This window comes from Bosea vestrisii (assembly GCF_030144325.1).
Lineage (GTDB): Bacteria > Pseudomonadota > Alphaproteobacteria > Rhizobiales > Beijerinckiaceae > Allobosea > Allobosea vestrisii_A.
Genome location: NZ_CP126307.1, coordinates 57244 through 113311, shown reverse-complemented (window position 1 = coordinate 113311; position 56068 = coordinate 57244). Strand labels below are relative to the sequence as shown.

Genomic DNA, 56068 nt, shown 5'->3' with positions numbered 1-56068 from the left:
AGCTCGCCTTGCCGGCGCCGCCGCCATGTCCGGCCGCATGCGTGCCGGAGTTGCTGACGCCCCAGGAGAACGATTCGATCTCGATCGTCTCCTTGTGCTTGGAATCCTGGCTTTCGCCTTTGACGCCGTCGATCTCTAAGAGAAAGTCGCTGGCCATGGTGCTCTCCAATGGTTGGCTGTTTCAGGGTGATTTGGGCATAGAACTCGCGTCGCCTGGAGAGCTCCCCCATGCGTCGCCACTCTCCCTGCGCGTCATGCGCAGGGCCAACTATCGTCCTGGGGGTCCTGCGCGCTGAAGGCGCGCCCGGGTCTCAGGCCTTCGGCGCCGGCAGGCGCGAGACGAGACTCAGACCGATATCCATGCCCTCGAGCTGGAAATGCGGCCGGAGGTAGAACTTGGCCGAGTAATAGCCGGGGTTCTCCTCGTCCTCGAAGACGTCGATGCGCGCTTCGGACAGGGGCTTGCGCGCCTTCGTCTCCTCGCTGGAGTTCAGCGGATCGCCGTCGACATACTCGGTGATCCACTCCTGCAGCCAGCGACGCAGGGGTTCGCGCTCCTTGTAGGAGCCGACCTTGTCGCGCACCATGCACTTCAGATAATGCGCAAAGCGCGACACGGCGAACATGTAGGGCAGGCGCGACGACAGATTGTCGGAGGCGGTCGCCGCGACGCCGTCGGGCCCGAAGAAGGCCTTGGGCTTGTAGAGCGACTGCGCACCGATGAACGCGGCCTTGTCCGTGTTCTTGCGATGGATCAGCGGGATCAGGCCGGATTTGGCCAGTTCCGCCTCGCGGCGATCGCTGATCGCGATCTCGGTCGGGCACTTCAGGTCGACGCCACCGTCATCCGTCGGGAAGGTGTGGGTCGGCAGGTTCAGCACCTCGCCGCCCGACTGGACGCCGCGGATACGGGTGCACCAGCCATACTCCTTGAAGGCCCGGTTGATGTTGACCGCCATCGCATAGGCGGCGTTCATCCAAGCATACTTCTCGCCCTTGTGACCGTCGGTGTCCTCCTCGAAGGCGAACTCCTCGACCGGCTCCGACTTCGCCCCATAGGGAACCCGCGCGAGCACCCGCGGCAGGCACAGCCCGACATAGCGGGAATCGGCTGCATCGCGCAGGCCTTTCCAGGCCGCATAATCCGGCGTGTCGAAGACCTTGCCGAGATCACGCGGATTAGAGAGCTCCGTCCAGGAGTCCATGCCCATCAGCGTCGGATCGGCGCCGGTGAAGAGTGGGGCATGGGCGGCGGAGGCAACCTTCGACAGATCACGCAGCAGCTGTACATCCGCTGGGACGTGGCTGAAGTGGTAGTCGCCGACCAAGGCACCGAAGGGCTGGCCGCCGAGCTGACCGAATTCCTGCTCGTAGATCTGCTTGAAGAGCGGGCTCTGATCCCAGCGGGCGCCGGGATAGGTCTTCAGATTGCGGTAAAGCTCGCTCTTGCCGACATTCATCACCTTGATCTTCAGCTGCGAGTCGGTCTCGGAGTTGAAGACGAGGTAGTTGAGGCCGCGCCAAGCGCTCTCGAGCTTCTGGAACTCTGGTGCATGCAGCACCTCGTTCATCTGCTCGCTGAGCTTGGCATCGAGCCTGGCGATCATCTCTTCGATCGTGTCGAGGACATCGCCCTTGATCAGCGTCTGGTCAGCGAGCGCCTGGTTGACCAGGGTCGCAACCGCGTTCTCGACCTCGCTCGCCGCCCGTTCGGTCTTCGGCTTGAAGCTCTGCTTCAGGAGCGCCGAGAAGTCGTCGACCTCGCGGACTTCGCCAGTCGCCGCGCCGGGTTGTTGAATCTGTGCTTCCGCCATGGCCGCCTCGCTTACCCGTTGCCGTCCTGCTTGTTGTCCTCAGCTGGCTTTTCGCCGAGCCTGTCCTTCAGCGCCGCCATCAGATTTGGATCTGACAACAGAGCCTTGAGCTGGTCGCTGGCCGCGACCTTGCCGTCCATGTAGCGCAGGAGGTTGGCGAGCTGCTCGCGAGCCTCCAGCAGCTTGGCTGTTGCTGGAATCTGGCGGGCGATCGCAGCCGGGCTGAAGTCGTCGAACTTCTTGAACTTCAGCGAGACGGAAAGCTTGTCCCCCCTTCGCCGCCGAGCTTGTTCGGCACGGCGAAAGCGGCACCCGGCGCGATTGCGGCCATGCGCGTGTCGAAATTATCCATGTCGACATCGAGGAACTTGCGCTCGCCGATATCCGATTTCTCGACCTCGGAAGCATTGCCCGAGAGATCGGCGAGGACGCCCATCACGAAGGGCAGCTCGATCTTCTGATCCGCATTGTACGGATCTTCATAGGTGATGTGGACGCGCGGCGGCCTGTTACGGCGAATGAACCTCTGCCCTGAATCTCCGGCCATGTCGGCGCCCCTTCCTCTAGAGGCATCACGCAAGGACAGCGCGATACCACGCTAACGATCCAGCTCGCTATACCATACACACTTGCCGATCGCTTGACAGTTCTCGTCGAACTGCACGAATCGGCGGCGGAAGAGTTCAGCCAGCCCAATTTTGCAGATGGATGACGGTCTCCGCATCCACCGAACGAATGAGACGCGACGGTCCGTCACCGGGCCAGCGCGACGCTATTCGTCGCTGCTCTGCCTTATGCCGGCGTCAGGGAGGATATCGCTCAGCAGCGACAGAAAATCTTGCTGCGCCAGTGCGCAGGCCTTGTCCATCAGCAACGGGACGGGATTGGACGGCTCGGCATGGCGGTAGAAGGCAGCCACCGACTTCATCCGGGCGACCGCTTCGGCACGGCTTGCGACGGCAATCGCGGGCACACCCGCAGCCGCTGCAGGCCTCTTCGGCTCGGCCTCGGCCTCCGGCGGCGCGTCTTCTCCCCAGCCGTCCGAGCTTTCCGACGCCTCCGCCTCTGACTCTCCAGATTCGTCGGCTGGCTCGTCCTCTACGCCAGCATCCCCGTCATCGCCGGACGAGGCACTATCGTCGTCGCTGCTGTCATCGTCATAGCCGCCGCTATCGTCACGGCTGTTGTCATAGCCGTCGCCCCCGAGACGCTCCAGCGGCAGCTGGTATTTCGTCTCGTCACCGATCTCGAGCATCGCCTTGTCGACGTGCTCGGGGAACATGATCTGGATGACCTCGATGAGCGACTTGCCGACCAGGCGTTGCGCCTGCCCGATCAGCAGCACCGCCGGGCTCGACGGCTCGACCCGCCGGAAATAGGCAAGGCACCCGGCTAGCGCAGCCTGCGCCTCGGCAACGGAGGCACAGGCCCCCGCCGGGATGGCGGTTGCTGCGACCATGACCGTGCCGCCGGCTCCGGCGGGTGTCTCTATGCCGACTGCAGCTTGCAGGGCCGGTGCGCGCCGCTCGACCGCTGCCTCTAGGAAGGTGACGATCTGTCCGACAAGGCCCGCCAAGCGCGGGAAGGTCACCGCCTGATCGGCTCCGAGGCGCTCGCTCCAGATCGCCCGCAATCGCAGAAGCGCGTCCCGGATAGACGTGACGTGACCGAGCATCGCCGTCAGGTCGGAGACCTCGGCTTCCTTCAGCGCGGCAGCGATACCGCCGGCATCCGGATGCTGCTCGTCCTCGTTGGCACGCAGTTCGCCCAAGGCGATGAGCTGGCTACGGAACATCACCGGCCCCAGCCGCTTGCTGGTAAAGATCGGGGCGTGCTGCAACGGCAAGGCGATGGTGGCGTTCTCGTCGAGCCCCTGCAGGGCGACTTCGCGCATGATGAAGTCGCCATCCTCGGCCCTGGGATGGACTTCCTCCCAATAGTCGCCGAGGTAACTCGTGATCAGCCCGAGGCTGGCGGCAAAGCCGGGGATGTCTCGGTTGAGCAAGCAGAGCTTGCCGGCGAGCACGAAGCCCCGCAGGTCGCGGCTCTGCTTCAGAATCTTGCCGAGATCGCCGAAAGCTGCCGGAAAATCGATCGCGCTGCGGTCGAAAGAAACTTGCCGGCCATCGTCCTCACGACGGAAATAAGAGGAAGGCAGCGCCACTTCCAGGCGCGCCAACACATTCATGAAGTCCGGTTCGGCATCCGGATCGGGCCCGCAGGGATCGTCGGGCGAAATCGGCTTCGCCAGATCAGCGAAATTGAGCGCAGCCATACCCCCTCACGGTCCGTCGAGTATGTCGGGACCCGGCCGCCGAGCCGTCATTCCACTTGGAGCCGCGTCTCGACCCGGCGATTATCGGCAGAGAACTTGTCAGCGACCACGGGCTTGCTCTGACCAAGACCGCGCGGGACGAGCTTGGCGGTATCGACGCCGCGATCGCTCAGATAGCGCACGACCGCCTTGGCCCGGCGTTCCGAGAGGCTCAGATTGTAATCAGCCGTGCCGCTGGCGTCGGTATGCCCCTCGACCAGGAAGCTGCTCGCCGCGAGCTGCGGGTCCTTGAGCGCCTTGGCGAACTCGTCGAGATTCACCTTCGCCTCAGACTCGAGCACGTCAGAATTGTACTTGAACTTGACGATGAGGTCGAAAGCGCTGGCCGGCTTCACAACATGGCCGGCCTTGTTGCATTCGGCTTCGGTGCCGACACACAAGCCACGCGAAACGCCGAGATTGGGCGTCGCGGGCCCAAAGTGCTTGACGATGTCGTCCGCCTTGTAGGCTTGGGCCTGCGCCGAAAGAGGCGACAGCGCGCAGAAGCCTGCGGCAAGAGCGGCACTAACCATGACAAGGGCCTGCTTGCGCATGGTCTTCCTCCTGTTTAGGTTCGCTGAGGCGGTTGAAGATTGACGGCGCAAATTATGACTCGCAGCGATCGCTGCGTCAATAGTCGTCTCTTGTCGCAAACCATGAGGTCTGGTTGATGCCCGCCGCCCTTGGACAAACGAAAAGACTTGCCTCTTTTACGACGCCGGCAGGACAAGATGTCTTTTCGCTTCTCAAGTTTGAGGCGCGGGAAGCTCTCAGCGAATTATTCGTCTATCAGGTCGATGCCACGTGCACGACTGCGAATGCCGACCTGCAAAGCTTGATCGGCGAGAAATGCGCCGTAAAAATGACGCTGAAGAACGGGAAGGAACGGATCTTCAACGGTGTTCTGATCGAGGCCCAATGGCTTGGCCGGGAGAATGATCTCGACCATTACCGCTTCGTGCTGCGCCCTTGGCTCTGGCTGCTCTCGCAGCGCTCGGATTGCCGCATTTTCAAGAACAAGACCGCGATCGACATCATCAAATTGATCTTCGGGAAGGAAGACAAGGCGAGCTTCGGCGACCGCGTCAGCGAGAAGCCGCCGGTGATCGATTACTGCGTGCAGTATCGCGAGAGCGATCTCGACTTCGTCCTGCGTTTGATGGAGAAGTACGGCATCTACTACTACTTCCAGCACACCGAAGGCGATCACAAGCTTATCCTCTCGGATGCCCGCGGCTCCCATGACACGGTCACCGCGGCCGCGGAGCCGACCTTCGCAGGAGCCGGCAGCGCCTATCCGTTCATGCCGAAGGACAAGAGCCAGCGGCGCCCTATCGAGCACTTGACGCAATGGTCGGCGCAACGGCGACTTCGCACCGGCAAGGTCGAGCTGAAGGACTATGATTTCGAGAAATCGACCTCCGACCTGACAGCCCGGGCCGAGGAAGGTTTCCCCCGCACCAAGGCTTACGAGGCCTACGACTATCCGGGCGCCTATCTGGAGCGCGGCAAAGGCGAAAAACTCGCCCGAATCCAGGCCCAGGCCGAACAGGCCCAGGACGAGCGTCGCCTTGCCGTGGGGGATGCCCCGAGCCTCAACCCTGGCACATTGATGACGCTGACCGATCACGCGGTCGGAGCCGAGAATGCCGAGTATCTGGTGGTGCGCGCCACGCATGCCTATGGCGTGCAGAGCTATCGTTCGTCGAAGCGCTCGGACGAGGCGATCTATCACGGCTCCTACGAGTTGCAGAAGGCCGACAAGCGCTTCCGCGCCCCCTTGGTCACCCCCTCGCCGCTCGTGATCGGTCCCGATACGGCAAAAGTGGTGGGCGAGAAGAACAAGGGCGAGGAAGGCGACATCGACGTCGACAAATATGGCTGCGTCTGGCTGCGCTTCCATTGGGACCGCGAAAAGGAGTCGACCTCCTGTCGGGTTCGCGTCGCGCAGGCCTGGTCGGGCAAGAACTGGGGCGGGCAGATCATCCCGCGCATCGGACAGGAGGTCGTCGTCTCCTATATCGGCGGTGATCCGGACCGGCCGATCATCACGGGCGCAGTGGTCAATGACCAGCACATGCCGCCCTATGATCTGCCCGCCAACAAGACCCAGTCGGGGCTGAAGTCGGAATCGACCGATGGCGGCGGCAAATCGGGCAAGTTCAACGAGATCAAGTTCGAGGATCTCGCCGGCAAGGAGGTCTTCTCCATGCAGGCCGAGCGCGACCACAAGACCGAGGTCTTCAATCTCGAGACCCGCGATGTCGGCAAGAGTTTCGAGGGCGGCCCGACCGATTTTGCCCGCACGACGCAGATCCTGAGCGGCAGCGACAAGCTGCACGTCAAACAGGGCAAGCGCTATGTCGAGGCGGCGCTGGAGATCAAGCTGGTCTGCGGCGAGAGTGAGATCACGATGACCCCGACCGACATCACCATCTCCTCGCCGATGATCACGATAAAGAGCACAGCCAAGACCGAAATCAACGGTGGTGGCATGACCGTCATCACCGGCGGCGTCGTCAAGATCAACTGAGGCCGCGATGTCGAAACTTCGCTTCAGTACGGCGCGGGAAGTCTTCGAGACGTTCCCCGCCGCGCGCCAGGTTATCAATACGGCGCCGACCACGGAGCCGCCACTAACCTTCCTGCGTGGCCTCGCTCAGGCCGGCAATCACAAGGACGCGATCGGTTTCTGCGCTTTCCTGATGCCGCGTCGCGAGGCGGTCTGGTGGGCGCTACAGAGCATCCAGCGCATGCAGCCGGCGGGAACATCGCCCGACCCTGGTCTGAAAGCGGCCGAGGCATGGGTTCGTGACCCGACCGACGAGACCCGCCGGGCCGCTCTGGCCCTTGGGGAAAGCGGCCATCATGCCAGCCTGGGCACCTGGGTTGCGCTCGCGGCCGGTTATTCCGGCGGGAGTATGGTTGCGACCCATGCCATACCCTGCCCTCCGGACCTGACGGCAAAGACCGCGCGCATCGCGGTGTTAACCGCGCTTGGGCGCGTACCCGAGCGCGAGCGTGATGCCGCATTGCGAAATTGCGTCGAAGCGTGCATTCGTCTGCTCGATGACGAAAGCGGCAGGACCAGACCATAACATGGCCCCGGCGCCAATACGGCTGCCAGGGTCCCGCGACGGCAAGGCGGGCGGCCCGACATGGCGCTGACGCTGACGATCGAGAACCAGGCCTCGCTGCCCGATGGCGGCCCGCTGAGCGTGACCTTGAGCGGCGGGCGCGGGCTCGACATCGGCCGCGACCAGCATCTCGACTGGTGCCTGCCCGACCCAAGCCGCGCCGTCTCCGGCCGCCATTGCGAGGTCCGCTTCAACGACAACGCCTATTGGCTGCGCGACATCTCGACCAACGGCACCTTCGTCAATGGCGGGGCTTATCGCGTGCAGTCGCCCTACCGGCTGCAGCACGGCGATCGCCTCGAGATCGGCCATTACATCATCGCTGTGTCGATCGATGAAGCTGAGCGCGGATCGACCGGCCCAGCCGAGCGATCGGCCATGCCGCCGCCCCCCGGCGATTCGCTGTGGGAATCGAATGGTGACGAGGCGCCGCCGATGGCCCGGCGCGATCTGATCCCGCCCCAGAAATACCAGCCGGTGCACGCGCCTTTCATCGACTGGGCCGCCGATATCCCGACACCAGCAGACCCCGCACAGGCCTTCGCGCCACAATCTGCCGCACCGCCGCCCTCGTCGCGGCCCGACGAGCTCGCCTGGGCGCCCTACCAGCCTCCTCCGGCTCCCGAGCCCGAGCCGATCGCGCCGATCCCGAAACCGCGCCGGCCCCCTTCGCAAGGCGGCAATGGCGATCCCTGGAACGAGGCTCAAGCGGCGCCGCAAGGACGCCCGAGCTTCGATGCGCCGCATGAGCCGGCGCCATCGCGCCCCGCCCCTCCGCCTCCGCCGATAGGCGCTCCGATGGGTGGCCCGGCAATCTCGCCGGCCGAGTTCATCGCCCGCTTCGCGCGCGGCGCCGGCCTGCCGGTCGAGGAATTGTCATGGCAGGATCCCGGCGCCTTCGCCGAGCAGACCGGCGCGCTGATGCGCCTGATCGCCATCGAGTTGAAGGCCTTGCTGGCGGCGCGTGCCGAGAGCAAGCGCATCGCCCGCAGCTCGAACCAGACGATGATCCAGGCGCAGGACAATAACCCGCTCAAGTTCTCGCCGACGATCGAGGACGCGCTGAAGCTGATCTTCGGGCGGCCGACGAGCGGCTATCTCAGCGCACAAAAGGCGTTCGAGGAGAGCTTCAAGGACCTCAAGATCCACCAGATCAAGACCTATTCGGCCATGCAGCACGCGTTGCGCATGCTGGTCGAGGATCTCGATCCGCAGGCCGTCGCCGAAGGCCTCGACGCCGGACGCGGGATCGAAGGCCTGCTGTCCTCGCGCAAGGGCAAGCTCTGGGACGCCTATGTCGCGCGCTGGGAGGCAAAGACCGCGCCTTACGAGGACGGGCTGGTCGACGCCTTCATGCTCTATTTCGCCGAGTGCTACGACCGCGGCGGCCGCTGAACCAAACGCTCAGGTCAGCGGCACCACCAATCCGTCGCGGATCGTGACCTGGCGGTCCATGCGCCGGGCGAGGTCAAGATTGTGCGTCGCAATCAGCGCAGCCAGCCCGGAAGCACGCGCCAGCGCCACCAACGTATTGAAGACGTGCAACGCGGTATGCGGGTCGAGATTTCCGGTTGGCTCGTCGGCCAGCAGAACCCGAGGAGCGTTAGCGACGGCGCGCCCGATGGCGACGCGCTGCTGTTCGCCGCCCGAGAGTTCCCCCGGCAGATGGTCGAGCCGCTCGCCGAGGCCGAGGAAGCTCAGAAGCTCGGTCGCACGCGACTGCGCTTCGGCCTTGCCGAGGCCGCGGATGCGTTGCGGCAGGACAACGTTCTCCAGCGCCGTGAACTCCGACAGGAGATGGTGGAACTGGTAGACGAAGCCGATCTCGGTGCGCCGGAGCCGGGTCAGGCCCTTGTCGTCGAGCTGCGAGGTCGGCACGCCGCCGATAAAGACCTCACCGCTGTCCGGACTCTCGAGCAGGCCGGCGACGTGCAACAGGGTCGACTTGCCGGTGCCGCTCGGCGCGACCAGCGCCACGAGCTCGCCTGGCCAGATCGCGAAATCGGCCTTGCGCAGCACCTCGAGCGGTCTGTCGGATTGGGGGTAATAGCGCTCGATCTGGGAGAGAAAGAGCGCTGGCGTCTCGGTTGCCATCGATCGAGGTCCTCAACCCATCCGCAGGGCTTTGACGGGGTCGAGACGCGCCGCCTTCCAGGCCGGATAGAGCGTGGCCAGCAGCGACAGGATGAGCGTCATGACGACGACGCTCGTGACCTCGCGCCAGTCGATCACCGACGGGATATCGCTCAGGAAACGCACGGTTGGATCCCAGGGGTTGATCCCGAGCAGCTTGCTCAAGCCCTTGTTGATGGTCTGGATGTTCTTGGCGAAGGCGATGCCGAGAACGAAGCCGGCGAAGGTACCGACCACGCCGATGGTGGCGCCCGTGATCAGGAAGACCCGCAGCACCGTGCCACGCGAGGCGCCCATGGTGCGCATGATCGCGATGTCTTCTGTCTTGTCCTTCACCAGCATGATCAGGCCCGAAACGATATTCAGCGTCGCGACCAGCACGATCAGGGTTAGGATGATGAACATCACATTGCGCTCGACCTCGAGCGCATTGAAGAAAGTGCGGTTGCGCTGACGCCAGTCGGACAGGACCAAAGGTCTCGGCGGATCGGCCTCGATCCGGTCGCGCACCGCCTGCGTCTGATCGGGATTGTCGATGAAGATCTCGATGACGTTCACGTCGCCATCGCGATTGAAATAGGCTTGGCTCTCGGCGAGCGGCATGAAGACGAAAGAGGCGTCGAACTCCGACATGCCGATCTCGAAGACCGCCGTGACCGGATAGGCCTTGATCCGCGGCGCCGTGCCGAACGGCGTCGAGGCTCCGCGCGGTGTGACGATGGTGATGGTATCGCCAGCCTGCAGGCCGAGTGAGCCGGCAAGCCGCCGGCCGATGGCGACGCCCCCCGCCGAGGCGAAGCCGTCGAGGGTGCCCTGGCGGACATTGTTGGCGATGAACGGAATCGACTTGATGTCGTCTTCCGAGATGCCGCGCACCAGGACGCCGCCATTGCCGACCTGCGAGGAGGCGAGCGCCTGCCCCTCGACCAACGGGATCGCCAGCTTGATGCCCTGGACCTGGCGCAGCTTGGCTGCGACCTGTTCGTAGTCGTCGAGCGGCCGGTCGATCGGCGTCGCGAAGATGTGGCCGTTGACGCCGACGATCTTCTCCAGCAGCTCCTTGCGGAAGCCGTTCATCACCGACATCACGATGATCAGCGTGGCGACGCCGAGCAGGATGCCGAGGAAGGAGAAGCCGGCGATGACCGAGACGAAGCCCTCGCGCCGACGCGTGCGCAGATAGCGGCCGGCGAGCAGCCACTCGAAACCGGCGAAGGGCTTGGTGCCGGTCGGCACGCTCATGACCGCACTCCTCCGCTCACGCGTTCTTCCCCGGGAAACGCGCCAGCGCCGCCTCCAGCGAGACCAGCTCGCGCTCGCCGCCGGCGCGGCGCTTGAGCTCGACCTTGCCTTCGGCCAGCCCCTTGGGGCCGACGATGATCTGCCACGGAACGCCGATCAGGTCGGCCGTGGCGAACTTGCCGCCCGGGCGGTCGTCGCGATCGTCATAGACCATGTCGTAGCCCTTGGCGGCGAGCCCCTTGTAGAGCTGCTCGCTGGCGCCGTCGGTCGCGGCATCGCCGGTCTTGAGGTTGAGCACCGCGATATCGAAGGGCCCGATCTCGTCGGGCCAAATGATGCCGCCCTCATCATGACCGGCCTCGATCAGCGCGGCGACGAGCCGACTCGGGCCAATGCCATAGGAACCGCCATGGACTGGCACCAGCTGCCCGTCGGGACCGGCGACGGTTGCGCCCATCGGTTCGGAGTATTTGGTGCCGAAATAGAAGATATGGCCGACCTCGATACCGCGCGCCGAAACCTGCCTGTCGGCAGGAATGGCGTCGAAAGCCGCCTTCTCATGCATCTCGTCGGTGGCGGCGTAGAGGCTCGTCCACTTGTCGACGATGCCCTGGAGGCCTTCGATGCTGTCGAAATCGGTATCGGCTGCCGGCGTCGCGAAATCGAGATAATCCTTATGGCAGAAGACCTCGCTCTCGCCGGTCGAGGCGAGCACGATGAATTCATGGGAGAGATCACCGCCGATCGGGCCGGTGTCGGCACGCATCGGGATCGCCTTCAGGCCAAGGCGGGCGAAGGTGCGCAGATAGGCGGTGAACATGCGGTTATAGGCGTGGCGAGCGCTGGCCTGGTCAAGATCGAAGGAATAGGCATCCTTCATCAGGAATTCGCGGCCGCGCATCACGCCGAAGCGCGGACGGACCTCGTCACGGAACTTCCACTGGATGTGATAAAGGTTGAGCGGCAAGTCCTTGTAGGACTTGACGTAGGACCGGAAGATCTCGGTGACCATTTCCTCATTGGTCGGGCCGTAGAGCATCTCGCGGTCGTGGCGATCCTTGATCCGCAACATCTCCTTGCCATAGGCGTCGTAGCGCCCGCTCTCGCGCCAGAGATCGGCCGACTGGATGGTCGGCATCAGGATCTCGATAGCGCCGGCGCGGTTCTGCTCTTCGCGGACAACCGCGCTGATCTTGTTGAGGACGCGCAGGCCCAGCGGCAGCCAGGAGTAGATGCCGGCGGACTGCTGGCGGATCATGCCGGCGCGCAGCATCAGCCGGTGCGAAACGATCTCCGCTTCCTTGGGCGTATCGCGCAGGATCGGCAGAAAATAGCGGGACAGACGCATCGGAACACTCGTCGAAGGGGCGGTGCGCCAGGACGAGCGCACCGAGTCAGGTCAGTCCAGAGACACCATCGCCGTTTGCAAATTGCAAACGCTAATGCAGATCGCATTCAGGCAAATGCACATCGCATTGCCGTGAGGCGGCGTGTCAGCGCTTGGCGAACTTCGCCTTCAGCCTGTCGCTGACGATGGGTGGAACGAAGGCGGAGACGTCGCCCCCATCGCGGCGATCTGGCGCACCAGCGTCGCGGTGATGTGCCGCGCCTGCGGTGTCGAGGGCAGCAGCACGGTCTGCAGGCCGGGCGCCATGGTGTGGTTCATGCCAGCGAGCTGCATTTCGAGGTCGAGATCGGTGCCGTCGCGCAGACCACGCACCAGGATAGTGGCGCCGGCGCGCTTGGCTGCCTCGATCGTCAAATCGGCGAAGGTCGTCACCTCGAGCTCGGTCTTGAACTCGGCCGCGACCGGACCAGCGATGGCGCGCAGCAATTCGGCCCGCTCCTCGGCGGAGAAGATCGGCGCCTTGCCGGGATGCACACCGATGGCGAGGACCAGCCGGTCGACCAGCCGGCAGGCGGCGACGATCATGTCGAGATGGCCGTTGGTGACGGGGTCGAACGACCCGGCGTAAAAAGCTGTGTGGCTCATGCCAAAGCGTTAGCCAACGCAGGCGCCCGCGACAAGGCGCTCAGGCAACACGCAGCTCGTCAATGACATGATCGACCCGTGCGGTCAGTGCCTGGGTCAGCGCGGTCAGTTCGCCTGCCGCCTTCAGGACCGCATCGGAGGCACCGGCGGTGTTGCGCGAGGCGAGCGCGACCTGGCTGGTCGCCTGTCCGATCAGGACGATCTCCTGGGTCGCGGCGAGGACCTCGGCGGCGATAGCATGGGTCGCTGCGTGCTGGCGCTGCATGGTCCGGCTGGTCCGCCGCGTCGCTTCGTTCAGATCCTGCACGAAGGCGCGGATGCCGGCGATGCCCTCGACCGTCGCGGCGGTCGCCTGGTTCATCGCCTCGATCTGGCGCGCAATGTCCTGCGTCGCGTTAGCAGTCTGGGTCGCGAGCGACTTCACCTCGCTGGCGACGACCGCAAAGCCCTTGCCCGCCTCGCCGGCGCGGGCCGCCTCGATGGTGGCGTTGAGCGCGAGCAGATTGGTCTGGCCAGCGATCGCCGAGATCAGCCCGACTACTTCCGAAACGCGCGAAGCGCCATTGGACAGGCTATCGACGATCCGGCTTACAGAATCCGCATGCTCGCGCGCCCGGCCTGCCGTCGCATCCGAGGAACGCACCTCGGCGGCCAAAGCGTCGACGGCGCCGAGCAGGTCCTGCGCCGCGCGCTCGATCGACGTGACGCTGCGGATTGCGTTGCCGGTCGAATGATCGGTGTCGGCGGCGCCGGCCTGAGCCTCGCGCGCGCCCTCGGCCAGCTGGTGTGCAGTGGTGCCCAGAGTTTGCGCCGAGATCGACACCGAAGCCGACACGGTCCGCACCGAATCCTCCAGCTCGCTCGCCAGTTCGCCGAGCAGGGCGCGGCGATGCTGCTCGGCCTCGGCCCGGCGCGTTTCCTGCTCGGCCTCGCGACGTTGCGCCTCGCCGCGCAAGGTTTCGCGGATCAACTCGATCGACTTGGCGATGCCGCCGATCTCGTCGCGACGCCGGGCACCGGGGATCGCCTCTTCCGTCCGCCCCGCGGCGACGCCGGCGAGCCGGTCGGAAAGCCGCGCGATCGGACGCGCCACCGACCAGCCGAGCAGGATCGCGATGCCAAACAGCGGCAGCAGGACCAGCAGCCCGGCGGAGACGACCGCGCTGCGGATCTTGCCGACGACAGCAAAGGCACTCTCCTGCGGGGCAGTCAGCCAGAGCAGCCAGCGCCAATCGCCGATCACGACCTCCTCCCCGCTCGCCACCAATTGCCGACCATCATGGCTGATCATGGTGATGAGCGCGTTCTTCGGCTGCCCGGTCAGCCGATCTCGGTCCAGCGTCTCGCGTGGCGAAGCGCCGTCGCGTCGCAGTGCCGGATTGGAGCGCATGAAACCATCGGAGCCGATGACGAAAACCCGTTCGGCACTGGAGCCCACCGGGTTGAAGGCGAGCACGTCGTCGATCAGCCGCGTGTCGACGGCGATGACGATCGTGCCGGCCTGCTCACGCAAACCCGAGCCTGATTCGATGTCATAGAACGGGGCTGCGAGGAAGGCTCGCGGATCACCGCCGACGGGATCGTAGGGCGCGAAGTCGAGCACCACCTGCTCGCCGGCAACCTTGCCTTGCGCCATCGCCACGGACTTTGCCAAGCCGGTGCCGACAAGGTCGTCCTCGCTCAGCAGGCGACCGAATTCGGGGCCCTTAGTGACGCTGTAGACGACCCGCCCCTTGCGCGAGACGAGATAGATGTCGGCATAGTTGAACTGCTTCAGCGCCGCCGCGTAGGTTTCGTGGATCGGTACATGGCGCCAGGAGTAGCCGTGCTGGTGCTCGCGGCCGGTGCGGGCCATGCGCTCGGCCAGGGACAGCGAGCCATCCCCCTGATAGTGGCCGAGGATGCTCCTGTAGTCGTGCGGGCCGAGCTCCATCCACTTGCCGATCTCGTCGAGTGCCGAGACCGTGAAAGCACTGCGTGCCTGAACAGCGAGCTCAGCGCGAAGCTGCGACCAGCGGCGCTCGATGGCACGGACATGGCTCCCGGCCAGCGAATGCATACGCTCCCGTACCGAAGCCTGTGCCCAACTCGACACGGCGAGGTAGGCCGAGCTTCCAACTGCCAGCGCTGCAAGAGCAGCGAGCGCCAGCATCGCGATTGGAAGCCTGAGCCTGAGGCTGAACACGAATCAGGTCTCCGCCCGACGCCGACTGCGCTCGGAGAGCCAACACGAGTGCGGTTAACGTTGCTTGAAGGCTGCAACGTGCCGTGTTCGCTTCACAACGGTCCAGGCAGCGGCGCCAAAGCGGCGAGCGCCGCAGCGCTGCCGAGGACCAGAGTGAGCAGCGCGACGACGACGGCTGCGAGCGATACCCGGCGCGGGCGCCGGACCAGAGAGCCGAACTGCATGGATCCTCTTTGCGAATCAGTGCGTTACCCCAGCCCATGCCTGCGCTGAACGCCCGGCCATGCCGTGGCGGAAACATGGAGAAATCGTGGCCCTGCCCCAAAGGCAGCCAAAACGCCGCGCACAGATCCCGGTCAATTCTCTCCTTCTGCCGTTTCCAGACGGGCCGAAAGCGCGCTAAACCCCGCTCGCCATGCTGACCCTCAACGACATCACCTATCGCCTCGGCGAGCGCCTCCCTGCTCGACAAGGCCAGCGCTTTCCTGCCCACCGGCTCGCGCGTCGGCCTCGTCGGCCGCAACGGCACCGGCAAGACGACGCTGTTCCGCATCATCACCGGCGACCTCTCTCCTGAGGGCGGCAATGTCGCCCTGCCCAGGGGCATGCGCATCGGCGGGGTGGCGCAGGAGGCTCCTGGCGGACCTGAAACGCTGATCGATGTCGTGCTCGCCGCCGACATCGAGCGCGCTGGGCTGATGAAGGAGGCGCAGACCGCGACCGATCCAATGCGGATCGCCGAGATCGAGACGCGGCTTGCCGATATCGGTGCCCATTCGGCACCCGCGCGTGCCGCGACAGTGCTGCACGGCCTTGGCTTCGATGAGGCGGCACAGCAGCGGCCCTGCTCCGATTTCTCGGGCGGCTGGCGCATGCGCGTTGCACTTGCCGCCGTGCTGTTCTCAGAGCCCGACCTGCTGCTGCTCGACGAGCCGACCAACTATCTCGACCTCGAAGGCACGCTCTGGCTCTACGACTATCTCGAGCGCTACCCGCATACGGTGCTCGTCGTCAGCCATGATCGCGAGCTGCTCGACACCTGCGTCGACCACATCCTGCATCTCGACCAGGGCAAGCTGACGATCTATCGCGGCGGCTACAGCGATTTCGAGAAGCTCCGGGCCGAGAAGCAGGCTCATCTCGCCAAAGCGCGCGAGAAGCAGGATGCCGAGCGCAAGCACCTGCAATCCTTCGTCGACCGCTTCAAGGCCAAGGCCTCGAAGGCCAGCCAGGCCCAGTCGCGCGTCAAGCGGCTGGAGAAGATGCAGGAGATCGCGGTCATCCAGGACCGCGATGTGCAGCCCTTCAACTTTCCCGCCCCCGAGCGGCCGCTGTCGCCGCCGATGGTCGTGCTGGAGGGCGCCAGCGCCGGCTATGGCGAGCGCAAGGTGCTGTCGCGGCTCAACCTGACCTTGGCCCCGGACGACCGCATCGCCCTGCTCGGCGCCAACGGCAACGGCAAGTCGACCTTCTGCAAGCTGATCGGCGGGCGCCTTGCGCCGCTCGCCGGCGAAATGCGGCGCTCGTCGAAGCTGCAGACCGCCTATTTCGCCCAGCACCAGCTCGATGAGCTGCGCATGGAGGATACGCCGGTCGGTCATATCCGCGAGCTGATGCCGGACGCCCCCGAGGCCAGGGTCCGGGCCCGCACCGCGCAGACCGGCTTTCCCGCCAACAAGGCCGACACCCCGGTCAAGAACCTCTCGGGTGGCGAGAAGGCGCGCCTGATGCTCGGCATCGCCACTTTTGGCGGCCCGCATCTGCTCATTCTCGACGAGCCGACGAACCATCTCGACATCGATAGCCGCACCGCCTTGGTCAAGGCGATCAACGACTATCCCGGCGCCGTCATCCTGGTCAGCCACGACCGCTTCCTGATCGAGGCCTGTGCCGACCGGCTCTGGCTGGTCGGGGACGGCACGGTGAAGAGCTTCGATGGCGATATGGATGACTATCGCGACTTCGTGCTCGGCCGCGACAAGCCCGCTCAGCGCGGCAAGTCCGACCCTGAAGCAGCGGGCAAGGCCGAGGAACGCAAGGGCGCGGCGGCGAAGCGCCAGGCGCTCGGACCACTCCGGCAGAAGCTCAATCTGGCGGAGGCCCGCATCGCCAAGCTGACCGGGCTGATCGAGAAGGTCGACGGCGCGCTCGCCAACGGTGCCTTCGCCCGCGAGCCGGACAAGGCGCTGCTGCTCTCGCGCCAGCGCGGCGAGCTGACCGAGGCGCTGGCCGCCGCCGAGGAGGAATGGCTGATGCTGAGCGAGGAGCTGGAGAGCGCCTGAGCCCGCTTCAGGGCAGCGGCGCCAGCTTAAAATCGAGGCGCCTGAGCTGATCGGGCGAAAGCTTCTTCATCGCGACGCGGGTGGTGTAGCTGCCATGCATCAGGCTGCCCGACCTATAGTTCCAGTCGCTGACCATGGCACTCGGCGCGCGGTAAGCGTCGCCATTGGTCAAGCCATCGATATAGACCGGGTCGTTCGCGATCCGGCCGACGAAGACGTCGCCCTCGACGGCAGTCAGATCCATCCAGATATGCTCGCGTGCATTGCCGTCATCATAGGGGATTGCGACCTTGACGGCGTGGCGCTCGCCCGTGCCGCCGCGAAAGAGCGCGACGAAATCCGGCAGCGTCCTGCGCGCCTCGGCGATCGCGCGATTCATCTCGCGATCGGATGAGCGGAAATCGACCACCTGCGCTACCGCAGGCCCTGACGCAGCCACCAGCGACGCGCCGAGAAGCATGATGCCGGCGACCAGCATCCGTCCTCGTTTCTGAACTTGCATCTCGATCCTTCGCCTCGACATCCGGGTCTGTTTCGATCGGCTTGCAGCGCAAGCCAACCGATCGAACGGTCCCATGTGCGAGTCAGAGGCGGAATCCGCGACCTGGTCGGCTCAACCCGGTCGCATTTGGCGTCAACCCTGCTGTTCAGGCTGTCCGGGCTTCACGATCCGGCTCAGGCGGTTGTCGGTGAACATGTAAATCTCGCGATTGGCCGGCTCGGAATAGAGCACCTGCACCTCGCGCCGGCCCTTGCCGTCGCCGCCGATCAGGACGTCGGTCGGCCGCTTACCCTTGAGCCTGACGAGCTCGCATTCGGTGATGCCGACGGCAATCTCCTTCGGCAGCGGCCGCGTCGCCGGATCGAGCGAGACATCCGCGCTGCATTCGCCTTCCGGCGTCAGCATCGCTTCTTGCGTCGAAACGCGCGCCGTTGCGCTGCTGCTGCGGGTGCCGCGCTCATCGGATACGAAGGAAAACCCGCCCATATCGACGGAACAGCCGGCCAGAGCAGCCGCCAAGGCCAGGGCAACAGAAACTTTCACGCTTTTTTCTCCCAGCGGCCGGTCTCGTCCTGCTGCCAATAGGTGGCGGCGACGCCGAGCGTCCGCAGTTTTTTCCAGTCTTCGCGTGCCGAGGCGAGCGCATCGGGATCGTCGCCATCGAACATCAGGATGACGCGCTCGTAAGCGTCCAATGCGTCCGGAATGCGAACGCCATCGACACAGAAGCGAACTTGCGCGCCATTCGGGTTGTCGCTGGCGGTGGTGAGCACGATCGGATTACTGGCGGCGTCCGGCTCGGATGCCGCCGCATGCGGCAGGAAGGATTCGTCCGCATAGGTCCAGAGCCGGTCGTCGAGCGCGGCCAGGCGCTCGCGACTCGACAGCTCCACCACTGCCTTCCAGCCACGGGCGAGCGAGCGCTCGAGCAAGGTCGGAATGACCTGCTCGAGCGGACGCCCCTGCAGATGGTAGAACAGGACTTCGGCCATTACGCAGTCAATACAATCCGTTGCGAGTTTCGGTTCAGAGCTCGAATCAGCTCTCGTAGTGATCCTTCACCAGCCGGTCGAGCAGGCGCACGCCCCAGCCCGAACCCCAGGACCGGTTGGTTTCGCTGTTCGGCGAGCCCATGCCGGTACCCGCGATGTCGAGATGTGCCCATGGCGTGTCGTTGACATGCCGCTGCAGGAACTGGGCGGCGGTGATCGAGCCGCCATGGCGGCCGGCCGAGTTCTTCATGTCAGCGAACTTGGAATCGATCATCTTGTCGTAGGCTGCGCCAAGCGGCATGCGCCAGACGGTCTCGCCGGTCGCCTTGCCGGCGGCGAAGAGCCGCTCCGACAATTCGTCATTATTGGAGAACAGGCCGGCGTTCTCTTGCGCCAGCGCGACCAAGATCGCACCGGTCAGCGTCGCCAGGTTGACCATGAAGACCGGCTTGAAGCGCTCCTGCGTGTACCAGAGCACGTCGGCGAGGACGAGCCGACCCTCGGCGTCGGTGTTGATGATCTCGATGGTCTGGCCGGAGAGCGAGGTGACGATGTCGCCAGGTCGCTGGGCCTTGCCGTCCGGCATATTTTCGACCAGGCCGATCACGCCGACGGCGTTGACCTTGGCCTTGCGGGCCGCCAGGGCCTGCATCAGCCCGGTGACGCAGGCCGCGCCGGCCATGTCGCCCTTCATGTCCTCCATGCCGCCGGCCGGCTTGATCGAGATGCCGCCGGTGTCGAAGGTCACGCCCTTACCGACGAAGGCGACCGGCTTGTCGCCCTTGGCGCCGCCGTTCCAGCGCATCACCACGACGCGGCTCTCGCGGTGCGAGCCTTGGCCGACGCCGAGCAGCGCCCTCATGCCGATCTTCTTCAGCTCCTTCTCGTCGAGAATCTCGACCTCGACGCCGAGTTTCTCGAGCTTGCCGGCCCGTTCGGCGAACTCTTCGGGGAAGAGCACGTTCGGCGGCTCGTTCACGAGATCGCGAGCGAATTCAACACCGTTGGCGATGGCTTCGCGTACCTTCAGCGCCTTCTTGGCCCCAGCCGGGTCGTCGACGCGCAGCGTCACGGTCTTCGGCTCGGACTGGTCCTTGTCGCGGCTCTTGGTCTTGTAGCGATCGAAGACATAGCTCCTCAGTCGCAGGCCGAGCCCGATTTCGGCGATTTCATCAGCCGAGAGTTCGCCATCGGGCAACGCTGCAACGACGTCGGCGCTGCGGCCGTTGCCGAGGCGGCCGGCAATGGCGCCGCCGAGCGCGGCGAAATCGAGCTTGTCCCGGTCGGCTTCCGGGCCGGTTCCGACCAGAATCAGGCGCTCGTAACCAGCGCCGTCCGGCGCGAGCAGCGTCAGTCCGGAGAGAGCCTTGCCCTTGAAGCGCTCGGCCGCGGCGGCGCGCGCGATCAGCGTGTGAGCCCCCGCGCCGATCCAGTCCTCGGCCGCCTTCGGCGGCGTCAGCCTGTCCGAGACGAGGATCACGAGATCCCCCCCGGCAATGGCGTTCAGGGCTTTGACCTCAAGCTTCAGGCGCTGCGACATCGAAGGCTCACGGGTTGCGGGAGAAGGGCTGGCGGAAGGAGCCAACCGAGGTTGGGGCTCGCAAAGGCCACAAACGATTCCCGTTTGCGCCATGATCGAAGCTATACCATAGGGAGTTCGAGGCGAGCCGTCCAAGGGGAGCGCCTTCTAAAGTACCCTCGCCCCAGGATCGTTACCGCGTGCGCTTCGGACTTCTCGACCGCTACATCCTGAAGATCGCCGCCGGTGCGGCGGTGATTCTGCTCGTCGGGCTGACGAGCGTGATCTGGGTCACGCAGGCGCTGCGCGAGGTCGACCTCATCACCGGCAAGGGCCAGACGGTGATGATCTTCTTCACCGTAACCCTGCTCTCGCTGCCGGCACTGATTGCCGGTATCGCGCCGGTCGCCTTGTTCATGGCGACGCTCTACACGCTCAATAAGCTCAACAGCGATTCCGAGCTGATCGTGATGAATGCCGCGGGCGTTGCGCCGCGCCGGCTGACGCGCCCCTTCATCGCGCTTACTCTGATAACCGCAGCCCTGGTCGGCTGGATGTCGCTCGGGGTGATGCCGGCCGGCTTTCGGGCGTTGCGCGACCTCATCACCCTGATCCGCGCCGACTTCGTCGCCAACGTGATCAGGGAAGGTCAGTTTGTCTCGCTCGATTCCGGCGTCACCTTCCATTATCGCGAGAAGCAGGGGCAAGCCCTGCTCGGCATCTTCATGCAGGACCGACGCGATCCCAACCAGCCTGCCGTCTACATCGCCGAGCGCGGCCAGTCGGCCGAGGCCGACGGCAACAGCTTCCTGATGCTGGAGAAGGGTACGATCCAGCGCGAGAGCCGCAACCAGAACTCGAGCTCGATCATCTCGTTCGAGCGTTATGCGCTCAATCTCTCAGCGTTGACGGGCGATTCCGACGGGGCCGCCGGCGGCAGCGGCGACGGCGACAAGGTCATCTACAAGCCGCGCGAACGCACCACCTGGGCGCTGCTGACGCAGAATCCCAATGAGCCCTACTACAAGATCCAGGAAGGCCGCTTCCGGGCGGAGCTGCATAATCGCCTTTCGGCGCCGCTCTACCCGATTGCCTTCATGCTGGTCGCGTTCGCCATCCTCGGCGAGGCGCGCACCACCCGCCAGGGCCGCGCCGCCGCCATCCAGATCGCCATCCTCCTGGTCGGTGCCATCAGGATCGGCGCTTATGCCGCCTGGACCGCCAGCGTGCGCTCGCCCCTCGCGGCCGCCTTGCTCTACATCCTGCCGATCGGAACGATCCTCCTGTCGGCCTTCGCTATCGGATTCGGCTCACGAACCCGTGTGCTCATCGACCAGCTGACGGAGGCGCTGATCGCGCCCTTCGTTGCCCTCGCAGCACGTTTCCGGCGCGCTTGATGCTGCTGTTCAAGACCTTCGGCCGCTATCTGACGCAGCGCTTCCTGCGCGCGATCCTCAGCGTGTTCGGCACCTTCTTCTTCCTGATCGCGACGCTCGACTTCGTCGAGCTGATGCGGCGCGCCGGCGATTCCCCGACTGCGACGACGCCGAGCATCATCCAGCTCGCGCTCTACCGCGCACCCTCGGTGGCAGAGCAGATCTTCCCGTTCGCAGTGCTGTTCGGCGGCATGTTCGCCCTGCTCAACCTCAGCCGGAAGCTGGAGCTGGTCGTTGCCCGCTCGGTCGGCATCTCGGCCTGGCAGTTCCTGCAGCCGGCGGCGCTGGTCGCAGGCGCGGTCGGCCTCGTCTCGGTCGGAATCTACAACCCGGTCGCCGCCGAGCTGAAGCAGCGCGCCACCGCGCTGGAGGCCTCGCTCTTCGCCCGGACCGGACAGATTGTCGGCGGCAAAGAGATCTGGATCCGCCAGCGCAGCGTCGACGGCCAAGCGATCATCCGCGCCGCCGCTGCACTGGGAGACGGCGTGGGACTTGCTCAGGTCGCGTTCTTCACCTTCTCCCCGGACGGCGGCTTCAGCGAGCGCATCGAAGCGAAGCAGGCCGTGCTCTATCGTGGCTACTGGGAATTGTCGGAGGCTCGGGTCACGTCCGCCACGGAAGAGCCACAGACGTACTCGACATACCTGATCGCGACGACGCTGGAGCCCGACCAGGTGCGACAAAGTTTCACCCCGCCCGATTCTGTCGGGTTCTGGTCGATGCCAGCCGTTCTCGACCGGACCCGCAAGGCCGGTCTCGATACGACGCGCTATGAGCTGCGCTATGAATCCCTCAAGGCACGGCCACTTCTGCTGATCGCCATGATCTTGGTCGCAGCATCCGTTTCCTTAAGATTTTTCCGGTTTGGTGGTGTGACCAGATTGGTGGTAGGTGGCGTCGCGGCTGGGTTCATGCTCTATGTGGCGACACAATTATCTGAGGAGTTGGGCTCATCGGGCATCGTCAATGCCTCGGTGGCCGCTTGGCTGCCCGCGATCGTGGGCACGCTGCTCGGCGCACTCGCCCTCCTCCACCAGGAAGACGGCTGAGAATACGGTGGCTATGGTTAATTTTGGATTGAGTTCATGGCTTCCGGCGTAAGACGCATGATGCGCCTTGCGGCTGCGACGGCGCTGGCGACCACGCTTGCCCCGATCCTCAGCTGGACGAGTCTGGCCTATGCCCAAACTCCGGCGGCCAAGCCGCAGGAGCGCATGGTCGTCGATGCGCGCGAGCTCGTCTACGACAAGGACAACAGCACCGTTTCGGCGGTCGGCGATGTCCAGATTTTGTATCAGGGCCGCACGATCGAGGCCGATCGCGTGGTCTATGATCGCCAGAGCAAGCGCGTCGTCGCGACCGGCAACGCCCGCATCACCGAAGCCAACGGTACGGTGATCACCGGCGACCGTTTCAACCTGACTGACGACTTCCGCGACGGCTTCATCGATTCGCTGCGCGTGGTGAACACCGACAAGACCCGGTTCTCGGCGCCGCGCGCCGAGCGCACCGATGGCGAGGTCTTCGTCTTCGACAAGGGCATCTATACGGCCTGCGAGCCTTGCGTCGATCAACCCGAGCGCCCGCCGTTCTGGCAGGTGCGCGCTGCCCGGATCATCCACAAGAAGTCCGAGCAGATGATCTACTACGAGGAGGCCCGGCTGGAGTTCGCCGGCGTCCCGATCGCCTATATCCCGTATATGTCGGGGCCGGACGCGACCGTTAAGCGCAAGACCGGCTTCCTGGCGCCGAAGTTCATCAACACCTCGGCACTCGGCTATGGCGTGGGCTTGCCCTACTTCATCAATCTCGCGCCGAACTACGATCTGACGGTGACGCCGACCTATCTCTCGCGCCAGGGCCTGCTCGGCGAGGTTGAGTGGCGGCATCGTTTCGTCAACGGCTCATACAACATCCGCGCCGCCGGCATCTTCCAGCAGGAAAAGGAAGCTTTCCTGCCGAGCCCCTTCGGTGCCGGTGACGACAAGTTCCGCGGCTCGGTCGAGAGCTCCGGCAAGGTGTTCATCAACCCGCGCTGGAATTTCAGCTGGGACGTCGCGGCCGCGACCGACCGGTTCTTCTTCAAGAACTACCGGATCCGCAGCGAGAGCATCACGGCTTCGACCTACCTGCAGGAATCGACCTCGACGGCCTCGCTGAACGGCCAGACGGCGAATGCCTGGTTCGACATGCGCAGCTACTACTTCCAGCCGCTGACCTATTACGACTGGCAGAAGCAGCAGCCGATCGTCGGGCCGGTCGTCGACTACAACAAGCGGATCCACAAGCCGTCGATGATCGGCGGCGAGCTGTCCTTCACCGTCAACCTTACGCATTTGACGCGCGAGGCAGCCTCCTTCAAGGAGCTGCCGGCTCAGAAGTCCTACCTGCTCACCGGACCGAATTATCTGTTCGACGGCTGCGCAGTCTATCAGAAGGGCCAGTGCCTCGTGACCGGCCTTGCTGGTTCGATCGCGCGCGCCACCGCTGAGGTCGATTGGCGGCGCAACTTCGTCGACTCGATCGGCCAGGTCTGGACCCCCTACGCCTCGATCAGAGCCGACGTGTTCTCGATCAATCCGAACACGACGAACTATACCAACGCCAACGTCAGCACGATCGCCGACGTGTCGGACGAGGTGTTCGGCCGCGCCATGCCGGCAATCGGCCTGATGTACCGGTTCCCCTTCGTCGCTTCGACCTCCTGGGGCACGCATATCCTCGAGCCGGTCGCACAAGTCGTGGCGCGCCCGAACGAGACCAACAGCCTGCGCGTCGCCAACGAGGATTCGCAGAGCCTGGTCTTCGACGATACCAACCTGTTCGAGTGGAACAAATTCTCCGGATACGACCGGGTCGAGGGCGGCAGCCGCGCCAATATCGGCTTGCGCTATAGCGGGACGTTCAGCAAGGACTCTTACGCCAACTTCCTGGTCGGGCAGTCGTATCACCTAGGCGGTCGCAACTCCTACACCAGCAGCGACTTGACCAACACCGGTCTCGATTCGGGGCTCGACACTCGCCGCTCCGACTATGTTGCCAAGGCACAATTCCAACCGTTCAAGGGCCTGTTGCTGCAGGCCGGTGGGCGCTTCAACGAATCGACCTTCGAGCCGCAGCGCGTCGATGCTTCGGCCTCGTTCAACTATAAGTTCCTGTCGACCTCGATCGGCTACAGCCGCTATGAGCCGCAACCGGACCTTGGCATCCCGCGCCGTCGCGAAGGCCTCAGCATCAGCCAGTCCGTCTCGTTCGCGCAGTATTGGACCGTGCGCGGCAGCGTCCTGTTCGATCTCGACAAGTTCAAGTACGACCGCGAGCGCTATCGCGATGCACTGGCCGCGCATCTGGTGAACCCCACCGGTTACGCTAACCCGGTCTATCCCAATACCGGCCCGCTCCAGACCGCGGCGGCATCGGTCGGCCTGCGCTATCAGGACGAGTGCACGATCTTCGACGTGTCCTATTCGCAGTCCTATGCCGACCGGCAGGCGGGTTCGACGAAGGACACCCGAACGGTCATGTTCCGCCTCGAACTGCGCACGCTCGGCGAGATCAGCTATTCGCAGAACCTGGGTGCGAGCAGCTCCGGCGACGGTGTCTCGTCCAGCAATTGATGGCACCTTTGCCGGTGCTTCCGAAAGGCGCTGGAAGGGGCCGCGCTTGAGCCAGCGTCTCCTTGCTCTGACCCAAGGCGATCCCGCAGGGATCGGCCCGGAATTGGCGCTTGCCGCCTGGCGGCAGCGCGAGGAGCGAGCCATTCCGCCCTTTGCCTATCTCGGCAGTGCCGCGGCGCTCGCCAAACTGGCGAAGCGGCTCGGCCTGCAGGTGCAGTTGCGCAATGTCGGCTGGGACGAAGCCGAAGCCTGCTTCGCGACCGCCCTACCCGTGATCGAGCTCGACAATCGCCTGCCGGCGCGATCGGGATGTCCCGACCCAGCCAACGCAGCCGGCGTGATCGAAGCGATCGAGCGCGGGGTCGACGCTGTCGAGGCCGGACAGGCTGCGGCGCTCGTCACCAACCCCATCGCCAAGAGCGTGCTTTACGCCGCCGGCTTCCAGCATCCCGGCCATACCGAATTTCTGGCGGAGCTGGCAGGACGTGGCCGGGACAAGGTGCCACGCCCGGTGATGATGATCTGGTCGGAAGGGCTCGCCGTCATTCCGGTCACCATCCATATTCCGCTGGCGGCGGTGCCGGGTCAGCTGACGACGGAGCTGATCGTCGAGACCGGCAGGATCGCAGCCGCCGATCTCGAACGCCGCTTCGGCATCTTGCGGCCTCGGCTGGCATTGTGCGGTCTCAATCCCCATGCCGGTGAAGATGGCGCGCTCGGCAAAGAGGATGCGGCGGTGATCGCACCCGCAGTCGAGCAACTGCGAGGGCTCGGCATCGACGCGAGCGGCCCCTATCCGGCCGATACCCTGTTCCATGCCCGGGCGCGCGGCCGCTATGACGTCGCGCTCGGTATGTATCACGATCAGGCGCTGATCCCGATCAAGACGATCGCCTTCGACGAGGGCGTCAACGTCACGCTCGGGCTGCCCTTCATCCGCACTTCGCCGGACCACGGCACGGCATTCGACATCGCTGGCAAGAGCATCGCCCGGCCGGACAGCCTGTGCGCGGCGCTGAAGCTCGCGGCCCGTATGGCTGCAGCTGAAAGCAGGGCCCCCGCATGAGCACCAGTTCTCCAGATGGACTGCCACCGCTGCGCGAGGTGGTCGAGCGCCATGGGCTGATGGCGCAGAAGGCGCTCGGCCAGAACTTCCTGTTCGACCTCAACCTGACCGGCCGGATCGCGCGGTCCGCCGGCCCGCTGGAGGGTCAGACCGTCGTCGAGATCGGTCCCGGCCCCGGCGGCCTCACCCGCGCGCTGCTGGCAAACGGAGCGGATCGCGTCATCGCCATCGAGCGTGACCGCCGTTGCATGCCGGCGCTCGCCGAGATCGGTGCCCACTATCCGGGGCGGCTCGAGGTCGTCGATGGCGACGCGCTCGCCGTCGACCTCTCCGGCCTGCTCGGCGGCAACCAAGCCCGGATCGTTGCCAACCTGCCTTATAATATCGGCACGCCATTGCTCGTCGGCTGGCTCAGCGCCGAGCCTTGGCCGCCGTGGTGGACCTCGCTGACACTGATGTTCCAGCGGGAGGTCGCCGAGCGCATCGTCGCGACGCCGGAGCAGCGCGCCGCCTATGGGCGGCTCGCCGTGCTCGCCAACTGGCGCTGCGAGACGAGGATCTTGTTCGACGTGCCGAAGACCGCCTTCGTGCCGCAGCCCAAGATCACCTCCTCGATCGTCCAGTTGGTGCCGAGGCAGTGTCCGGACCCTTGCGACCGGCGCTTGCTGGAGCGGGTCACGCTCGCTGCCTTCGGACAGAGGCGGAAGATGCTGCGCCAGAGCCTCAAGGCCGTGCTCGCCGATCCAGCGGCGATGATCGAAGCTGCCGACCTATCGCCGACCATGCGGGCGGAGGAGGTCCCGGTCAGTGGTTTCGTCGCCCTCGCTAACGCGCTGGCATCGGCGCCGCGAGGCTGATCAGTCGACCTTCTCGGCCAGCAGGGTCTCGACGAAGGCCGCCATGCCGACTGCGCGACTGCGCTTCAGTCGCTCGGCCGAGAGGATCGAGCGAACCGATTCGTAGGCAGCGCCTAGATCATCATTGACGATGACGTAGTCGTAGACGCTCCAGCGCGCGATCTCGTCGCGGGCATTGTCGAGCCGGCGCGCGATCACCTCCGGCGCATCCTCCGCACGTCGAACCAGCCGCGAGCGCAGCTCAGCCATGGAGGGCGGCAGGATGAAGATCGCGACGACGTCCTCGCGTGCCTTCTCGAGTATCTGCTGCGTGCCCTGGTAGTCGATGTCGAACAGCACGTCGCGGCCGGCCTTCAATGCCTCCTCGACGGGCTTGCGGGGCGTACCGTAGCCATTGCCATGGACTTCGGCCAACTCCAGCAGCTCATCGCGCTGGCGCAGCAGGTCGAAGGCATCGCGATCGATGAAATGATAATGGACACCGTCGATCTCGGAGGGGCGCTTCCCGCGCGTCGTCACCGAAATCGAGAGATCGAGATTGGTTTCCTTCTGCGACAAGGTCCGGGTCAGCGTCGACTTGCCGGCACCGGACGGCGACGACAGGATCAGCATGAGACCGCGACGAGCCGGGCGGGCGAGATCGGCCATCCCCATCACTCCACGTTCTGGACCTGTTCGCGCAACTGGTCGACGGTCGTGCGCAATTCGAGCCCGATCCGCGACAGACCGGGGTCGCCCGCCTTGGCGCAGAGCGTCGACGCCTCGCGACCAAACTCCTGCGCGAGGAAATCGAGCTTGCGGCCGATCGGCCCGCCCTGGGCGAGCAGTTCGCGGAGCGCTGCGACATGAGCGTGGAGCCGGTCGATCTCCTCGCGGATATCGGCCTTGACCGCCAGCAGCGCGGCTTCCTGATGCAGGCGCTGCGGTTCGAAGGCCTTGCCGGTCTCCATCAGCGCAGCAATCTGGGCTGCCAGCCGCGCACGGACCGCCTCGACACTGCGAGCCGGGTGGTTCTCGGCTTCGCTGGTCAGGCGGGCGATGGTGTCGAGGTGGCCGGCGATAATCGCCTCGAGCGCCCGCCCCTCGGCGAACCTCGCCTGCTTCAGCGCCGCGATCGTCTCCGTCAGTGCCGTGAGCACCGGCTTTTCGAGGTCCGCGAGTGCATCGCCGCTGTCCTCGGAGACCTCGACCACGCCGCGGATCGCCAGCAGACCGTCGAGCGTTGCTGGGGCGATGCCAGCGGGCAGCTTCAATTGGCTCGTAGCCGCGATCAGGGCAGCGAGGGCTTCCTGGTTGATGCGCGGCCGTGGCGCAGCAGCGGCGCTGGTGATGGCGAGGCCGACATGCAGGGTGCCGCGTGCAAAGGCGGCTGAGAACTGCTTGCGGGCGGCTTCGGAGAAGCTCTCGAAGCCGGTCGGGGCCCTGACGCGGACATCGAGCCCACGGCCGTTGACACTGCGGACCTCCCAGGCGAACGCGTGCGCTCCGGACGTGCCAGCCGCGCGCGCAAACCCCGTCATGCTCTCGATCGCCATTGGCCGCCGTCTTCCCTTTCGCGTTGCGGGCGGACCCTATTCAGGCCCGGCAAAGTCCACAAGCGCGAGATGCGGAAAGATCGATCAAGGCTTCAGCGGCGGCACCTGCTTGGGGCTGTTGAGGTCGAAGGTCTTGTTCAGCAGCGGATCCCGGGTGGTGCCTTCGGAGGCGTCGAAGGCGCGGGCCCGCGTCCCGGCCGGCCCCGCTGCCGCGCCAGCCTGTACCGGCTGGCCAGCCGCCGCGCGGCGGTTGCCCGGAACCGGGAAGCTCTCCGGCTGGGTCTGATCGGGCGCCGTCGCGGCCTGACCGTCTGCCCGCGCCGCAGCCGGAGCTTCGGTGCGCTGATCGGGAGCCGGCGGCGGCTCGGCGCGGTCGACACCGCCATCGGTGGGCGGGCGACCGGCCTCCCGGCGAGCCGACTCGACCTGGCGCCAGCGCGCGACGTTGCGGTTGTGCTGCTCCAGGCTCTCGGCGAAGGCATGTCCGCCGCTGCCGTCCGCGACGAAGTAGAGGTCCTTGGTCCGCGAATGGTTGACCACAGCCTCCAGCGCCGCACGGCCTGGATTGGCGATCGGTCCTGGCGGCAGCCCTTCGATCACATAGGTGTTGTAGGGCGTCGCCTGGGTGATTTCGGGGCGCGTGATTCCGCGGCCGAGCGTGCCCTTGCCGCCGACGAGCCCGTAGACGATCGTCGGGTCGGATTGCAGCTTCATCTTGCGGTTCATCCGGTTGATGAAGACGCCGGCGACGCGCGGCCGCTCGTCGGCGCGACCGGTCTCCTTCTCGACGATCGAGGCAAGGATCACCAGTTCCGCCGGCGTCTTGATCGGCAGGTCCGCCGGGCGCTTGGCCCAGACTTCGTTGAGGACGCGGGTCTGGTCTCGCGTCATCCGACTGACGATGGCTTGACGCGTCGAGCCGCGCTGGAATTTGTAGGTGTCGGGCAGGATCTGGCCCTCGCGCGGTACTTGGATAACGTCGCCGGTGAGCAGTTCGTTCTGCTGCAGGCGCGCCATGATCTGCTCGCTCGTCAGCCCCTCGGGGATGGTGATCGAATGCTCGACCGCCTTGCCCTCGGCGATGACGTCGAGGATGTCCCTTTGGCTGGCGCGGGCCTTGAACAGATATTCGCCGGCCTTCAGGCTGGCGGCCTTGCCTGAGGTGAACGCCGCGACCTTGAAGGCCCAGGGATGCTCGATCAGCCCCTCGCGCTGCAGCAAATCGGCGATCTCCGTCACCCCGTTCTCTTTCGGGATGATCAGGACGCGATCAGTGGCGAGCGGCCCCGGTGCCTTGCTGCGGCCGTCGAGATAGACAATGCCGCCGCCGACAGCGCCGGCGAGGACGAGAGCTGTCGTGAACAGCCCGCTGAGCAGGCCGATAAAGGGCGAACGCCGACGCTTGCGCACCTTCGGCGGCGGAGCCGGCGGCGCGACAGGCTTCAACGCCTCGTTTGGACTCCTCGGCGCGACGCGAGGCGGCTGACTCATGATGCTTTCGCCCGATTCCCTGACATCGCGACCGGCAATGCCGGCGTCGATCCGATCTAGTGGCAAGCCGGCCGCATACTGGCACGACGGCGGCGACAGGCTAGCGAAAATTGTGGCGAAAGCGCGCTTCTCGTCAGTCGGCGAAGCGGCGCATCACCAGAGAGGCGTTGGTTCCGCCGAAACCGAATGAGTTTGACAGGGCAATGTCGACCTTCCGCTTCTTGGCCTTGTGCGGCACGAGATCGAGCTCGGTCTCGACGGAGGGGTTGTCGAGATTGATCGTCGGCGGCACGATCTGGTCGCGGATCGCCAGCACCGAAAAAGATCGCCTCGATCGCGCCGGCGGCGCCGAGCAGATGACCGGTCGCCGACTTGGTCGAGGACATGGCCGGCCGGGTCGGAGCGTTGGCGAGCAGCCGCTCGACGGCGCGCAGCTCGATCTCGTCACCGACCTGGGTCGAGGTGCCGTGGGCGTTGATGTAGTCGAGATCCGAGGCGCGCAGGCCAGCCCGCTTCAGCGCCGCCTGCATGCAGCGATAGGCGCCGTCGCCATCCTCGGAGGGCGAGGTGATGTGATAGGCGTCGCCCGACATGCCGTAGCCGACGACCTCGGCATAGATTCGCGCACCGCGCGCCTTGGCATGCCCGAGTTCCTCGAGCACCACGACGCCAGCGCCCTCGCCCATCACGAAGCCGTCGCGATCCTTGTCATAGGGACGCGACGCCTTCTCCGGCGTCTCGTTGAAGCCGGTCGACAGGGCCCGGCAGGCGCAGAAGCCGGCGATACCGATACGGTTGACTGCGGATTCGGCGCCGCCCGCCAGCATGACCTCGGCATCGCCGAGCGCGACCATGCGGGCCGCATCGCCAATGGCGTGGGCGCCGGTCGAACAGGCGGTAACGACCGCGTGGTTCGGCCCCTTCAGACCATGTTCGATCGAGACGTAGCCGGCGGCCAGATTGCTGAGGCGACCTGGAATGAAGAAGGGTGAGAGCCGGCGCGGGCCGCGCTCCTTAAGTAGCAGCGAGGCTTCGTAGATGCCGCCCAGCCCGCCGATACCAGAACCGATGGCGACGCCGGTCGCGACCTGGTCCTCGTAGCTCTCGGGCTTCCAGCCGGAATCCCGCAGCGCCTGCGTCGCCGCAGCCATGGCGAAGATGATGAAATCGTCGACCTTGCGCTGCTCCTTCGGCTCCATCCAATCGTCGGGATTGAACGTGCCGTTCGAGCCGTCGCCGCGTGGAATAGTGCAGGCGATCTGCGCCGGCAGATCGGACACGTCGAAGGTGGTGATCGGGCGGGCGCCGCTTTCACCAGCCAGAATGCGTGACCAGCTCGGCTCAACCCCGCAAGCAAGCGGGGTCACCATGCCTAGTCCGGTGACGACGACACGTCGCATCGGTCTTCCTCGATTCAGCCTCGGCGCGCCGAAGCGCGCCGGGACCAAGGCCTTGTCAGGCCGACTTCGACAGGAACTTGACCGCGTCGCCGACGGTCACGATCGTCTCGGCCGCGTCATCGGGAATCTCGACGCCGAACTCTTCCTCGAAAGCCATGACCAGCTCGACGGTGTCGAGGCTGTCGGCGCCGAGGTCCTCAATGAAATTCGCGCCCTCGACAACCTTCTCCGGCTCAACGCCGAGATGCTCGATCACGATCTTCTTCACGCGCTCGGCGACATCGCTCATGGGTCTTTCCCTCAAACTTCGAAAACACACCGCTGACAGCGACGCGTGGGTGAAAACTGATTTCCCGGCTCGGACCTTCGCCTGATGGCGAACCATGCCGGGAGTTCATGGCTGCACAAACGCAACAACCGGGCCGGCGTCAAGTCCAAGAATGCCGATCGGCGCTTGGCCGGCTGGGTCATTAACATACTCGTAATAGGCTGGCGAGAGTGCGGCCCATACCTTTGGACGAGTGAAAAGACCGGCCTAACTAGCTCAGATCATTGCCATTCCGCCGTTGACGTGCAGGGTCTGCCCGGTGACATAACCAGCTTCCTCGCTGGCGAGATACGCGACAGCAGCAGCGACGTCCGCTCCCTGCCCGAGCCGCCCCATCGGGACATCGGCGAGGATGCCCTCGCGCTGCTTCTCGTTCAGCACTTCTGTCATCGGCGACTCGATGAAGCCGGGCGCGACGACGTTGACGGTGATGTTGCGGCTCGCCACTTCCGCGGCAAGCGACTTCGACATGCCGATCAGGCCGGCCTTGGAGGCAGCGTAGTTGCCCTGCCCCGGATTGCCGCTCGTGCCTACAACCGAGCCGATCGAGACGATGCGGCCATAGCGGCGGCGCATCATGCTCTTCACGGCCGCGCGCGAGAGGCGAAAGGCTGCGGTGAGGTTGACGGCGAGCACAAGATCCCAGTCCTCGTCCTTCAGGCGCATGAAGAGGTTGTCGCGGGTCACGCCGGCATTGTTGACGAGGATGTCGAGGCCACCGAGCTTGGCTTCGGCCGCGGGTACCAGCGCTTCGACGGAATCGCGATTGGACAGATCACAAGGCGTGATTTCGGCCCGCTCGCCCAATTCCTTCGCCAGCGCCTCCAGCGCCTCGACCCGCGTACCGGACAGGGCGACGGTCGCGCCCTGGGCATGCAGCCGACGCGCAATGGCGCCGCCGAGGCCGCCGGTGGCGCCGGTGACCAGCGCTTTCTTTCCCGTCAGATCGAGCATAGTGCCTCCCTTGTCGCCGTTCAGCCCTTCTGGGCCTTGTATGTCGCGATGTCGTCGGGCGAACCGATCGACGCCGCTGTGGTTCCCGCCGCAATGCGCTTGACCAGGCCGGCGAGCACCTTGCCGGAGCCAATCTCGTAGAACCGGGTCACGCCGGCTGCCGCCATCGCCTCGATGCATTCGCGCCAGCGTACGGTACCAGTGACCTGCGCCACCAGCGAGGCGCGGATCGCGGCCGGATCGGTCAGCGGGGCGGCGCCAACATTCGCCATCACCGGCACGACCGGCGCCTGCATCGAAACCTCAGCGAGCGCTGTCTGCATCGCTTCGGCCGCCGGCTGCATCAGCGCGCAATGGAAAGGCGCGGAAACCGGCAGCAGCATGGCACGGCGCACGCCGCGCTCGCCGGCGAGCGCAATGGCGCGCTCGACCGCCGCCTTGGCGCCCGAGAGCACGACCTGACCGCCGCCATTGTCGTTGGCCACCTGGCAAACCTGGCCCTCGGCGGCATCGGCTGCGATCGCGCGGGCCTGATCAAGCTCGACGCCCAGCAATGCCGCCATCGCGCCCTCACCGGCCGGCACAGCCTTCTGCATGGCGTCGCCGCGGATGCGCAGCAGCCGGGCCGCATCGCCGATCGAGAAGGTGCCGGCCGCGGCCAGCGCCGAATACTCGCCGAGCGAATGACCGGCGACGAAGGCGGCATCATTCTTCAAGGAGAGCCCGGCTTCAGCCTCGAGCACGCGGGTCGCGGCGAGGCTCACGGCCATCAGGGCGGGCTGTGCGTTTGCCGTCAGGGTCAGCTCCTCGCCCGGGCCTTCCCACATCAGGGCAGAGAGCTTCTGCGCAAGCGCGGCATCGACCTCGTCGAAGACAGCGCGCGCCACCGGGAAGGCCTCGGCGAGCGCTTTGCCCATGCCGACCGCCTGGGAACCCTGCCCTGGAAAGATGAAAGCCGTCGCCATGCCGCAAGGGTCCCGAAAACGATGCTTGGTTAACAAGTTTGGGCGCACTCGCACCGTGCAGCCGGCCAAGTCAAGGCGTTTACGTGACGAAAGTCGACTTGCATCGACGTTTTCCGATGTTTTCAGCTTGCATGGCACGCCGTCACGATGTAACGACCGCCTCGGTTTGTTCGGCCGGAGGCTGAACGGACGGCGAGGCGATTCCTGTATGGGGAAACGTTTCGCAGGCTCCTCGTTCTTCAAGGGCCGCCGTCCCGTGTCTCCGCCTTCGAAGAAATCCTGTCGGGCCTTTACCCAGGGCTCGGAGGGCTCCGCGTCGGACGAAACCGGTGAACGAAGAAAGGCCACTTATGGCATTGTACGAGCACGTTCTGCTCGCGCGGCAAGATGTCAGCGCGCAGCAGGTCGAGGCCCTTGTCGAGCAGTTCAAGGGCATCATCGAGGCGAATGGCGGTTCCGTCCCCAAGGTCGAGTACTGGGGTGTGAAGTCGCTGGGCTATCGCATCAAGAAGAACCGCAAGGCGCACTACTCGCTCCTGAACATCAACGCACCTGCGGCCGCCGTGGCCGAGATGGAGCGCCAGATGCGCATCAACGAGGACGTGCTGCGCTTCATCACGATCCGCGTCGAGGAACTCGAGGAAGCTCAGTCGGTCATGCTGCAGAAGCGTGACCGCGACGAGCGCAGCGATCGCTTCGATCGCGGCCCGGGCGGCGACCGTTTCGACCGTGACCGCGGCCCGCGCCGCGAGCGCCCGCGTCGTGAAGACGAAGCCACCGAAACCGTTGCCGGGGAGGCCTGAGCATGTCGACTGCATCTGCCGGCGCCCGCCGCCCCTTCTTCCGCCGCCGCAAGTCCTGCCCGTTCTCGGGCGAGGGCGCGCCGAAGATCGACTACAAGGATGTGCGTCTGCTTTCGCGCTACATCTCCGAGCGCGGCAAGATCGTGCCGTCGCGCATCACGGCCGTCTCGGCCAAGAAGCAGCGCGAGCTCGCCCAGGCGATCAAGCGCGCCCGCTTCCTCGGCCTGCTGCCCTACGTCATCCGCTGAGCGGGTGAGGATTTTCCCGGCGGCGTTCCACGCCGCCGGGTCTCTAATTCGAAGTAACTTGGTCGCCAGGCGGTGAAAACCCGTCTGGTATGTTGAGGCGACAGCCTCTCACCCCTGCCCTTATGAGCAGCGGGACAGCAGGACGGACATGCTCCCCATCGTCGGCATCGGCGCCGGGCTGGTCTCAGCCCTTCTGTTCACAGTGGTGATCACCGGATCGCCGCTGGCGTTGCTGTTGTCCTATGTCGCGCCGCTCCCGGTCTTCATCGCGGCGCTCGGCTGGAACCACCGCGCCGGTCTGGTGGCGGTTGCTGCCGGCACGATCGCCGTCACGGTCGTGCTCAAACTTTCGCTCGGGCTCGCCTTCGCGATCGGCGCGGCGTTGCCGGCCTGGTGGATCGCCTATCTCGTTTTGCTCGCCCGCGACGACGGCAACGGCAACAGCGAATGGTATCCGCTCGGGCGCCTGCTGGTCTGGATCGCCGCCGTCGCAACGCTGGTGACGGTCGGCGGCGCGCTCGCGATCTCCACGGATTTCGAAACGTATCGCCGCGTGATGACGCATGGGCTGCAGCTCCTGTTCAGCGGCGGCGAGGGCATCAGCCCGGTCGTGCGCTTGCCGCCCGGCGTCGATGCCGGCGAGCTTGCGGCACAGCTCGCCGCACTGGTACCCGTCGCTGCGGGCGCCTCCTTTGCGCCGATGATCGTCGCAAATCTCTGGCTGGCGGCGAAGGCTGTGCAGCTCTCCGGCCGGCTGCCGCGGCCCTGGCCTTTCATTCCCGCAACGCGCCTGCCGGCCATGGCCGTGGCCGGGCTCGCCGGCGGCATCGTGCTGAGCTTTGCCGGCGGCTTCGTAGGCCTCGCCGGAGCGGCCCTGGCGGGGGCGCTGATCGCCGCCTTCGGCCTCGCCGGACTTGCCGCCGTGCATGACCTCAGCCGCGGCAAGCCCTGGCGGACGCCGACCTTGTTCGCGATCTACCTCGCACTGTTGATCATGCTGATCACCGTCTTCCCGTTCCTTGCGCTGCTCGGCATCGCCGACGCGCTGATCGACCTTCGCCGGCGGAAACCACCGGCGTCGCCTGCTGCCTGAAAAACCAACGCCTGCAAAACATCAAAGGAGAAGAACCATGGAAGTGATCCTGCTCGAACGCGTCGCCAAGCTCGGCCAGATGGGCGAGACCGTGCGCGTCCGCGACGGCTATGGCCGCAATTTCCTGCTCGCCCGCGGCAAGGCCCTGCGCGCCACCGAAGAGAACAAGAAGCGCTTCGAGACCCAGCGCGCCCAGCTCGAGACCCGCAACCTCGAACTGAAGCGCGAGGCCGATTCGGTCGCCGAGAGCCTGAACGGGCAGTCGGTGGTGATCCTGCGCCAGTCCGGCGAATCCGGCGTGCTCTACGGCTCGGTCTCGACCCGCGACATCGCCGAGGCGCTGAGCGCCGCGGGCTTCACGGTCGACCGCAACCAGGTCACGCTCAACACCCCGATCAAGACGCTCGGCCTGCACACCCTCCCGGTCGTGCTGCACCCGGAGGTCTCGGTCACCGTGACTGTGAACGTCGCCCGCTCCGCCGAAGAAGCCCAGCGCCAGGCTGCCGGCGAGAACGTCACGGCCCGCGAGGAGTTCGACCTCGACGATCTCGGCCTCGAGGTCGGCGCGGCGCTGGCCGAAGCCGGTGACAACGACGACCGCTGAGCGCTTCCAGACGCTTACCCGAGTCAACGGGCGCCGTGGCAACACGGCGCCCTTTTTTCATGTGCTGTGGACAGCGGGGTTGAGTTGGTGCTATTCATTATGTTCTTATTTTGTTCAGGTTCATGACTCACCGGCGTTGACCTATCCAAAACCATGTCCAGCGCCACCGCCCTCGTCACCCGCCTCGACACCAGCCGCGAGGCCAACTTCCGCGTCCAACCGCACAACATCGAGGCGGAGCAGGCGCTGCTGGGCGCGATCCTGGTCAACAACGACGCCTTCTATCGCGTCTCGGACTTCTTGCTGCCCGACCATTTCTTCGAGGAGCTGCACCGGCGCATCTTCGAGATGACAGCGAGCCTGATCCGCGCCGGCAAGATCGCGACGCCGATCACGCTCAAGACCTTCATCGGCGAGATCGATCTCGGCGGCGTCACGGCGTCCCAGTACCTGGCCCGGCTGGCCGCCGAAGCGACGACGGTCATCAACGCCGGCGACTATGGCCGCACGGTCTACGACCTCGCCATACGCCGCCAGCTGATCGGCGTCGGCGAGGAACTGGTCAACGTCGCCTATGATGCGCCGGTCGAGATGGCGCCGCGCGAGCAGATCGAGGATGCCGAGCGCAAGCTCTACGCGCTCGCCGAGAAGGGCCGCTACGAGGGCGGTTTCCAGAAATTCGACGGAGCGCTCCGGCTCGCCATCGACATGGCCGCCAGCGCCTTCCAGCGTGCCGGCGGCCTTTCGGGAATCTCGTCAGGCCTGCGCGACCTCGACCAGCGCATGGGCGGCCTGCAGCGCTCCGACCTGATCGTGCTCGCCGGCCGCCCCGCCATGGGCAAGACCTCGCTCGCCACCAACATCGCCTTCAACATGGCCAAGGCTTGGCGCGGCGAACGCCAGGAGGATGGCACGCTCAAGTCTGTCGACGGCGCCATCGTCGGCTTCTTCTCGCTCGAAATGTCGGCCGACCAGCTCGCCACCCGTATCGTCGCCGAGCAATCCAGCATCTCTTCCTACAAGATCAGGCAGGGCCGCATCACCGAAGCCGACTTCGCCCGGCTGACCGATGTCGCCGCCCAGATCGAGAAGCTGCCGCTCTATATCGACCAGACCGGCGGCATCTCGATCGCCCAGCTCGTCGCCCGTGCCCGAAGGCTGCAACGTCAGAAGGGTCTCGACATCCTGTTCATCGACTACCTCCAGCTGCTCTCCGGCTCGGCTAAGAACGGCCAAAATCGCGTTCAGGAACTGACCGAGATCACCACCAGCCTGAAGGCGCTGGCCAAGGAACTCAACGTCCCTATCGTCGCGCTCTCCCAGCTTTCGCGACAGGTCGAGAGTCGCGACGACAAGCGCCCGCAGCTTTCGGACCTGCGCGAATCCGGCTCGATCGAGCAGGACGCCGACGTGGTGATGTTCGTCTACCGCGAGGAGTACTATCTGAAGGGGAAGGAGCCCCGGCCGGGCACCGACGAGCATAACAAATGGCAGATCGAAATGGAGGCAGCCCATGGGCTCGCCGAGCTCATCATCGGCAAGCAGCGCCACGGCCCGACCGGAACCGTCGCCCTGCAGTTCGACGCCGACGTGACGCGCTTCTCCGACAGGGCTGACCAGAGCCATCTACCGGAGCGCCTCGAATGAACGCCTTCGATACTCCTGAAAATGCCGGCCACGGCGCCCTCTTGACCATCGACCTCGGTGCGCTCGCCGCCAATTGGCGCATGCTCCGCCAGCGCGCCGGGACGGAAGCGTCCGCCGTAGTCAAGGCCAATGCCTACGGCATCGGCATCGAGCCGGCCGTCACCGCGCTCACCAAAGCCGGCTGCAAGACTTTCTTCGTCGCGCATCTCTCGGAAGCGGTGCGCGCCCGCGCGGTCGCTCCGGACGCGACGATCTACGTGCTCAACGGCCTCGCACCGGACAGCGGCGGAATGTTCGCCGAGCACGACCTTTCGCCGGTGCTGGGCTCGCATGAGGAACTGCTCGAATGGGCCGGTTTCCGGCAGAGCGGCGCCAGGGTCCGGCCGGCGGCGCTGCATGTCGACACCGCCATGAACCGCCTCGGGCTTTGGCCAGGCGAGGGGCTCGACCTGGCGCGCGAGAAGAGTGGGGTGATCGCTGCAGCCGGAATCGGGCTGGTGATGAGCCATTTCGCCTCCTCCGAGGTGGTCGACGATCCGGCCAACGCCCGGCAGATCGCCGCCTTCGCCGAGATCGGCGCGGCTTTCCCCGGCGTGCCGGCATCACTGCTGAATTCCTCCGGCCATTTCCTGCCGAACTGTCCCTCCTATCAGCTCACCCGGCCGGGCTATGCGCTCTATGGCGGCAATCCGACCCCCGGAAAGCCGAACCCGATGCGGCCGGTCATTGGGCTAGAAGCCCGGATCATCCAGCTGCGCGAAGTTCAAGCGGGGATGCAGGTCGGCTATAACGGCACCTGGACGGCGAAGGGCCGGAGCAAGCTCGCCACCATCTGCCTCGGTTACGCCGACGGCTATCCGCGCAATGGCAGCTGGACCGACCGTTCGCCGGGCGGCTCGGCGCTGGTCGGCGGCGTGCGCTGCCCCTTTGTCGGCACGGTCTCGATGGACCTGATCATCGTCGACGTCTCCGATGCGCCAACCGATGCAGCCGTGCGCGGTGCGCCTGTGACGCTGATCGGCGGCGAGCTCGACCTCGAGGCGGTCGGCGCCGGCGCCAAGACCATCGGCTATGAGATCCTGACCAGCCTCGGCCGCCGCCATGCGCGGCGCTATATCGGGCTCTAGGGCGTAAATGGCCAAGCGCGGCCCGACTTACATCTGCCAAGCCTGCGGCGCGGTCTATCATCGCTGGCAGGGCAAGTGCGACGCCTGCGGCACCTGGTCCTCGCTGTCCGAGGAAGCGCAGGCTGCGCCGGTCCCCGGCGGCGGCCGTCCGCCTTCGGGCGGGCGGGCACGCGGGCGCATCTTCGCGCTGGAAAGCCTGAAGGGCGAGACGCAGGACGCACCGCGCATCGTCTCGGGCATCGGCGAGCTCGACCGCGTCACCGGCGGCGGCTTCGTACCGGGCTCGGTTCTCCTGATCGGCGGCGATCCCGGCATCGGCAAGTCGACGCTATTGATGCAGGCCTGCGCCGCGATGGCGATGACCGGTCGGCGCGTCGTCTATGTCTCGGGCGAGGAATCGACCGGCCAGGTCCGGCTCAGGGCCCAGCGCATGGGCCTCGCCGATGCGCCGGTCGATCTCGCTGCCGAGACCAATATCGAAGACATCATCGCGACGCTTGGGCAGGGCGAGCGCCCTGCCCTCGTCGTGATCGATTCGATCCAGACCATGTGGTCCTCCGAGGTCGAGAGCGCCCCCGGCACGGTGACGCAGGTGCGCGGCTCGGCCCAGGCATTGATCCGCTATGCCAAGACCTCGGGCGCCTGCCTGATCCTGGTCGGCCATGTCACCAAGGACGGGCAGATCGCTGGGCCGCGCGTGGTCGAGCACATGGTCGACGCGGTGCTCTCCTTCGAAGGCGAAGGCGCGCACGCCTTCCGAATCCTGCGCGGCCAGAAGAATCGATTCGGCGCGACCGACGAGATCGGCGTCTTCGAGATGACCGGTTCTGGTCTCTCCGAAGTCGGCAATCCCTCCGCCCTCTTCCTCGCCGGACGCGACCAGGATGCGCCGGGTGCAGCCGTTCTCGCCAGCATCGAGGGCACGCGGCCGGTGCTGGTCGAGATCCAGGCGCTGGTGGCGCCGAGTGCGCTCGGCACACCGCGCCGCGCCGTGGTCGGCTGGGAGAACAGCCGGCTCGCCATGGTACTGGCGGTGCTGGAAACGCATGGCGGGCTGAAGCTCGGCCAGCACGACGTCTATCTCAACGTTGCCGGCGGCTTGCGCGTCGGCGAACCGGCAGCGGACCTTGCCGTGGCTGCGGCGCTCATCTCCTCGCTGACCGGGGCGATCCTGCCTTCGGGCGCGGTCCATTTCGGCGAGATCGCGCTCTCGGGCGCGATCCGGCCAGTCTCGGTCGCTGCCGCACGGCTGCGCGAAGCGGCGAAGCTCGGTTTCGAGAGCGCTGTGCTGCCTTCGGCAGGTGCCGATATCGGTGACGGCAACGGCTTGAAGCTGCGACGGCTGAGCCATGTCGGCGAGCTCGTGGCAGAGATCGCGGCGAGCGCTCCCCGAGCGCGTACCGGTCAGCGCGCATCGCAAGCCAACCGATAAAATGGTCTCGATTTTTGAAGTGGAGAGACGGATTCACAGATCAGGTTGGATAACCTGATCGGATCCGGCTCTCGCAGTGCAAAATGAGCCGACTGCATGGGTGACGTGCGACACGCGAGCGGGTATAGCAAAATCCGCCCGGCCCACCCATTTGACGCGTGCCGGCCCCGAATTTGCAGCGAAGCGGCCCTGACATGCCTGTGACAATTCTCGATCTCGTCGTCATCGGCGTGGTGTTGATCTCGGCTTTGCTGGCAGCCGTGCGCGGACTGACGCGCGAAGTGCTGGCGATCGCCTCCTGGGCCGCAGCCGCAGTTGTCGCCTGGATTTTCCATCCGCAGCTGTTGCCGCTGGCGCAACAGTACATTCCCAACAAGACCGTGGCCCTGGTCGCCGTGATCGCCGCGCTCTTCCTGGGTACGCTGATCGTCGTTTCGCTGATCACGGCCCGGATCTCGGACTTCGTGCTCGATTCGCGCATCGGCGCGCTCGACCGCACCCTCGGCTTCGTCTTCGGCGCCGCCCGAGGCCTGCTGCTCGCCGTCGTCGGTTATCTGTTCTTCATGACCTTGATGGGCGACAAGAACCTGCCCACCTGGGCAAAAGACGCACGAGCCAAGCCGCTTCTCGAAGAAACCGGGCGCAGCCTGCTCACGATGCTGCCGCAAGACCTGAATTCCGACTTCTTCAAGAAGCTTATTCCGACGAAGGGCGGCGCCGAGCCTACGGAAGCCCCGGCCGAAGAGCCGCGCACGCCAGGCGCCACTCCGCCGGCCGACGGCACCGCCCCGGCCGATCCGCAGCGCCGCACCCAGGCGCCAGCCACTGATCGGCAGGCGCTGCAGCGCGTGATCGATTCGTCCGCTCCGGCCACCACCGGCGCGACACCCGCCCCGGCGCAACGCCGGCCCTGACTGGAGTATAATGCCGCGATGGAGCCTGCGATGAGCCTGATCCACGATGCCGACGCCGTGTTCGACCCGAACGCCGATCGTTTGCGCGAGGAGTGCGGCGTCTTCGGCATTTTCGGCCATGCCGACGCCGCGGCGCTGACAGCGCTCGGCCTGCACGCGCTCCAGCATCGCGGCCAGGAAGCGACCGGCATCGTCTCCTTCGACGGCCACCGCTTCCATACCGAGCGCCAGCTCGGCCTTGTCGGTGACGCCTTCTCGGACGCCAGCGTGATCGAGAAGCTCAAGGGCAAGCAGGCGATCGGCCATGTCCGCTACTCGACCACCGGCGAAACCATCCTGCGCAACGTCCAGCCCCTCTTCTCCGAGCTGCATGGCGGCGGCTTCGCGGTGGCCCATAACGGCAACCTGACCAACGGGCTGACGCTGCGGCGCAACCTGGTGCGTGACGGCGCGATCTATCAATCGACCTCCGACACCGAGGTCCTGCTGCATCTTGTAGCGCGCAGCCGCAAAACGAAGTTCATCGAGCGCTTCATCGACGCGCTGCGCCAGATCGAGGGCGCCTATGCCTTTGTCGGCATCACCAACAAGAAGCTGGTCGGGGCGCGCGATCCCCTCGGCATCCGCCCGCTGGTCCTCGGTGAACTGAACGGCTGCCCGATCCTGACCTCTGAGACCTGTGCGCTCGACATCATCGGCGCCAAGTTCGTCCGCGAGATCGAAAACGGCGAGGTTATCGTCATCTCCGAGCAGGGCATCGAGAGCCACAAGCCCTTCCCGCCGGTGCCGGAACGGCCCTGCATCTTCGAGTACATTTACTTCGCCCGGCCGGATTCGATCGTGAAGGGCCGCAGCATCTACGAGCGCCGCAAGGCGATGGGTGCTCAGCTCGCTTCGGAAGCGCCGGCCGATGCCGACGTGATCGTGCCGGTGCCCGATTCCGGCGTTCCCGCAGCGCTCGGCTATGCCCAGGCGAGCGGCATCCCGTTCGAGCTCGGCATCATCAGAAACCACTATGTCGGCCGGACCTTCATCGAGCCGACGCAGAAGGTGCGCGAGCTCGGCGTGCGCCTGAAGCATTCGGCCAATCGCAGCGTGGTCGAAGGCAAGCGCATCGTGCTGGTCGACGATTCGATCGTGCGCGGCACCACCTCGCTCAAGATCGTCAAGATGATGCGCGAAGCCGGCGCCCGCGAGGTGCATTTCCGCATCTCCTCGCCGCCGATCACCCATCCCGACTATTACGGCATCGACACGCCCGACCAGCAGAAGCTGCTCGCCGCGAACCATACGCTCGAGGAGATGCGCCAGTTCGTCGGCGCCGATTCCCTCGCCTTCATCTCGGTCGACGGGCTCTACAAGGCGATGGGGCATGAGCGGCGCGATCCGACCCGGCCGCAATTCACCGATCATTGCTTCACCGGCGACTATCCGACCTCGCTGACCGATGTGATCGGCGAGAGCGCCAAGCAGCAGATCTCACTACTGGCCGAAGCCGGCTGAGCCTTTCGACGGGATCTCGATGACCAAGCCTCTGGAAGGGCGCGTCGCGCTCGTCACTGGCGCGTCGCGCGGCATCGGCCGCGCCGCGGCGCTCGCCTTTGCCCAGGCCGGCGCGCATGTGATCGCCCTGGCGCGCACCACCGGCGCGCTCGAGGAACTCGACGACGAGATCCGGGCGGCTGGCGGCAGCGCGACGCTCGTGCCGGCCGACCTCGCCGACGCCACCGCGATCAAAAAGCTAGGCCCGGCCGTGCTGGAGCGCTGGGGCCGGCTCGACATCCTGCTCGCCAATGCCGGCGTCCTCGGCCCGCTGGCGCCGCTGACCCATGTCAGCCCGAAGGAATGGGCCGAGGTCTTCGACATCAATGTCAGCGCCAACTGGCGGCTGCTGAAATCGGTCGAACCGGCGCTCAAGGCCTCAGACGCCGGTCGGGCGATCTTCCTGTCCTCTGGTGCGGCGCATAAGGGCCTGGCCTATTGGGGGCCTTACGCGGTTTCCAAGGCGGCGCTTGAAGCAATGGCGCGCAGCTATGCCGACGAAACGCGCACGACCAATCTGCGGGTCATGCTGGTCAATCCCGGCCCCTTGCGCACCCGCATGCGGGCGCAGGCGATGCCGGGCGAAGATCCGATGACGCTGAAGACGCCGGAAGATCTGGCACCACATCTGGTCGAGATCGCCTTGCCGGGCTGGACCGAGACCGGCAAGATCTTCGACTTCCCGCAGGGCAAGCTGCTGACGCCGCAGATGCCGGCGTGAGGACATCATAAAGATTGAATGGAAGAGGCGAGCACCGGGGTAAAATGCTTCTACGCTCCCGCTTCCCGCTCTCTGTCCTCGCCGCCCTCGGTTTGTCGATAACTGTGACTACGGCGGGGCAAGCCGTAGCGGACAGCACTCGCATAAGCCCCGATTCCGCTCTGGCAGAGGAATTGCGCCAAACCTGTCGCTCGGGCAGCGCGTTACCGCTTGCGGGACCGTCGGCCAATGCGCAGGAAATCATTGCACGTCACGATCGGACTCTCGCAGCTTGTACCAGGCTGATCGACAGCGGGAGCCTGAAGGGCAACGATCTCGTGAACACCCTCCTCGATCGCGGAGATATTCTGGCACCGGGGACAGGTAACGCTTACGCCCAGGCGCTCGCCGACTATGACCGGGCCATCGCTCTTGCACCGACAGCGGCCATTGCATTCTCCAAGCGCGGGAAGGCTCATCTGCTGTATATGCGAAATCTCCAGCAGGCTTTACGCGATCTCGATACCGCTACCCGTTTCGACCCGTCACAAGCGGATTTCTTTGTAACACGCGCATCGATCCAAGCTTGGCTCAAACAGCCCGACAGAGCTCTTGCCGATCTCGATCGAGCCATCGCCCTCGCGCCCACATTGGAAAAAGCCCGGTCCGTTCGCGGCCTGACCCATCTCGACCAGGGTAATATTGCCAAAGCTATCGCCGATTTCGATGAAGCCATTCGTCTGGCGCCGAACTCCGACGAGAATTACAGCTTCCGCGCTGCGGCCAGACGGGCCGCAGGGGATCAGGATGGGGCTCGCGCAGACGAGACCAAAGCGCGCGAGCTGACGTCTCCAAGCAATACCCCGGCACAGCGTTGAGCCATGGCGAGCTCGTCGGACCGCCGGCAGGGCAAGACGTTGAGGCGGCAGCTGTCGGTGTAACAGCCGCCGTCATTCTCGGCCGAAGCGAAGCGTAGAGCCGAGAATCTCTGGCCGCAAAGGGCGCCTTTCCGTCATGAGATGCTCGGGTCGAGCCCGAGCATAACGCCCCTTACGGCGTAGCCGCATACTCCCGCACCACCGCGATCAGGTCGGGTACCGTCAGGTTCGGCAGGGCCGCCATCTCGTCGAGCGAAAACCAGCCGATCCGGACGTGCTCGTCCGACAGGTTTTCGGCTTCGCCGCCCTCCCAGGCCGAGACGACATAAATGTGGTGCAGCGCCGCGCCGTTGCGCTCGGGGAAGCGCTCCTCGGCCGAGAGCATCAACCTGTAGGTCAACGGCTTCAGGCCGACCTCTTCGCTGCACTCCCGCAGCAGCGCCTCGTCGAGCCCTTCGCCTGTCTCGACCCGGCCGCCAATCGCATCCCAATGGTCGGCCCAGGCACGCTTCCAGGAGGCGCGCAGGCCCAGCAGCACCCGCCCGTCGGCGCGCAGGAACAGCGCGCTGACGGTCTCCAGCATCAGCCCTTGCTCTTGTCGTAAGGGTTGCCGCCGCCGCGGGTATGGAGCCGGACCGGCGTGCCCGGCAGCTCGAAGGCCTCGCGCAGGTTGTTGGTCAGATAGCGCATATAGGACACCGGCAGGTGGTCGAGCTGGTTGCCGAACAGCGCGAAGGTCGGCGGCCGCGCCTTGGCCTGCGTCATGTAGCGGATCTTGATGCGCCGGCCGGCGACAGCCGGCGGCGGATGGGCAGAGAGCACGCCTTCGAGCCAGCGATTGATCTTCGCGGTGGAGACGCGGCGGTTCCAGACCTCATAGGAGCGGAACACGGCCTGCATCAGCCGGTCGATTCCCTCGCCGGCAATCCCGGACAGGGGCACGATCTCGACGCCGCGGATCTGTGCCAAGAGGTGATGCGCCTTCTCCTTGAGTTCGGCGAGCAGGCCCTGCTTGTCGGCGACGAGATCCCATTTGTTCAGGCCGATGACGACGGCGCGGCCCTCCCGCTCGGTCAGGTCGGCCAGTGTCAGGTCCTGCTTCTCGAAGGGGATGGTCGCGTCGAGCAGAACCACGACCACCTCGGCGAAGCGGATGGCGCGCAGCGAATCCGCCACGGCGAGCTTCTCCAGCTTCTCGTCGATGCGGGCGCGCTTCCTCATCCCAGCGGTGTCGAACAGCTTCACCGGCCTGCCGCGCCATTCCCATTCGACCGAGATTGTGTCGCGGGTGATGCCGGCCTCGGGGCCGGTCAGCAGGCGCTCCTCGCCGATCATCTTGTTGACCAGCGTCGACTTGCCGGCATTGGGGCGGCCGATGATGGTGATGCGCACCGGTCGGTTGGGGTCGTCGCCCTCCTCGGGCGCTTCGGCGGCAGGAGCATCGGCCCAGGCCTCCTCCTCGTCCTCCTCCGGTTCATCGGCAACATAGGGGGCGATCGCCTCCAGCAGGTCGGAGGTGCCCTCGCCATGCTCAGCCGAAAACGGCACCGGATCGCCCAGGCCGAGCGAATAGGCTTCCATGACGCCGTCCTTGCCCTTGTTCCCCTCGGCCTTGTTGGCGAGCAGAATGACGGGCTTGCCGGAGCGGCGCACCAGGTCGGCGAAAGGCTGGTCCATCGGCGTCAGGCCGAGCCTGGCGTCGATCATGAACAGGATGACGTCGGCCTGATCGATCGCAGTTTCGGTCTGGGCGCGCATGCGGCCCGCGAGCGAATCCTTGTCGGCCTCTTCGAGGCCGGCGGTATCTATCACCGTGAAGCGCAGATGGCCGAGGCTGGCCTCGCCTTCGCGACGGTCGCGGGTGACGCCGGGTTGGTCGTCGACCAGCGCCAGCTTCTTGCCGACGAGCCGGTTGAACAGGGTCGACTTGCCGACATTGGGCCGGCCGACGATGGCGATGATTGCGGTCATGATCCGTCCAGTTGTGCCGGGCGCAGCCGCCGGCAGCAACCGGCACCCGGAATCAATTCTTGATAGTCACCGGCCCGCCGCGGACCAGCGTCAGGTAGAGCTCGACACGCTGGCGCAGCACCTGCGGCGTTTGCGGATCGGCAACGACGGCGTCGAACCAGCGCCCGGCATCCTCGAACAGATTGGCCTTGAGCGCGGAAATGCCAAGGAACTCGCGAGCAGAATGACGCCAGAGACCGGTCGGCGTCGCCAGCGGCTCAAGCTCCTTGCGCAGGTCGGCGTAAGGCAGGAGGTCGACCCGGAGCAGACCGGCGCGCAGGCGAGCGAGATCGCGATGGTATTGGTCGAGCGAAGCGTCATTGGCGAGCGCATCGAAGGCGGTGGCGCCGGCGGCTCCGTCGCGCTTGCCGACCTCGGCCGCGAGGCGGAAGCGCGAGAGCAGGCGATAGCCCGCCGGCGCATTGCCGGCGAGTTCGGTCAGCGTCGCCTCGGCCGCACTGGCATCATTATCGCGCGAGGCACGCACCGCCGCCTCGAACTTCGCGCCGACGGCTTCGGCCTTCTTGCGCTCCTGCTGCTGCCAGAACTGCCAACCGCCGACGCCGGCGACAGCCAGCACGGCGATGGCGATGAAAACATTGCCATACTTCTTGAAGACGGCGGTCGCCTTGTCGCGGCGAACCTCCTCATCGATCTCGCGGAAAATATCGGACATGACGCCTCGAACTGCTCTTCGCGCGCTTTCCGTTTGACCGATCGGTCGAACGGAACGCGCGCGAAGTAAAAAAGCTGCCTGCCGGGTAGCACCTTTGCCGGCGGAATGCGAGCGCAACGCATGCGGCGAGAGAGCACCGCACCATCACGGAGAACGAGCCGCCTGCCTTCCCTTGATCACCTCGCAGCGGCATGCAAGCTGCAAGGCAGCCCCATCGCGCAGCGGCAGGAGATCGACATGAACCGGGTTCCAATGGTGCTGGGCGCCGCAGTCCTGGCGCTCGCCTCGCTCGGCATTCACGGCGCGGCCATGGCCGCGCCAACCAAGGTCAAGGTCTTCGTCGGCTCGATGTTCGAGATCGGCGCCAATACGGGCGACCGGGCCGGCGAGTTCCAGCACTGGTATGAGCGCTACTGGCAGAAGAGCCAGCCGCACGAGGCGCGCGGCGCGCTGAAGCCGGTCTATTGCAACGAGGCCGGCGTCTGCGGCGCGGTGCTCGGCATGGGCAAGGTCAATTCCTCCTCCTCGATGCAGGCGATCCTGCTCGATCCGGACTACGATTTCTCGGAAGCCTATTTCATCATCACCGGCGTCGCCGGAACGCCGCCGTCGCGTGGCACGATCGGCGACGTCTCTTGGGGCACCTGGCTGGTCGACTATGATCTCGGCCATCGCTGGGCGCCGGAGGAAGGCAAGCCCGGCGAGCCGGTGTTCATACCGCGCAAGGGCTATGAGGAGTACCGGGTCTTCAAGCTCAACCCGACGCTGGTCGGCTGGGCAACGCGGCTGAGCTCTGGGGTCAACCTGCAGGATTCCGATTCGGCGAAGCAGTATCGCCAGCGCTACCCCGAGGAGCGGGCCCGGGCCGCGCCATCGGTCCAGACCGGCACGCACATGACCGGCGACACCTTCTTCCACGGGCCTGGCCTGTCGAAGGAGGCGCAATACATGGCCAAGCTCTACGGCGCCGACGACTATGTCATCACCGAGATGGAAGCGGCGGCGATCACGCTGGTGATCAAGCGGCAATTCGGCACCGACCGGATCCTCAGCCTGCGCGGCGCGGTCAATTTCGACCAGGGCAACCCGAACGAGACGACCTTGCAACATCTCGACCCGGCGCCGGGCCAGACGGCCGGCGGCTTTGCCGAGACTGTCGCCAATGTCGAGGCGGTCGGCTCGCGCGTGGTCGATCACATCGTCGGCAACTGGGGCGAGTGGCAGAAGGGCGTGCCGCCGCTGCCGGCCAAATAGCGCTCAGGCCAGGTTCTGGTCCCGGAACAGCAGGCTGCCGTCGCCATAGGAATAGAAGCGATAGCCCTCGGCGATGGCGTGGGCATAGGCGCGCTTCATCAGGTCGAGCCCGGCGAAGGCCGAGACCAGCATGAACAGCGTCGAACGCGGCAGGTGGAAATTGGTCATCAGCAGGTCGACGGCGCGAAAGCGATAACCCGGCGTGATGAAGATCGCGGTGTCGCCCGAGAACGGCTTGATGACGCCATCCTCTCCCGTGGCGCTTTCGAGCAGGCGCAACGAGGTCGTGCCAACCGCGACGACACGGCCACCAGCAGCATGCACGGCGTTGAGCGCCTCGGCCGTCGTGGCGCTGACCGTGCCCCATTCGGCATGCATGCGGTGCTCGTCGGTGTCGTCGGCCTTGACCGGCAGGAAGGTACCAGCGCCGACATGCAAGGTGACGAAATGGCTGGAGACGCCGCGCTGCTTGAGCTCCTCGAACAGCTCCGGCGTGAAATGCAGCCCGGCCGTCGGTGCGGCGACAGCGCCTTCTTCGCGCGCATAGGTCGTCTGGTAATCGCGAGCGTCGGCCTGGTCGGTCGCACGCTTGCCGGCGATGTAAGGCGGCAGTGGCAGCTCGCCGAGCCGCGCGATCGCCTCGTCGAGATAGGGGCCGGTCAGCGAGAAGCGCAGGCCGATGTCACCGCCCTCCCCCTTGTCCTCGACCTCGGCCTGAAGCCGGGCGAGCTCGCAGGCATTGCCGGCGCCATCGCTGTCGAAGACGATCGTCTCGCCGACATTGAGCTTCTTGGCCGGGCGGGCGAAGGCGCGCCAGCGGTCACCTGCCTCGCGCTTGTGTAGCATGATCTCGATGCGGGCCGAGGCCTCGCCGCGATAGCGCCGCCCCCACAGACGCGAGTGAATGACACGGGTATCGTTCAGCACCAGCGCGTCGCCGGGCTGGAGCAGTTCGATGAGATCGCGGATGCCCCGGTCCGCGAGCGGCTCGGGTGCATCGGGGCGGACGACGAGCAGCCTTGCGGCATCGCGCGGGCTTACAGGCCGCAGCGCGATGCGCTCCTCAGGCAGATCGAAGTCGAAGAGGCCGACGTCCATGACGGGTCAACCTGTCCCACAAATCAAACGAGCCCTCATCCTGAGGAGCCGCGCAGCGGCGTCTCGAAGGATGTTCCAGGAGGTGCCGGAACCATCTGGAGCATCCTTCGAGACGCGATCTACGATCGCTCCTCAGGATGAGGGCTCGTTTGAAGCCAATTGTCAGGCGTCCGCCATCACCTTCATCGAGACGATGGAGTCGGGATCGCGCACCGGCTCGCCGCGCTTGATCTTGTCGACGATCTCCATGCCTTCCACGACCTGGCCCCAGGCCGTGTACTGCTTGTCGAGGAAGCGGGCGTCGTCGAAGACGATGAAGAACTGGCTGTTGGCCGAGTTCGGGTTCTGGGAGCGAGCCATCGAGCAGACGCCGCGGACATGCGGCTCGGCGTTGAACTCCTGAGCCAGGTCCGGATGGCTCGAGCCACCGGTGCCGGTGCCATGCGGGCAGCCGACCTGCGCCATGAATCCATCGATGACGCGGTGGAAGACGATGCCGTCATAGAAGCCCTCGCGGGCAAGGAGCTTGATCCGCTCGACATGGTTGGGGGCGAGATCCGGCCGCAGCTTGATGACCACGCGGCCCTTGGTGGTCTCCATGACGAGGGTGTTCTCAGGGTCGAGCGACATCAGACTGATCTTTCGTTGGTCGGCACACGGCCGAAGAAGCGGATGGTGATCGGGCGGCCTGCGATACTCCCTCCAAGGCCCGGCGACAACCTCATCGGCGTGCAGTCGCGCACGGCCCGCATCAGCGAGTCGCTGAAGCGCTCGCGCAAACCGGCTGGCGCGCGCCGCATCTCCCAGGTGACGCGCGGCTGGCCGAAGAGGCTGCCGTCGCGGCGCAGGCTGAAGCGGACACTGGCGCTGGCACTACCACTTTGAGCATCGAGCGCAGGCGGCTGCCAGCAGCGCCGCAGCGCTGGGCCGATCTGGTCGAGCCTGTCGATGGCCTCTCCGCCGAGACCGATCGTCTCGGGATTGACGGTGCCGCTGACCCCGTTGTCGACGCCAGGCGTTTGCGGCGGCCTGGCCGGCCGGCGCGCGCCCTCGCCGAAAGGCCCATCGATGCCAGGCATATAGCGTTGGCCCGATTGCGGCGGCAGCACCGGGTTTTGCGAGCCTGAGGGCGGCGGCAGCACGGGATTCTGGAAGCCGGAGGCCGGCGGCAGGCCGAGATCGCGCGTGTCTTGGGCTTGCACCGTGCTGCTGGCGCAAGCCAGCAGCACGAGCAAAAGCGCAGGCAGGCGCGACCGGCGCATGGGCTTTACTTGGCGTCCGCCAGCAGGCGCATGCGGATGATCTTGTCGGGGCCGCTCACCGAGCCATTGTTGGCGCTGCTGCCCTTCTTGATCTTGCGCACGGCGTCCATGCCGGAGACCACCTCGCCGAACAGGGTGTACTGGCCGGTCAAGGAGCCGCAGCCTTCAAAGCAGATGAAGAACTGCGAATTCGCCGAATTCGGGCTCTGCGAGCGCGCCATGCCGACCGAGCCGACCTTGAAAGGCGTCGGGGTGAACTCGGCCGGGATGTTCGGCAGGTCGGAGCCACCAGTGCCGTCGCCCTTCGGATCGCCGGTCTGGGCCATGAAGCCGTCGATGACGCGGTGGAAGACGATGCCATCGTAGAAGCCGCGCTTGGCCAGAGCCTTGATCTGCTCGACATGCTTGGGCGCAAGGTCGGGACGCAGGCGGATGGTGACCCGGCCGTCCTTGGTCTCGAGCGCCAGGGTGTTCTGTGGGTCGAGATTGGCCGGCGCAGGCGCCTGCGCCTGAGCCAGGCTGATGGAAGCGGAAAGCGCCAAAGCGGCGAGCGTGGTGCGAAGCATCGGAATCTCTCCTGACCGCCGGAACGGCCCGGCGCATCTGACGCAGCGAGGTAGCGACATCCTATGACTGGAACAAGGCGTGGAATCGCGCACGGCGAACAATGTTGCACTGCACAAGAGCAAAATGGAATAATTTTGCAAAAAGTTCGGTCTCGACCTGCCTAAACAGGTGACAACATTATTGCGATCCGCTAATCAATTCAGCGCTGGCTCGCCCGACCGTTATCCGGGCGCCGCGGACCAGGTCTCGGGAGGAACAAACAGCCGCTGGTATATGAGTGCGCGTCGATAATAGCGCGCCGATACTACGGTAAAAAACAGACTTCCAAAGGCAAGGCGAAAGCCTTGCTTTTTGTTTTGGACTATACGTTGCTCTACGCTGAACACTGTTCAGATATCGAGATTGCTCCAGACATACCAGACGATGCAGAAAACGATGCCGGCGATGATCGTCGTTGCCACCGCCTTCTTGGCGAGACCCGGCATCACTGGTGCGCCGGGATCGGTGCCCTTCTCGACATCACCGCTCTCCGCCTGGCTGCGGACGCCGAAAGGCAGCGTCACGAACAATACCGTCCACCAGATCACGAAATAAACCGCGAGCCCGCCGCCGATCGTCATGACGCGTTGCCCTCGCTGGCCAGGGCGATGCAAGCGAATGCGACCTTGGCCTCGGTCGGCACGCCGAAACGTGCGGTATGCCGAGCCGGCAGGCCGTTCGGAAAATGCTTCACATATTCGGCATTGCAGGCTGCGTAATCACCGGGATCGGTGATCAGCATCGTCATCTGCACGACCCGGTCGAGGCTGCTGCCGGCGTCGGTCAAGATGCTGGCGATATACCCCAACGCCTGCCTCACCTGCTCTGCGGGCGTCGCGCCGCGGGTGATGCCGTTCGCAGGATCATGCGGCGCCGACTGGCCAGAGACGAAGACGAGGCCGCCGGCGCGCGTAGCGAGGCTGAAGGGGCGCGGCGAGCCTGCCTCCGGTTCGCCAAAGAATGTGATCTCGGACGTCATGGCTCAGGCCTGTTCCAGCTCGACGAGCGTGCCGCAGAAATCCTTGGGGTGCAGGAAGAGCACGGGCTTGCCATGGGCGCCGATGCGCGGCTCGCCGGAGCCGAGCACGCGCGCGCCCTGCGCCTTCAGCCGGTCGCGCGCGGCAAGGATGTCGTCGACCTCGTAGCAGATATGATGGATGCCGCCATCGGCGTTGCGTTCGAGAAACTTGGCGATCGGCGAATCTGCGCCCATCGGCTCCAGCAGCTCGACCTTGGTGTTCGGCAGTTCGACGAACACCACGGTGACGCCGTGCTCCGGCTGCGGCAGCGGCTGCGAGACGCGGGCGCCGAGCGTATCGCGATAGAGCGCGGTCGAGGCTGCGAGATCCTTCACGGCGATGGCGACGTGGTTGAGGCGTCCGATCATTCAAAGGCTCCGTTCGGTCCCGGCAGGCAGCAGGCGATATGCCCGATCCTACACTGTGATCACCAGCGCATTCACCAGCGGCTTCTTGCCCCACTCCTCGTTGACGGCGCTCCGGACGCCGCGTTCGAGCGCGTTGCACACAGCCTCGGGATCGCGGCGCTTCCCCTTGGGCATGCCCTCGATCAGGTCCTCGACCGCGTCGGCGACGATATCGTCGAAGGGCGTGCCGTCCTTGGCGGCGAGCGGCAATCCGACGAGAGCGATCTCGGGATCGCCGGCGAGCTCGCCCTTCTCATCCAATGCCACCGCGATCGAGATCACGCCGGCGAAGGAGAGCTTGCGGCGCTCGGGAATGGTGCGGTCGAGCGCTCCGACCAGGAGGGTGCCATCCTGGTAGAGCCGACCGTGCTGGACCTCGGAGAGCTTGCGCGCTCCGTCTTCGGTGATCGCGATCACGTCGCCATTGCCGGCGCGCAGCACATGCTTGACGCCGAGGCTGCGGGCGAAGGTGGCGTGCTCGCTGAGGTGCAGGTCCTCGCCGTGAGCGGGGATCGCGATCTTCGGCTTCAGCCAACCGTAGAGCCGAGCCATCTCCTCGCGGCGGGGATGGCCGGACACGTGTACGAGATGGGTGCGGTCGGTAATGATCTCGATATCGTCGCGCGCGAGCTTGTTCAGGATGGCGCTGACCGCCTTCTCGTTGCCGGGGATCGTGCGCGAGGAGAAGATCACCCGGTCGCCCGGAGACAATGCGATCTCGGGATGATCGTCGGCGGCGATGCGCGAAAGCGCAGCGCGCGGCTCGCCCTGGCTGCCGGTCACCAGTGCGACCACCTTGTCGCGCGGCAAGTAGCCATAGGTATCGACTCCGCGGAAAGCCGGGATGCCGTTAAGGAAGCCACATTCACGCGCAACGTCGATGACCCGGTCCATGGCACGACCGACGACGACCACTTCGCGCTGATTGGCCATGGCAGCCTCGGCGACCGCCCGCAGGCGCGCAACGTTCGAGGCGAAGGTGGTGACGGCGACGCGGTTGGGGGCGGAAGCGACCAGCTCCTTGAGCTTGGCGGCGACGTCGGCCTCGCTCGGACTGATACCGTCGCGCAGGACGTTGGTCGAATCGCAGACCAGCGCCAGCACGCCCTCCTCGCCGAGTTCGCGCAGGCGCTTCTCATCGGTCGGCAGGCCGACCTGCGGCGTCGGGTCGATCTTCCAGTCGCCAGTATGGACGACGAGGCCGGCTGCGGTGCGGATCGCGAGCGCGTTCGATTCCGGGATCGAGTGCGCCACAGGCACGAATTCGATGTCGAAGGGCCCGAGTGTGAAGCGTCCGCCCTGGGCGACGATGTTCATCTCGACCTTGGGCGCGCCCGGCTCGGACAGGCGGCGCGTCGCCAGCAGGCCGGCGGCGAAACGCGTGCACCAGACCGGCACGCGCAGCGAGGGCCAGAGCGCGGCGAGCGCGCCGATATGATCCTCATGGGCATGGGTGATGACGATGCCGAGCAGGTTGGCCTTGTCCTGGATGATATAGGTCAGGTCGGGCAGGACGATATCGACGCCCGGCGCTTCCGGCCCAGCAAAGGAGAGCCCGCAATCGACCAGGATCCATTTGCGCTTCTTTTCCGGCCCGAAGCCGTAGAGCGCGGCGTTCATGCCGATCTCGCCAAGGCCGCCGAGCGGAACGAAGACGAGCTGGTCGCTGGAACGGGTCACTGGTTATCCTGACTTCAATGCTGAGGCGGGCAAGGCGGGCGGCGGCAGGCGTAGCATGCCCTCCCACCGGCCTCCATAGCGGCAGGAGCGGCCGGAACGAGGATACTCGTCACGCTGACGGCAGGCCCGAACTGGCCGCGCTACCGAAATAGAGATCGCCGGCATCGATCAGGCGTCGGCCGGCCTCCGTCTCCAGTGCGAGCCGCCCAGATGCGTCGAGGCCGAGGAAGCGGCCGGAGACCGGCCCTTCTGGCAATCGCATGGTGATCGTTTCACCGAGATAAGCGGCGCGCTCCAGCCAGGCGGAACGGGTCGGACCGAAGCCACCCGGCAGCGACCAGGCCGAGAAGCGCTGGTGCCAAGCATCCGATAGGGCTGCCAGCAGGCGCTCGACGCTTGCTTCGACAGCGTGTGCGGAGAGACGCGTCGCGGGGTAAGGCGTTCCTTCCGGCGAGGAGGTGACGTTGACGCCGAAGCCGATGACGACGTTGAAGCGCCCTGCCCGGTTCTCGCCTTCGAGCAGCAGGCCTGCAGTCTTGGCGCCGCCGATCAGCAGGTCGTTCGGCCATTTCAGGGCGAGCGTCGGAGCAGCGAGCCCGGTCACGCTTGCTACCGCATCGTGCAAAGCGAGCCCGGCGACGAAGCCGAGCTGCGGCGCGAGCGCGGGCTCGCAAGGCGCGACCAGAAGCAGGCTGGCGTAGAGATTGCCGGGCGGTGAGCCCCATTGCCGGCCATGCCGGCCACGACCGGCATTCTGGCTTCTCGCGACAATCCAGAGCCGTCCCGGATCGCCCTCGCCCAGCGCCCGACGGGCCTCCTCCATGGTGGAGCCGACCTCGTTGCGAACGATCAGGCGATAGCCGACGGCGCGCGCCGCTTCGCCGAGCACCAGGCGCTCAGAACAGCGATTTCGCCGCCGCCGCGGCAGAGTCGAACAGCGGGGCGGGCAGCAAGGACAGCACCAGCACGAAAACCGCCGAGATCAGCAGCACAGCGCGCACGCCGGCATCGCCCTTGTCGAAAGCCGGCTTGGCGTCGTCGAAATAGATCACCTTGACGATGCGCAGGTAGTAGTAGGCGCCGACGACGCTGGTGACGACGCCGACGACGGCGAGCACGTAGAGCTTGGCCTCGATCGCGGCGAGGAAGACGTACCACTTCGCCCAGAAGCCGGCGAGCGGCGGGATGCCGGCGAGCGAGAACATCATCATCGACATCGCAAACGCCATCCAGCCATTGGTGCGGGACAGGCCGGCGAGCTCGCCTATCTCTTCGACCGGCTTGCCGCCCCGGTTCATCATCAACA

At 65.7% G+C, this 56068-nt stretch carries 52 protein-coding genes and 4 pseudogenes (2 of these 56 running past the window's edge); 21 read left to right on the top strand and 35 right to left on the bottom strand.

What is annotated here, in order from left to right:
- From QO058_RS00540 to QO058_RS00520, 5 genes and pseudogenes are all read right to left on the bottom strand, one after another.
- Positions 1–157, bottom strand: the 5' end (the start) of a protein-coding gene (locus tag QO058_RS00540; RefSeq protein ID WP_284169819.1) for an Hcp family type VI secretion system effector. Its footprint begins 326 nt before the window's first position; 157 of the gene's 483 nt are visible here — the first part of the coding sequence; its start codon is at positions 155–157; the stop codon falls past the left edge of the window.
- Between the two features lie 154 nt (positions 158–311).
- Entirely contained in the window at positions 312–1814 is a 1503-nt protein-coding gene (tssC, locus tag QO058_RS00535; RefSeq protein ID WP_284169818.1) for a type VI secretion system contractile sheath large subunit, read from the bottom strand.
- 11 nt (positions 1815–1825) lie between these two features.
- Positions 1826–2361: pseudogene (gene tssB / locus QO058_RS00530) on the bottom strand (type VI secretion system contractile sheath small subunit).
- A 225-nt stretch (positions 2362–2586) separates the two neighbouring features.
- Positions 2587–4089 carry a type VI secretion system protein TssA gene (locus QO058_RS00525; protein WP_284169817.1) on the bottom strand — a complete coding sequence of 501 codons (1503 nt, stop codon included), beginning with the start codon at positions 4087–4089 and terminating at the stop codon, positions 2587–2589.
- A gap of 47 nt (positions 4090–4136) precedes the next feature.
- The gene (locus QO058_RS00520) at positions 4137–4682 is read right to left on the bottom strand and encodes an OmpA family protein (protein ID WP_284169816.1); all 546 of its coding nucleotides are present in this window, start codon (positions 4680–4682) and stop codon (positions 4137–4139) included.
- Between the two features lie 116 nt (positions 4683–4798).
- Here QO058_RS00520 and QO058_RS00515 point away from each other — a divergent pair, with 116 nt between their 5' ends.
- Genes QO058_RS00515 through tagH form a run of 3 tightly spaced genes read left to right on the top strand, consistent with a single transcriptional unit; the run spans position 4799 to position 8660 of the window.
- Positions 4799–6661 (top strand): type VI secretion system Vgr family protein, encoded by a 1863-nt coding sequence (locus tag QO058_RS00515; RefSeq protein ID WP_284169815.1) that lies wholly within the window; start codon positions 4799–4801, stop codon positions 6659–6661.
- Between the two features lie 7 nt (positions 6662–6668).
- Complete coding sequence (locus QO058_RS00510) at positions 6669–7226, top strand: DUF6931 family protein (protein WP_284169814.1); 558 nt, start codon at positions 6669–6671, stop codon at positions 7224–7226.
- 60 nt (positions 7227–7286) lie between these two features.
- Complete coding sequence (tagH, locus tag QO058_RS00505) at positions 7287–8660, top strand: type VI secretion system-associated FHA domain protein TagH (RefSeq protein ID WP_284169813.1); 1374 nt, start codon at positions 7287–7289, stop codon at positions 8658–8660.
- Positions 8661–8669: 9 nt separating this feature from the next.
- Here the strand turns inward: tagH and QO058_RS00500 are convergent, their stop codons facing one another.
- The 6 genes and pseudogenes from QO058_RS00500 to QO058_RS00475 form a co-directional block, all read right to left on the bottom strand.
- Positions 8670–9359 carry an ABC transporter ATP-binding protein gene (locus QO058_RS00500; RefSeq protein WP_284169812.1) on the bottom strand — a complete coding sequence of 230 codons (690 nt, stop codon included), beginning with the start codon at positions 9357–9359 and terminating at the stop codon, positions 8670–8672.
- 12 nt (positions 9360–9371) lie between these two features.
- Positions 9372–10640, bottom strand: coding sequence for a lipoprotein-releasing ABC transporter permease subunit (locus tag QO058_RS00495; protein ID WP_284169811.1), 1269 nt, complete (start codon positions 10638–10640; stop codon positions 9372–9374).
- Between the two features lie 16 nt (positions 10641–10656).
- Positions 10657–11988 carry a proline--tRNA ligase gene (gene proS, locus QO058_RS00490; protein WP_284169810.1) on the bottom strand — a complete coding sequence of 444 codons (1332 nt, stop codon included), beginning with the start codon at positions 11986–11988 and terminating at the stop codon, positions 10657–10659.
- Between the two features lie 145 nt (positions 11989–12133).
- Positions 12134–12633, bottom strand: a pseudogene (gene coaD, locus QO058_RS00485) (pantetheine-phosphate adenylyltransferase).
- A 40-nt stretch (positions 12634–12673) separates the two neighbouring features.
- Positions 12674–14818 carry a methyl-accepting chemotaxis protein gene (locus tag QO058_RS00480; RefSeq protein WP_284169809.1) on the bottom strand — a complete coding sequence of 715 codons (2145 nt, stop codon included), beginning with the start codon at positions 14816–14818 and terminating at the stop codon, positions 12674–12676.
- 92 nt (positions 14819–14910) lie between these two features.
- On the bottom strand, positions 14911–15042 hold the full coding sequence (locus tag QO058_RS00475; RefSeq protein ID WP_284169808.1) for a hypothetical protein: 132 nt from the start codon (positions 15040–15042) through the stop codon (positions 14911–14913).
- 191 nt (positions 15043–15233) lie between these two features.
- Between QO058_RS00475 and QO058_RS00470 the strand changes: the two are divergent.
- Positions 15234–17100 (top strand): annotated as a pseudogene (locus tag QO058_RS00470) (ABC-F family ATP-binding cassette domain-containing protein).
- Between the two features lie 7 nt (positions 17101–17107).
- On the opposite strand, the gene QO058_RS00465 reads toward QO058_RS00470, so the two are convergent.
- From QO058_RS00465 to QO058_RS00450, 4 genes are all read right to left on the bottom strand, one after another.
- Positions 17108–17578 carry a YegJ family protein gene (locus QO058_RS00465; RefSeq protein ID WP_284169807.1) on the bottom strand — a complete coding sequence of 157 codons (471 nt, stop codon included), beginning with the start codon at positions 17576–17578 and terminating at the stop codon, positions 17108–17110.
- A gap of 156 nt (positions 17579–17734) precedes the next feature.
- Positions 17735–18145, bottom strand: coding sequence for a hypothetical protein (locus QO058_RS00460; protein WP_284169806.1), 411 nt, complete (start codon positions 18143–18145; stop codon positions 17735–17737).
- A complete protein-coding gene (locus tag QO058_RS00455) occupies positions 18142–18594 on the bottom strand; it encodes a DNA polymerase III subunit chi (RefSeq protein ID WP_284169805.1) in 453 nt (150 codons plus the stop codon). Before QO058_RS00455 ends, QO058_RS00460 begins: the two co-directional genes overlap by 4 nt.
- A gap of 46 nt (positions 18595–18640) precedes the next feature.
- Entirely contained in the window at positions 18641–20134 is a 1494-nt protein-coding gene (locus QO058_RS00450; RefSeq protein ID WP_284169804.1) for a leucyl aminopeptidase, read from the bottom strand.
- Between the two features lie 179 nt (positions 20135–20313).
- Here QO058_RS00450 and lptF point away from each other — a divergent pair, with 179 nt between their 5' ends.
- The 5 genes from lptF to rsmA are packed head-to-tail and all read left to right on the top strand — an operon-like array spanning position 20314 to position 27089.
- Positions 20314–21510: an LPS export ABC transporter permease LptF gene (lptF, locus tag QO058_RS00445; RefSeq protein WP_284169803.1), complete on the top strand. Its 1197-nt coding sequence runs from the start codon at positions 20314–20316 to the stop codon at positions 21508–21510.
- On the top strand, positions 21510–22598 hold the full coding sequence (gene lptG, locus QO058_RS00440; RefSeq protein WP_284169802.1) for an LPS export ABC transporter permease LptG: 1089 nt from the start codon (positions 21510–21512) through the stop codon (positions 22596–22598). The genes lptF and lptG overlap by 1 nt, the downstream gene beginning before the upstream one ends.
- Positions 22599–22634: 36 nt before the next feature.
- Entirely contained in the window at positions 22635–25166 is a 2532-nt protein-coding gene (locus QO058_RS00435) for an LPS-assembly protein LptD (RefSeq protein ID WP_284169801.1), read from the top strand.
- Positions 25167–25212: 46 nt separating this feature from the next.
- Positions 25213–26232 (top strand): 4-hydroxythreonine-4-phosphate dehydrogenase PdxA, encoded by a 1020-nt coding sequence (gene pdxA / locus QO058_RS00430; RefSeq protein ID WP_284169800.1) that lies wholly within the window; start codon positions 25213–25215, stop codon positions 26230–26232.
- Positions 26229–27089: a 16S rRNA (adenine(1518)-N(6)/adenine(1519)-N(6))-dimethyltransferase RsmA gene (gene rsmA / locus QO058_RS00425; protein ID WP_284169799.1), complete on the top strand. Its 861-nt coding sequence runs from the start codon at positions 26229–26231 to the stop codon at positions 27087–27089. The genes pdxA and rsmA overlap by 4 nt, the downstream gene beginning before the upstream one ends.
- Here the strand turns inward: rsmA and gmk are convergent, their stop codons facing one another.
- From gmk to fabD, 7 genes and pseudogenes are all read right to left on the bottom strand, one after another.
- Entirely contained in the window at positions 27090–27737 is a 648-nt protein-coding gene (gene gmk, locus QO058_RS00420) for a guanylate kinase (protein ID WP_284169798.1), read from the bottom strand.
- Between the two features lie 5 nt (positions 27738–27742).
- Positions 27743–28624, bottom strand: a complete 882-nt coding sequence (locus QO058_RS00415; RefSeq protein WP_284169797.1) for a YicC/YloC family endoribonuclease — start codon at positions 28622–28624, stop codon at positions 27743–27745.
- Positions 28625–28708: 84 nt separating this feature from the next.
- Positions 28709–30115, bottom strand: a complete 1407-nt coding sequence (gene mltG / locus QO058_RS00410; protein ID WP_284169796.1) for an endolytic transglycosylase MltG — start codon at positions 30113–30115, stop codon at positions 28709–28711.
- Positions 30116–30248: 133 nt separating this feature from the next.
- Positions 30249–31515: pseudogene (gene fabF, locus QO058_RS00405) on the bottom strand (beta-ketoacyl-ACP synthase II).
- A gap of 55 nt (positions 31516–31570) precedes the next feature.
- The gene (locus tag QO058_RS00400) at positions 31571–31804 is read right to left on the bottom strand and encodes an acyl carrier protein (RefSeq protein ID WP_043236751.1); all 234 of its coding nucleotides are present in this window, start codon (positions 31802–31804) and stop codon (positions 31571–31573) included.
- Between the two features lie 255 nt (positions 31805–32059).
- Positions 32060–32797, bottom strand: coding sequence for a 3-oxoacyl-[acyl-carrier-protein] reductase (fabG, locus tag QO058_RS00395; RefSeq protein ID WP_284169795.1), 738 nt, complete (start codon positions 32795–32797; stop codon positions 32060–32062).
- Positions 32798–32817: 20 nt separating this feature from the next.
- Positions 32818–33762, bottom strand: a complete 945-nt coding sequence (gene fabD / locus QO058_RS00390; RefSeq protein ID WP_284169794.1) for an ACP S-malonyltransferase — start codon at positions 33760–33762, stop codon at positions 32818–32820.
- A 350-nt stretch (positions 33763–34112) separates the two neighbouring features.
- On the opposite strand from fabD, the gene rpsF reads away from it, so the two are divergent.
- The 11 genes from rpsF to QO058_RS00335 all read left to right on the top strand — a co-directional run bounded on the left by rpsF (position 34113) and on the right by QO058_RS00335 (position 44750).
- Positions 34113–34565 carry a 30S ribosomal protein S6 gene (rpsF, locus tag QO058_RS00385; RefSeq protein ID WP_129157010.1) on the top strand — a complete coding sequence of 151 codons (453 nt, stop codon included), beginning with the start codon at positions 34113–34115 and terminating at the stop codon, positions 34563–34565.
- Between the two features lie 2 nt (positions 34566–34567).
- Entirely contained in the window at positions 34568–34813 is a 246-nt protein-coding gene (gene rpsR / locus QO058_RS00380; RefSeq protein WP_038367644.1) for a 30S ribosomal protein S18, read from the top strand.
- A 148-nt stretch (positions 34814–34961) separates the two neighbouring features.
- Positions 34962–35906 (top strand): DUF2232 domain-containing protein, encoded by a 945-nt coding sequence (locus QO058_RS00375; RefSeq protein WP_284169793.1) that lies wholly within the window; start codon positions 34962–34964, stop codon positions 35904–35906.
- Positions 35907–35943: 37 nt separating this feature from the next.
- A complete protein-coding gene (rplI, locus tag QO058_RS00370) occupies positions 35944–36510 on the top strand; it encodes a 50S ribosomal protein L9 (RefSeq protein ID WP_284169792.1) in 567 nt (188 codons plus the stop codon).
- A 153-nt stretch (positions 36511–36663) separates the two neighbouring features.
- A complete protein-coding gene (locus QO058_RS00365) occupies positions 36664–38157 on the top strand; it encodes a replicative DNA helicase (protein WP_284169791.1) in 1494 nt (497 codons plus the stop codon).
- On the top strand, positions 38154–39284 hold the full coding sequence (gene alr / locus QO058_RS00360) for an alanine racemase (RefSeq protein WP_284169790.1): 1131 nt from the start codon (positions 38154–38156) through the stop codon (positions 39282–39284). Before QO058_RS00365 ends, alr begins: the two co-directional genes overlap by 4 nt.
- A gap of 7 nt (positions 39285–39291) precedes the next feature.
- A complete protein-coding gene (radA, locus tag QO058_RS00355; protein ID WP_284169789.1) occupies positions 39292–40716 on the top strand; it encodes a DNA repair protein RadA in 1425 nt (474 codons plus the stop codon).
- A gap of 194 nt (positions 40717–40910) precedes the next feature.
- Entirely contained in the window at positions 40911–41630 is a 720-nt protein-coding gene (locus QO058_RS00350; RefSeq protein ID WP_284173060.1) for a CvpA family protein, read from the top strand.
- Between the two features lie 30 nt (positions 41631–41660).
- On the top strand, positions 41661–43133 hold the full coding sequence (gene purF / locus QO058_RS00345) for an amidophosphoribosyltransferase (RefSeq protein ID WP_284169788.1): 1473 nt from the start codon (positions 41661–41663) through the stop codon (positions 43131–43133).
- 19 nt (positions 43134–43152) lie between these two features.
- Complete coding sequence (locus QO058_RS00340) at positions 43153–43893, top strand: SDR family NAD(P)-dependent oxidoreductase (protein ID WP_284169787.1); 741 nt, start codon at positions 43153–43155, stop codon at positions 43891–43893.
- Positions 43894–44210: 317 nt separating this feature from the next.
- Entirely contained in the window at positions 44211–44750 is a 540-nt protein-coding gene (locus QO058_RS00335; RefSeq protein WP_284169786.1) for a tetratricopeptide repeat protein, read from the top strand.
- 172 nt (positions 44751–44922) lie between these two features.
- Here the strand turns inward: QO058_RS00335 and QO058_RS00330 are convergent, their stop codons facing one another.
- From QO058_RS00330 to QO058_RS00320, 3 genes are read right to left on the bottom strand one after another with little or no spacing between them, the layout of a single operon-like run.
- Entirely contained in the window at positions 44923–45333 is a 411-nt protein-coding gene (locus QO058_RS00330; protein ID WP_284169785.1) for an NUDIX hydrolase, read from the bottom strand.
- The gene (gene der, locus QO058_RS00325; protein WP_284169784.1) at positions 45333–46721 is read right to left on the bottom strand and encodes a ribosome biogenesis GTPase Der; all 1389 of its coding nucleotides are present in this window, start codon (positions 46719–46721) and stop codon (positions 45333–45335) included. The genes QO058_RS00330 and der overlap by 1 nt, the downstream gene beginning before the upstream one ends.
- 52 nt (positions 46722–46773) lie before the next feature.
- Complete coding sequence (locus tag QO058_RS00320; RefSeq protein ID WP_284169783.1) at positions 46774–47436, bottom strand: tetratricopeptide repeat protein; 663 nt, start codon at positions 47434–47436, stop codon at positions 46774–46776.
- Between the two features lie 237 nt (positions 47437–47673).
- Here QO058_RS00320 and QO058_RS00315 point away from each other — a divergent pair, with 237 nt between their 5' ends.
- Complete coding sequence (locus QO058_RS00315) at positions 47674–48690, top strand: purine-nucleoside phosphorylase (protein ID WP_284169782.1); 1017 nt, start codon at positions 47674–47676, stop codon at positions 48688–48690.
- Positions 48691–48693: 3 nt separating this feature from the next.
- Here QO058_RS00315 and queA read toward each other — a convergent pair whose 3' ends face one another.
- From queA to nuoN, 10 genes are all read right to left on the bottom strand, one after another.
- Entirely contained in the window at positions 48694–49788 is a 1095-nt protein-coding gene (queA, locus tag QO058_RS00310) for a tRNA preQ1(34) S-adenosylmethionine ribosyltransferase-isomerase QueA (protein ID WP_284169781.1), read from the bottom strand.
- A 162-nt stretch (positions 49789–49950) separates the two neighbouring features.
- Complete coding sequence (locus tag QO058_RS00305) at positions 49951–50418, bottom strand: peptidylprolyl isomerase (RefSeq protein WP_284169780.1); 468 nt, start codon at positions 50416–50418, stop codon at positions 49951–49953.
- Positions 50418–51050, bottom strand: a complete 633-nt coding sequence (locus tag QO058_RS00300) for a hypothetical protein (protein WP_284169779.1) — start codon at positions 51048–51050, stop codon at positions 50418–50420. Before QO058_RS00300 ends, QO058_RS00305 begins: the two co-directional genes overlap by 1 nt.
- Before the next feature lie 5 nt (positions 51051–51055).
- Positions 51056–51616: a peptidylprolyl isomerase gene (locus QO058_RS00295; RefSeq protein ID WP_284169778.1), complete on the bottom strand. Its 561-nt coding sequence runs from the start codon at positions 51614–51616 to the stop codon at positions 51056–51058.
- A gap of 390 nt (positions 51617–52006) precedes the next feature.
- Complete coding sequence (locus QO058_RS00290; RefSeq protein ID WP_284169777.1) at positions 52007–52237, bottom strand: DUF1467 family protein; 231 nt, start codon at positions 52235–52237, stop codon at positions 52007–52009.
- A complete protein-coding gene (locus tag QO058_RS00285) occupies positions 52234–52635 on the bottom strand; it encodes a RidA family protein (RefSeq protein WP_284169776.1) in 402 nt (133 codons plus the stop codon). Before QO058_RS00285 ends, QO058_RS00290 begins: the two co-directional genes overlap by 4 nt.
- A 3-nt stretch (positions 52636–52638) precedes the next feature.
- Entirely contained in the window at positions 52639–53043 is a 405-nt protein-coding gene (gene mce, locus QO058_RS00280) for a methylmalonyl-CoA epimerase (RefSeq protein ID WP_126111733.1), read from the bottom strand.
- A gap of 48 nt (positions 53044–53091) precedes the next feature.
- Complete coding sequence (locus tag QO058_RS00275; RefSeq protein WP_284169775.1) at positions 53092–54762, bottom strand: ribonuclease J; 1671 nt, start codon at positions 54760–54762, stop codon at positions 53092–53094.
- 109 nt (positions 54763–54871) lie between these two features.
- Positions 54872–55651: a biotin--[acetyl-CoA-carboxylase] ligase gene (locus tag QO058_RS00270; RefSeq protein WP_284169774.1), complete on the bottom strand. Its 780-nt coding sequence runs from the start codon at positions 55649–55651 to the stop codon at positions 54872–54874.
- Positions 55652–55658: 7 nt separating this feature from the next.
- Positions 55659–56068: the 3' portion of an NADH-quinone oxidoreductase subunit NuoN gene (gene nuoN, locus QO058_RS00265; RefSeq protein ID WP_284169773.1), read on the bottom strand. The gene runs 1018 nt beyond the window's last position; the window shows 410 of its 1428 coding nt (coding positions 1019–1428); the start codon falls outside the window, past its right edge; the stop codon is at positions 55659–55661.

Bases quoted from the DNA above. Each gene is read 5' to 3' on its own strand.
- tssC (WP_284169818.1), bottom strand. From the start codon at position 1,814: ATGGCGGAAGCACAGATTCAACAACCCGGCGCGGCGACTGGCGAAGTC.
- QO058_RS00525 (WP_284169817.1), bottom strand. From the start codon at position 4,089: ATGGCTGCGCTCAATTTCGCTGATCTGGCGAAGCCGATTTCGCCCGAC.
- QO058_RS00520 (WP_284169816.1), bottom strand. From the start codon at position 4,682: ATGCGCAAGCAGGCCCTTGTCATGGTTAGTGCCGCTCTTGCCGCAGGC.
- QO058_RS00515 (WP_284169815.1), top strand. From the start codon at position 4,799: ATGCCCGCCGCCCTTGGACAAACGAAAAGACTTGCCTCTTTTACGACG.
- QO058_RS00510 (WP_284169814.1), top strand. From the start codon at position 6,669: ATGTCGAAACTTCGCTTCAGTACGGCGCGGGAAGTCTTCGAGACGTTC.
- tagH (WP_284169813.1), top strand. From the start codon at position 7,287: ATGGCGCTGACGCTGACGATCGAGAACCAGGCCTCGCTGCCCGATGGC.
- QO058_RS00500 (WP_284169812.1), bottom strand. From the start codon at position 9,359: ATGGCAACCGAGACGCCAGCGCTCTTTCTCTCCCAGATCGAGCGCTAT.
- QO058_RS00495 (WP_284169811.1), bottom strand. From the start codon at position 10,640: ATGAGCGTGCCGACCGGCACCAAGCCCTTCGCCGGTTTCGAGTGGCTG.
- proS (WP_284169810.1), bottom strand. From the start codon at position 11,988: ATGCGTCTGTCCCGCTATTTTCTGCCGATCCTGCGCGATACGCCCAAG.
- QO058_RS00475 (WP_284169808.1), bottom strand. From the start codon at position 15,042: ATGCAGTTCGGCTCTCTGGTCCGGCGCCCGCGCCGGGTATCGCTCGCA.
- QO058_RS00465 (WP_284169807.1), bottom strand. From the start codon at position 17,578: ATGCTGGTCGCCGGCATCATGCTTCTCGGCGCGTCGCTGGTGGCTGCG.
- QO058_RS00455 (WP_284169805.1), bottom strand. From the start codon at position 18,594: ATGGCCGAAGTCCTGTTCTACCATCTGCAGGGGCGTCCGCTCGAGCAG.
- QO058_RS00450 (WP_284169804.1), bottom strand. From the start codon at position 20,134: ATGTCGCAGCGCCTGAAGCTTGAGGTCAAAGCCCTGAACGCCATTGCC.
- lptG (WP_284169802.1), top strand. From the start codon at position 21,510: ATGCTGCTGTTCAAGACCTTCGGCCGCTATCTGACGCAGCGCTTCCTG.
- QO058_RS00435 (WP_284169801.1), top strand. From the start codon at position 22,635: ATGGCTTCCGGCGTAAGACGCATGATGCGCCTTGCGGCTGCGACGGCG.
- rsmA (WP_284169799.1), top strand. From the start codon at position 26,229: ATGAGCACCAGTTCTCCAGATGGACTGCCACCGCTGCGCGAGGTGGTC.
- gmk (WP_284169798.1), bottom strand. From the start codon at position 27,737: ATGGCCGATCTCGCCCGCCCGGCTCGTCGCGGTCTCATGCTGATCCTG.
- QO058_RS00415 (WP_284169797.1), bottom strand. From the start codon at position 28,624: ATGGCGATCGAGAGCATGACGGGGTTTGCGCGCGCGGCTGGCACGTCC.
- mltG (WP_284169796.1), bottom strand. From the start codon at position 30,115: ATGAGTCAGCCGCCTCGCGTCGCGCCGAGGAGTCCAAACGAGGCGTTG.
- QO058_RS00400 (WP_043236751.1), bottom strand. From the start codon at position 31,804: ATGAGCGATGTCGCCGAGCGCGTGAAGAAGATCGTGATCGAGCATCTC.
- fabG (WP_284169795.1), bottom strand. From the start codon at position 32,797: ATGCTCGATCTGACGGGAAAGAAAGCGCTGGTCACCGGCGCCACCGGC.
- fabD (WP_284169794.1), bottom strand. From the start codon at position 33,762: ATGGCGACGGCTTTCATCTTTCCAGGGCAGGGTTCCCAGGCGGTCGGC.
- rpsF (WP_129157010.1), top strand. From the start codon at position 34,113: ATGGCATTGTACGAGCACGTTCTGCTCGCGCGGCAAGATGTCAGCGCG.
- rpsR (WP_038367644.1), top strand. From the start codon at position 34,568: ATGTCGACTGCATCTGCCGGCGCCCGCCGCCCCTTCTTCCGCCGCCGC.
- QO058_RS00375 (WP_284169793.1), top strand. From the start codon at position 34,962: ATGCTCCCCATCGTCGGCATCGGCGCCGGGCTGGTCTCAGCCCTTCTG.
- rplI (WP_284169792.1), top strand. From the start codon at position 35,944: ATGGAAGTGATCCTGCTCGAACGCGTCGCCAAGCTCGGCCAGATGGGC.
- QO058_RS00365 (WP_284169791.1), top strand. From the start codon at position 36,664: ATGTCCAGCGCCACCGCCCTCGTCACCCGCCTCGACACCAGCCGCGAG.
- alr (WP_284169790.1), top strand. From the start codon at position 38,154: ATGAACGCCTTCGATACTCCTGAAAATGCCGGCCACGGCGCCCTCTTG.
- radA (WP_284169789.1), top strand. From the start codon at position 39,292: ATGGCCAAGCGCGGCCCGACTTACATCTGCCAAGCCTGCGGCGCGGTC.
- QO058_RS00350 (WP_284173060.1), top strand. From the start codon at position 40,911: ATGCCTGTGACAATTCTCGATCTCGTCGTCATCGGCGTGGTGTTGATC.
- purF (WP_284169788.1), top strand. From the start codon at position 41,661: ATGAGCCTGATCCACGATGCCGACGCCGTGTTCGACCCGAACGCCGAT.
- QO058_RS00340 (WP_284169787.1), top strand. From the start codon at position 43,153: ATGACCAAGCCTCTGGAAGGGCGCGTCGCGCTCGTCACTGGCGCGTCG.
- QO058_RS00330 (WP_284169785.1), bottom strand. From the start codon at position 45,333: ATGCTGGAGACCGTCAGCGCGCTGTTCCTGCGCGCCGACGGGCGGGTG.
- der (WP_284169784.1), bottom strand. From the start codon at position 46,721: ATGACCGCAATCATCGCCATCGTCGGCCGGCCCAATGTCGGCAAGTCG.
- QO058_RS00320 (WP_284169783.1), bottom strand. From the start codon at position 47,436: ATGTCCGATATTTTCCGCGAGATCGATGAGGAGGTTCGCCGCGACAAG.
- QO058_RS00315 (WP_284169782.1), top strand. From the start codon at position 47,674: ATGAACCGGGTTCCAATGGTGCTGGGCGCCGCAGTCCTGGCGCTCGCC.
- queA (WP_284169781.1), bottom strand. From the start codon at position 49,788: ATGGACGTCGGCCTCTTCGACTTCGATCTGCCTGAGGAGCGCATCGCG.
- QO058_RS00305 (WP_284169780.1), bottom strand. From the start codon at position 50,418: ATGTCGCTCGACCCTGAGAACACCCTCGTCATGGAGACCACCAAGGGC.
- QO058_RS00300 (WP_284169779.1), bottom strand. From the start codon at position 51,050: ATGCGCCGGTCGCGCCTGCCTGCGCTTTTGCTCGTGCTGCTGGCTTGC.
- QO058_RS00295 (WP_284169778.1), bottom strand. From the start codon at position 51,616: ATGCTTCGCACCACGCTCGCCGCTTTGGCGCTTTCCGCTTCCATCAGC.
- QO058_RS00290 (WP_284169777.1), bottom strand. From the start codon at position 52,237: ATGACGATCGGCGGCGGGCTCGCGGTTTATTTCGTGATCTGGTGGACG.
- QO058_RS00285 (WP_284169776.1), bottom strand. From the start codon at position 52,635: ATGACGTCCGAGATCACATTCTTTGGCGAACCGGAGGCAGGCTCGCCG.
- mce (WP_126111733.1), bottom strand. From the start codon at position 53,043: ATGATCGGACGCCTCAACCACGTCGCCATCGCCGTGAAGGATCTCGCA.